The following is a 57,671-nucleotide window of genomic DNA, read 5'->3' as shown; positions in this document are numbered from 1 at the left end:
TACAGCAACTATAATGCAAATATTCACCGTGGTGTTCACGCTTTATCTCAGGAAGCGACAGATAAATATGAGCAAGCAAGAATAAAGATTCAAAAGCATTTTAATGCGGCAAAATCATATGAGGTTATCTTTACTTCAGGAACCACCCATAGTATTAATATTGTAGCTAATGGTTTTTCATCGCTAATAAAAAAGGGAGACGAAATTATTGTTTCTGCTATGGAACATCATTCTAATATTGTGCCTTGGCAAATGTTGTGTGAGCGTACTGGGGCCATTTTAAGAGTGATTCCTATGAACTTGGATGGCGAACTTATTTTGAGTGCTTATCATGAGTTATTATCAGATAAAACAAAGCTAATATTCTGTAACCACGTTTCTAACGCTTTGGGAACCGTAAATCCTATAAAAGAAATTATTGATGCAGCACATAAAGTGGGTGCAGCGGTGCTTATAGATGGGGCGCAAGCGGCACCACATATTAAAGCAGATGTACAGGCATTAAATGCAGATTTTTATACGGTTTCTGCTCATAAGATTTGTGGACCAACGGGCGCAGGAGTATTGTACGGAAAAGAAGAGTGGCTGAATAAATTACCACCATACCAAGGAGGTGGGGAAATGATTGCTGAGGTAACTTTTGAAAAAACAACCTATGCAGATCTTCCGCATAAGTTTGAGGCAGGCACTCCTAATATCTGTGGAGGTATTGCAATGGGAGCAGGCTTAGATTATATGAATGCCATTGGTTTTGACGAAATAGCCGCTTATGAGCATGAGCTTTTAGAATATGCTACAGAAGAATTGTTAGCGATTGACGGATTAAAAATCTATGGTATTGCCAAAGAAAAAACAGCGGTGATCTCTTTTAATGTAGGGGAAATACACCCTTATGATATAGGCTCAATATTAGATAAATTAGGGGTTGCAGTTCGTACAGGGCATCATTGTGCACAGCCAATTATGGACTTCTATAAAATACCTGGCACTGTGAGAGCCAGCTTTAGTTTTTATAACACCAAAGAAGAGGTTGATGTTTTGGTTGCAGCCGTTAAAAAAGCGAAATCTATGTTGGAGTAGTGCGCTTGTAGCAATACTTTAATCATTTTATTAAGCAACTGAAACCAATGAATACTTATTGTATTTTTGTACAATAGTTTAAGCTACCCTTTTCAGGGTAAGGCAAATTAAATATTAAAACATGAGCATTAAAGAAATACAAGACGATATCGTAGATGAGTTTTCAATGTTTGATGATTGGATGCAACGTTATGAGTATATGATAGATTTAGGGAAATCTTTACCCTTGATTGAATCACAATACAAAACAGAGGATAATATTATCAAAGGATGTCAAAGTAAAGTTTGGGTTCACGCAGATTTAGAGGACGATAAACTAGTTTTTACGGCAGATAGTGATGCTATTATAACCAAAGGGATTATTGCTATTCTAATCCGAGCATTTAGCAACCAAAAGCCTAAAGATATTATCGACGCAGATACTGCATTTATTGACGAAATAGGGTTGAAAGAGCATTTGTCCCCTACGAGAGCCAATGGATTAGTAAGCATGATAAAACAAATAAAATTATACGCAATTGCGTATCAAACGCAAGTAGGTTAATTATAAAACCTTAAAATTTTAAAGATGAGCGAAGAAGCAACAATAGATACAGCAGAATTAGGAGAACAAATAGTCGTTGTGTTAAAAACAATCTATGATCCTGAAATACCAGTAGACATTTACGAATTGGGTTTAATATACGATGTTTTTGTAAATGAAGACAATGAAGTTAAGATTCTAATGACCTTAACCTCTCCAAACTGCCCTGTGGCAGAATCATTGCCTGCAGAGGTAGAAGAGAAGGTAAAATCTTTAGATGCTGTTAAAGATGCAGAGGTAGAAATTACTTTTGATCCACCATGGACACAAGAATTAATGAGTGAAGAAGCTAAATTAGAATTAGGAATGCTTTAGTATTACGAAGCATTTAATTCTTTTTTTTCACTTTTGATGGTATTAAATTCAGTTTTATGGATGAAATAATAAATAAGGTTTCTGAGAGTAAGCTTGTAACTTTTGATTTAGAAGATTTCTACCCAAAAGGGGAGCGCGTACTTTTAGATATTAAAGATTGGCTTTACGAAGGTTTTATTCTTCGTGAGAAAGATTTTAGGGCAGCAATAGAACAGCATGATTGGAGCCAATATCAAGATGTGTTCGTAGCACTAACCTGCTCAACAGACGCTATTATTCCTGGCTGGGCTTATATGCTTATTACCACGAGACTTCAGCCTTTTGCTAAAAAGGTGGTGGTAGGTAGTTTAGAAGATTTAGAAACTTCCCTCTATCAAACCATTATAGAGCATATAGATGTTACACCTTTTAAAGACCTTCCGGTGATTATAAAAGGATGTAGTAAAAAACCTGTTCCTGCCAATGCATACTTGCAAGCAACTGCGAAAATACAGACGGTTGCAAGGAGTATAATGTATGGTGAGGCCTGCTCTTCTGTGCCATTATTTAAAAGAAAATAGGTGTTTGAGCGCTGATTTATCGATTCTATTAGTAAATTTGCGCTTCAAAATTTTAAACACTAAACATTAAATTATGAAAAAATTAGTATTCACATTGGTTGCAAGTTTTGCAATCACAGCAGGTTTTTCGCAAACTGTTGAAGAGCTTAAAGCAGAACAAGCTCCAAAAAAAGATTCTATTGCTGCCCTTCAAGGTAAAGTAGATGCGCTTCAAGCTCAAATTGATGCCATGCCAGGTTGGAAAATTGGTGCTTTTGGTACTATCGGTGGTAGTATTTCTAGCTTTAGCAACTGGTACGCACAAGGTACGCCAGACAATAGCTCAGGAAACATTGGCTTTACAGTTAATGCATTCGCAAACCTTAAAGAAGAAAAATTCTTCTGGAGAAACTCTGCAAACGTAAATTTTGCTTGGGTAAAATTAGATGATAAGAATGACCCCACTGATAGTGATAACTTTGAAGCGACTACAGATGTGTTTCAACTTACGTCATTATATGGTCGTAACATTACAAAAACTTTAGCAGCTTCAGGGTTAGCGGAGTATAGAACTACGGTTTTAAACAACTTTAACGATCCAGGATACTTAGACTTAGGTATTGGTGCTACATGGACTCCAATTCAAGATTTAATAGTGGTAATTCACCCTTTAAACTACAATTTTGTATTTAGTAAAGGTGATGATTCTGTTTTTGAATCTTCTTTAGGTGCTAAAATAGTAGCAGATTATACTAGAAAAATTGGTGCTATAAGCTTTAAGACTAACTTATCAATGTTTCAAAGCTACAAGAGTAGTGATTTGTCTAACGTAACTTGGACAAACTCTTTTGGTTATACATTATGGAAAGGTATCGGAGTTGGTTTTGACTTTGGTTTAAGAAGCAATAAACAAGAAGCACTTAATTATGCGTTAAATCAAGATCCTGCAACAGCAACTAGCTTTGATGATGTTGACAATAAATTACAAACGTACTGGATGGCTGGTTTGAACTATTCGTTCTAAACATGTATTTCTTTAAAGCGTATTATAACAAAAAACGCCCTTCGTAAGAAGGGCGTTTTTTTGCTTTGTAAAGTAGGTCTTTGGTGATTTGGAACTATACTTATTGTTAATTCTGTGCTTCGATTGGGGAACCGTTACACGGGTAATTTAATTTAATAACTTCATTAATTTGGGGAAAAACTCCGTTATTAAATATGATGTAAAGGTAGTGAGGAGGCTAAGATTTTGAGCAAATTTTGTTGTGAAGCTATCTTATTTTGTTGTAAAACATATGAATGGTTTATTTTTTTCGACCAGCGGTAAGTTGGCGTCTTTTTTTCCTACAAGCCAAAAGGGTAGTCTTAAAATGCTAGGATACAAAAAAGCCTGTTTCGTTTAATTTCTTAAACGAAACAGGCTACATTTTTAGCTAGTCTTGGGGGACTAATTATTTTTTATAAGCTTTCGTAGGTCAAGCACATGATTTGGGAATCTCAATGCTTTTTGGTTAATTCATAAAGTGCAACTTGGGGTAAACACTACACGTTAACTACAGGTCAAAGATAGAGGCAAATACCGTAAGTGCCACTTTTATGTTGTCAACCCCTACTATTTTGTTGCGAAAATGTAAACGGTATCATTTCTTCGATTAAATACCAATTTTCATACTTTTATGAAGTAGGAAAACTACACTAATATTCGTCCAAATGCTCTGGGTAAAGAAAATTGTTATACGGAAAACGCGTCACATGAATATCTCTTACCTCGTCATAGACTCTTTTTCTAAATTCGTCTAAATTATCTTTATTCAATGCGGAGATAAATAAGGCGCGGTCTCCTACTTTACGCATCCAAGTTTTTCGCCATTCATCTAAGGTAAAATGCTCTTCTGTTCTTTCTGTAATAAGATCATCATCATCAATAGTTTCATGTGTAAATTGATCAATCTTATTGAAAACCATAATAGTTTTCTTATCTCCGCTTCCAATTTCCCCTAAAATTTTATTTACGGAAGCAATGTGCTCTTCAAACTGAGGGTGAGAAATATCTACCACATGGAGCAGTAAATCTGCCTCTCTTACTTCATCTAAGGTACTTTTAAAACTTTCTACCAATTGGGTAGGTAGCTTACGAATAAATCCAACAGTATCACTTAAAAGAAACGGAAGGTTTCCAATAACTACTTTACGAACAGTAGTGTCTAAAGTTGCGAACAATTTGTTTTCTGCAAATACATCACTTTTACTCACTACATTCATTAAGGTAGATTTACCAACATTGGTATATCCTACTAAAGCTACACGGACAAGCGCGCCACGGTTACCTCGTTGGGTTTCCATTTGACGGTCTATCTTTAGGAGCTTCTTCTTTAATAAAGTGATGCGGTCACGTACAATACGTCTGTCTGTTTCAATCTCTGTCTCACCAGGTCCACGCATACCAATACCCCCTTTTTGTCGCTCTAAGTGGGTCCATAAACCAGTTAAGCGAGGTAGTAAGTATTCATATTGCGCCAACTCTACTTGAGTTCTAGCATAACTAGTCTGCGCTCTTTGTGAAAAAATATCTAAAATTAGGTGTGTACGATCTAGAATTTTACACTTCAGTTGTTTTTCTATATTTCGTTGTTGTGCAGGAGACAATTCGTCATCAAAAATAACGCAACCAATTTGGTGTTCTTCTACATAAGCTTCCACATCATTCATCTTACCGCTTCCTATATACGTCTTAGGATTAGGCAAGTCTACTTTTTGAACAAATCTTTTATAAACTTCGCCACCGGCAGTATAGGTCAAGAATTCTAGTTCGTCTAGATATTCTTTAACCTTAAGTTCATTTTGATCCTTATTGATAACACCAATAAGTACCGTTCTTTCATAATCTATTTCTTTTTGTTCTAACATATGTCAAATTAAAGTACAAATTTACGGAATACTAGTGTAGCTATTTTGTATTTTTGAAAAAGAGCCTATTAAATTATTAATTGCTATTCTCTTTTGTATGATGTCTTTAACTATACAATAACAGGATACTGCACTAGGCAGACAAAACATCATTTCTTTTTATGTTCTTCTCAAAATTCTTCAAGAAAAAAGTACAGGATAGTATGCACACGATTGCATTCTACAATTTAGAAAATCTTTTTGATACCGAAGATCATCCCGATAAATTAGATAGTGATTATACACCCAATGGTAAACTGCAATGGACACCTAAGCGCTACAAATCCAAGCTTTTTAAACTAGCCTCTACTATTTCGAAAATTGGCGTAGATGCTATTGGTAAACCTCCGGTATTAGTGGGTGTTGTAGAGGTAGAAAATAAGAAGGTTTTAAAAGACTTGTTAGCGGAGCCCGTGTTGGCGTCCTGCGAATATGATTTCATACATTATGATTCTCCGGATGAGCGTGGAATTGATAATGCATTAATATTTGATAAGCGATTTTTTAAGGTTTTACATTCAGAAGCGATACCCCTTGAAGTATTTAATTTGGATGGGCAACAAGATATGACGCGAGATATTTTATATGTTCGTGGCGTATTAAACGGAGAGGAAGTTCACCTTTTTGTTAACCATTGGCCTTCTCGTCGTGATGGTGGGGATGAAACAGAATATAAAAGAATAAAAGCTGCAGATACCATCGTAGCGTTTATGAATGTGCTTGAGGAAACTTATGCAAATCCTAATTATATTGTTATGGGCGATTTTAATGATGGCCCCCACACCGCAAGCGTTAAAAAACTTGTAGGAGAAAAGCACCTTTTTAATCCTATGGAGAAGCTTTTAACCCCTAAAAGAGGTAGTGCGAACTACAAATTTAAATGGTCTCTGTTTGACCAAATCCTGATATCTCATAGTTTTTTGAATTATGAGAAGAAGACCCATAGCTATAATTCTTCCAATATTTTTGATGATCATTTTCTAACAGAATTTAAAGGTAAATTTAAAGGAAGCCCCTTTAGAACCTATGTGGGTAGGCGATATATGGGCGGTTATAGTGATCACTTTCCGGTGTACTTACAATTAAAATTCAATAAATAAGAAGATTAAGCACAAAAAATCGATAAATGCATTTCATCGAATAAAATGCGTTACTTATCGATAGTTCAATTGGTTTGATGTATGTTTGTAGTCCAAATCTTACTAAATTAATTATTATGGACTACAGTAAACTTTTTCCAAACCGGGTTTATTCGTGTGTTTTAATGACCATCACCATGTTGAGTCTTTCAACAATTCAGGCACAGTCAACGTCTAAAATCCAACATATTCAATCTAAGTATGATGCGCGTACGTTAACCACCGTACAAGAAGAATTCTCTAAAGATTTTACAAAAAAAAGCATTACGTTAAAAGCTTTTGCCAAAGAAAGAGGGTTAGAGGTATCTAGTACTTTAAAAGATGGCAATCAAATAGAACTTGTAGACATAGGAGCAGACGGTACCCCTTTGTACTATAGCACGTTTAGTGATAATACAAGTATGGTTTCAAGAGCAAATACGTTGTATACCGGTGGTGCACTAGATTTAGGCATCAGTGGACAAGGAATGAAAGTTGGGGTATGGGATTCCGGAAAAGCATTACTTACACATCAAGAATATAATTCAAGAGCAACGCAAGGAGATCATACGGCATCTGTAAGTCCTCATGCCACTATGGTATTAGGAAGTATGATTGCCAAAGGAATTAAAACGCAAGCTAAAGGCGTGGCTTACAATGCTACAGCAATTTCTAGCGATTGGAAAGCAGATAAAGTAGAAGTTATAGACGCTGCAGCAAACGGATTATTATTATCCAACCACTCGTATGGTATCAGACCAGATTTTGTTCCAGACTGGTATTTTGGCGCTTACATACAAGTTTCCAAAGATTGGGATCGAATCATGTACAATGCACCTTATTACTTAATGGTGACAGCAGCCGGAAACTCACAAAAGTTGAAATTTAATGACGCTCCTATTTCTGGAAAATCTGCAGATGGATTTGATTTGTTATTAGGTTTTTCTACTTCTAAAAACGGAATGAATGTAGCGGCAGTAGAGTCTGAAATAGATATGGACGGAAATTTAAAAAATGCTGCTGTAGCTAGTTATAGTAGTCATGGTCCTATAGATGATGGCCGTATTAAGCCAGACATTGCGGGTTGCGGAGCAAATATTTTATCAACACAGTCTACAGGGGAGAAAAATTATGACACGTATTCTGGGACCTCTATGGCGGCACCTGGTATTACTAGTGCAATGCTTTTATTGCAAGAATATTATGATAGAATAAATGGCTCTTTTATGAAGGCAGCCACTTTAAAAGGCTTAGTGTTACACAGTGCAGATGATGTTGCGGCACCGGGTCCTGACTATAAAATGGGATGGGGCGTTATGAATGCTAAAAAAGCAGCGGAACTGATTGTAAATGATGAATACTCCTCCTTAATTATCGAAGAAAATTTAGCACAAGGAGAGACCTACAGTATTACTGTTGATGCCAGAAGTGGAGAAGAGTTTTTAGCATCTGTTTCTTGGACAGACCCAGCAGGAAATTTTGTAAATAAAGGAAGTTTAAATGATATGACTTCGGCTTTAGTGAATGACTTGGATATCAGAGTAACTAAAGATAACGTGGTTTCTTTACCATGGAAATTAGATCCAAGAAATGCTAATGCACCTGCAGTAAAAGGAGATAACCTTGTAGATCCGTTTGAACAAATACAAATTCCAAATGCATCGGGTACTTATACCATTACAATCTCTCATAAAGGGAGTTTAACCAATGAAAATCAAATGTTTTCATTAATTGTTTCAGGGGCATCTACTTCTAATTGTAAAGCAGTTATTCCTTCAGGATTAACAATGAATGCTACTTCTGAAGCTGCTATAACTATTAGTTGGGATGGTATTAAAGATTCTTTCTTTGAAGTGCAATACAAAAAAGAAAATGATGTAGAATGGAATACTACATTCTCTGAAACAAATACGGTGGCATTAGATAATTTAGCAATGGGTAGCACGTACATGGTACAACTTAGAACTAACTGTACCTCAAACATTTTTTCTGAATATTCTGATACTTTCAAATTTATTTTTGATGGCGTGCTTACAGACGATCCTTTTCAAGAAATAGATAAAGAAGATGTTGTGGTTGCTGCAGATAAATTAAAATTTTCAGTACATCCTAATCCAACAACAGATCAAATTACTATTGATGGTCCACTAGGAGATAACGCTTATTACAGCATTGTGTCTAGCACAGGAACATTGCTTAAAAAAGGTAGAGCAGCGTATAATGATATTAAGGTTGATGATTTGTCTTCTGGTTTTTATTCATTAACCATTTTTGAAGACGGTGAACAACAATCTGTAAAGTTTATAAAAAATTAGATTAGATTAAATTAGATTTGGAGTTAAAGGGAGGCTTTTTAGTAAGATGCTTCCCTTTTCTATTTAGATTTTTTTGATCTCTTTATCTTCTAACAAGTCCTCATTACTTAAGCGTAAGAATACCTGAGCCGTGGTTACGACATCTAACTCGCAATAGGTTACAATACGGTCTAAATCTTTATCCTCATAATAAACACTTTTAACCATACTCCCGTCAATATCTCCTTTAGGTGAGGGTATCCCTAAAACATTCGCCATAAGTTTTAGAGAAGTATAATGTTTAAAGTCTCCAAATTTCCATAATTCCATAGTATCTAAATGGGTAATTTCCCATGGTTTTTTTCCAAACAGGTTTAACTTGTAGGGTAGATCTATGCTATTGATTAGCATTCTTCTAGCGATATATGGAAAATCAAACTCTTTAGCATTGTGGCCACAAAGCATATATTTTGAAGCACTAAAATGACCATCCAATAAATTTTTAAATTCATTTAGAAGCTCCGCCTCATCTCCGTGAAACGTGGTAACCCTAAAGCTCCTTGTTTCGTCATTGATTTTAAAATATCCAACAGAAATACATACTATCTTACCGAACTCTGCCCAAATTCCTGCGCGGTCATAAAACTCTTCAGCGGTAAATTCTCCTTTACGCTGGTATTGAGATTTATGATCCCATAAGTCTTTTTTTTCGTCGTCTAAATCATTAAAATTTTGTTTTTCAGGAACAGTTTCAATGTCTAAAAACAAAATATGTTCTAAGTTTAGTTTTTGGAGCATACTAGTTTTGCTTTAAAAATAAAAAGGCATTAATATTTTGTAATTCGATACCTTCTTTAGTCTTTCTAAAACTTAACTCAGACAATACTAATTTACAGGAGTGTGTAGTTCCTGTAATTTCCATTGTTAAGTCGTCTAAAGAAGCGTTGTTTAAATTATTTCCGTATTTAGATAGTTCCGTAAGCTTTTCTGTCAAAGGGATCTCTAAGGCTACAGTATCATCTTTTGTGAAGTAAATTTTTAAACTATTATTTTCTGGATAAAGTTCTAGATAAAGGGAATCTAATGCGATGCGCTTTTCAGAATTCATATAAAAGCTTAAGTAAGTAAAAGAGTCAAAATCGTTTATAGCGGTATAGGTATTCCTTTGGTCAGATGAGTATAAGCTGTAATAGGAATCATGCTCATTTTCTGGTATAGAGGAGGCATCCACTTCAAAAGCGATGCTATCCCATATTTTTGTAGTATTTAGCCAGCCGGCTTTATAATCTTCGTCTACCGCAGGATCTCTGAAACTTTCTAAATCTAATTTTGTAATACTATTTAAGCTAGAGACTTCTTTACGTTTTTCTAAATAATCTAGAATATCTTGTAAACGTCCTATTTCCTCATTTGTGGCAACATTATCCCTATTCTTAACTTCGGTAAAGATCTCCTCAAATTGCTGTATTTGGCTTTTTTCTGAAACCGAAAAGGCACTCCAAAAGCCCACAGAGGATACTATGGCTATGATAAATAAAGAGATGGGAAGTACTTTTAGGGCTTTTTTAGTGCTGAATAACAAATACAAAATAATCCCTACATTCCACAAGGCAATAGCTAATACAAAATACCTATTTTCTGTAATGCCATAATCGCTTACTCTTCGTAAAATTGCAATAAACAATAGAATGTTTAAAGGAATTAGAAGTATATAGAACCAAGGGTAAAATTTATTAATCGTCCAGGATTTTAATTCTTTCTGTATTGGGTTTATGATAATTTGAATAATGTAACCCAAAAATGATAAGGCAATGACCAGATAGGATACCCATCCTTTAGGAAGTTCCCATTCTATGATTATTTTGGCACTATAGGCATACAGAATTAATAGGTAAAGAATAACTAAGGGAATTAGAATGAACTTAACCAATACCTCTAGTGTTTTTTCAAAATAAATTGTAGTTTCTTGAAAAATGTCTTTAGGAAAATCAGAAAGATAAATCCAAGTGTTTACTGTACCTAGACAGAAAATATAGAGTTGTCCGTATCTACTACTTTTAATATGAACATCAAATAAAGCACTAATTGCAGCTAAGGCCAATATTAAACCCAAGTAGAGAATTCCAGAATAAAATAAGCTGCGTATAATAGCGACACTTGTATTTTTTAAGTAGTTCCAGTAGGCATTTTTATCCCATTTAAATATAAAGGGTGCAAACAGCAAAAATAAATGCCCCGCAATTAAATAAAGAAAAAATCTGACGAGGTAAATGGGAGAATCTCTGTAATACTGTATGGCCGGCAGGTACCAATAAAACAGGCCTAATAATGCTAGGACTATAAGCTTTAGCCATTGCCATTTTCTTGGGTTTTTAAACTGTTCTATAAAAAACTGTATGCCTATGAGCCAACTTAATCCTACGATTAACGTTAATATCTCATCGTTATGATTTCTTAAATAATCATACTTATCGTCTTCTATAATCTTTATAAAAAATGTGGTTCCGCCAACTGCCCAAAGAAGGGCTAATGGAAATCGAAGAATCGCATTTTGTGCTTTAGAAGTAATTTCGGAGATAGAAGGTATTTTCATAAGCATAAATCAGTTAAATATAAGTCAAAATTATGAATCTTGATAGTAGACGACTACCCTGAATAGGGGGTTTCTATAGTGTTCTTACTATTATCTTTTATAGTAATGTAACTCAAAAATGATTAATTTATAGCATTTTATCGAAAACAGCAGCTGCAATTCAATATTTCATTAAGATTTAAGTTATGAAGAAAACACCTAAATCTATTATAATGAAATTTAAGAATATTGCCTTTGTTTTTTTAGCGATGGGCCTTTTTTCATGCACTAATGACTCTTCTGATAACGAGGAAGATATTGATATTATTTCACCGGAAGGTCCTGGAGAAAGTGCAACGAATTGTACAGATGTAGCTAAGTATGTTTTCAATGAAAATGGGGGCTTACTGAGAGTTGAATTCGAAGACGCTGTTTTTGACAGTGATTGGAAATTAAAGAACGATGATGCTGCAACTTCTGGTGAAGGTTATATGGTATGGGAGGGCGACCAATCTTTGGGTACACCGGGAATGGGTTTAGCTACTTATGCACTTCAAGTTACTGTGCCAGGCACCTATAGATTCGTTTGGAAGTCTGCCGTGAAAACAGGCGATAGTGGCTCTGATCATAATGATACATGGTTGCGTTTTAATGATGCAAGTGATTTCTTTGCTCAAAAAGGAGAAAGTATTGTGTATCCTGCAGATTCTGGAAAAACGCCTAATCCTGAAGGGGCGACTAAAGATGGATGGTTTAAGATTTACAGAAGCGGGAGTAATCTAGATTTCAAATGGCAGTCTAGTACATTTGATAATAATGCGCATGATATTTTTGTAACTTTTAGTGCTGCTGGAACCTATACTATGGAAATTTCTGCACGTTCTTCCGGACATGCAATTGATGAGTTCGTGTTGTTTACGGATGCCATTTCTTTGGCTGATGCTACCTCAGATACCGTTAGTAAAAGTACTATTACGTGTAAAAATTAAAGAGATTTGTGTTAAGGTATTATAATTATAGAAACCAACTTGTTAGTCGGTTTTTTGTTTTTTAAACCAATCAATAGGTACGGATAATATCGCTAGTTTACTGCTATGTATCGATGAACTACATCTTTTGTATTTCGAGGAGTAATATTTAAGAAAGTACAAACTAATTAGTTTGTTTAGTTTAGAATAGGGATGTTTGTTTAAGCGGACTTTCGTGTTCCAAAAGCCACTGTTTTCGGTACAATCCTCCTGCATAACCGGTGAGAGAACCATCACTTCCTATCACCCGATGACAAGGCACAATAATCCACAATGGATTTTTACCATTGGCATTAGCCACGGCTCTTATAGCTTTTGCATCTCCTAAAGTTTTTGATAATTCTAAGTAGGAGGTAGTTTTTCCGAAAGGAATATCCTGTAAGCCTTTCCAAACTCGTTTTTGAAAATCGGTTCCTTCCGGGTTTAAATCTAAATTAAAATGCTCGCGTTTACCTTCAAAATATTCATTGACTTGATAAACGGCATCTTCCAATGCTTCCGGAATTACATCGGTAAGGGGCTCATCGGCATTTAAAACTATAAATTCTGATATCCCTTTTTCATCGCCTACTAACTTTGCTATTCCTAATGGGGTCTTAATGTAGGCAGTTTCCATTTAATTGTTGTTTTCAGGATCTAATATGCCGGCTTGTTTTGCTCTATTCTCCCAATTTTTACGAGCGAGAGATTGCAAATCTGCGACATTATCACTTTCGTCCATAATTTCAAGTCCTAGTAAGGTCTCTATAACGTCTTCCATACTTACTAGCCCGCTTACAGAACCGTATTCATCCACGACCAAGGCTATGTGTTCTCTTTTGGCAATAAAGGTCTCAAAAAGCTCCGGGATTGGTGTGCCTCTTTTCGTAATCAAAAGTTCTCTGCGGATCTCAGCTAAAGGAATATCGTCATTCTTATTGATAATCTCTTCAAGAATAACGTCTTTAAGAACAAACCCAGTAATGTTATCTACTTTATCTGTATACACCGGAATACGTGAAAATCTTAATTTAGGATTCTCCTCAAAAAAGGTGCGAATTGTTTTTTGGTCTGAAGCAATTTTCATCACTGCGCGTGGGGTCATTACGTCTTTTACCAAAATTTCATCAAAACGTAATAAATTTTTGATAATGGTAGATTCTGATTTTTGAAACACCCCTTCTTCATGGGCAATATCGGTCATCGCTGTAAAATCTTCTCTACTCAATACACTGCCGTGATGTCCTTTTCCTCCTACTAATTTGGTGAACAGTTGAAGAATCCAAAGAAGGCCCGTCCATTTTAATCCTAAGACCATTACTTTTAAACTCTTTGCAGTGAAGTTTGCTAATTGTCTCCAATAGGTTGCACCTATAGTTTTCGGAATAATCTCTGAGGCAATTAAAATTAATATGGTCATGACGGTAGAAACAATACCTACCATTAGGTCTTCAGTAAATGTAATGCCTAAAAAAGAACGTTGTGTATTACCGTAGAGTTCAGCATAAGCAACTTTTGCCTGTACCCCCACTAAAATGGCACCCACGGTATGGGCGATAGTATTTATCGTAAGAATGGCAATCAGTGGCTTATCTACGTCTTTCTTTAATTCTTCAAAGGTTTCTGCGTATGACTTACCATCTTTTTTTGCTACGTTGATAAACGTAGGAGTGATGCTCAACAACACCGCTTCTAGAATAGAGCATAAGAAAGAAAAGAAGATTGATATTACTGCATAAAAAATCAATAAACCCATAAAACTATATTTGAAAGACTAAGATACCATTTATTTAAAAACTCAATTGTGCTTTAATTAGGATAAAATTGATTTTATCACGATTAGCTTTGCGGATACTACATTAATTTAACAGCATCTTTTGCAAAGTAGCTCGCTATTATGTTAGCACCAGCTCTTTTCATAGCCATTAATTGTTCTATCATGACCGCATCGTGGTCTAACCAACCTTTTTCGGCAGCCGCTTTTAGCATGGCATACTCACCACTTACTTGGTACACTGCCACAGGAACATCTACTTCATTTTTTATTTCGCGAACAATATCTAAATAGCACAACCCTGGTTTTACCATGACAATATCTGCACCCTCTTCAATATCCATTTGCGTTTCTCTGATGGCTTCAAAACGGTTAGCATAATCCATTTGATAGGTACTCTTATCTTTAGGAACATCTATTTGATCTACAGGAGCAGAATCTAAAGCATCACGAAACGGACCGTAAAAAGCACTAGCGTATTTTGCACTATAGCTCATAATTCCAGTATTTATAAAACCTTCATCTTCTAAAGCTTCACGAATTGTTAGTATTCTACCATCCATCATATCACTAGGAGCTACAAAATCTGCTCCTGCTGCTGCATGAGAAACACTCATCTCTGCTAATAGTTCGGCAGATTCATCATTTAATATCTGTCCATTAGCAACAATTCCGTCATGACCGTAAGAAGAATAAGGATCAAGAGCTACATCAGTCATTACCAACATATCTGGACATGCATTTTTTACGGTTTTAATAGCGCGTTGCATTAATCCCTCAGCATTTAATGCTTCTGTCCCTTTATTGTCTTTTAAATTTTCAGGTACTTTCACAAAAAGTAACACGGAACCTAAGCCCATGCTCCATAATTCTTTTACTTCTTTTTCTAATTGATCTAAGCTTAGCCTAAAGTAATTTGGCATGGATGAAATTTCATCTTTTATACCTTTTCCTTCCGTAACAAAAAGTGGTACTAAAAAATCACTTGGAGTTAAGATGGTTTCACGAACTAAACTGCGTATCGCTTCAGATGTTCTAAGTCTTCTATTTCTTATTAGTGGGTACATAATCTGATAATTTTAAAACAGCTACAAAGATAAAGTAACCAATAATATAAATCTTAAGATACGTGGTTTTAAAAAAAGCATTTTTTCTGTAACAATTTTGTCATAGAGGATACTAACGATACATCAGTAGAATACAAACTTAAACCAATATCCTATGCTTTCTATCAAAGATTTGAACAAAACTTACCCCAACGGTACAAAGGCGCTTAATAATGTAAACCTTGAAATTAATAAGGGTATGTTTGGATTGCTAGGGCCAAATGGTGCAGGAAAATCTACATTAATGCGTACCATTTCTACATTGCAAGTTGCAGATAGTGGGACTATAGAATTTGATGGGATAAATGTTTTTAATCAACCAGAAGAGCTGCGAAAAGTTCTTGGATATTTACCACAAGATTTTGGAGTATATCCTAAGGTTTCTGCAGAGATGATGCTAAATCATATTGCTAAAATTAAAGGAATTCATAATACAAGCGATCGCAAAGCTTATGTATCGGACTTATTAAATAAAGTAAACCTTTATAAGTTTAGAAAACGAAATTTGGGAGATTATTCTGGAGGTATGCGCCAACGTTTTGGTATTGCTCAGGCCTTAATAGGGAATCCAAAGCTTATTATTGTAGATGAACCTACTGCAGGTTTAGATCCATTAGAGCGTAACCGTTTTCATAATTTATTGAGTGAATTAGGTGAAGATGCGGTTGTTATCTTGTCTACGCATATTGTAGATGATGTGGTAAACTTATGTACTAACATGGCTGTCTTTAATGAAGGGTCTGTTGTAGTGCAAGGACATCCGCAAGAGTTATCAAATTCGTTAAACGGAAAAGTCTTTAGAAAGAGTATTGATAAAAGTGAGGTTAAAAAATACCAATCGGAATATACTGTGTTGTCCTCCTACTTGCGCAGCGGTAATATGAATGTAAATGTGTTTAGTGATATACCTTTAGCTGATGGGTTTGAGCCAGTAAATAATGATTTAGAAGACTTCTATTTTTACAGTATTAACCAACCTCAAGCCGTGTAATTATGAAAGAGATATTCTTATTTGAACTCAAATATAGATTGCGAAGACCGGCTACCTATATCTATATCTTTTTAATGTTTGTAATTCCGTTATTATTAGCGGTATTTTCAGATTCATCAACTGCCCAGTTCACCAATAGTCCAAACGCAATTATAGGTGTTCTTGGAGGAATGAGTATGTTGGGGCTATTTTTTTATGCAGCGATAATGGGAGTAGCGGTGTATAGAGATGAAGATCATAAAACTGCACAAACCTATTTTACATTTCCTATTACGGAGAAGAGCTATATTCTAGGTCGTTTCTTTGGTAGTTTTGCCATTGTTACTCTTATGAATGTTGCTGCCATGGTAGGTGCAATAATTGGTTTTGTTCTTGGAGCTCTTTTAGATAGGCCAGATTATGGTACGTATACGGCGTTTAATTTTGCCTCCTATTTTTGGCCTTTCTTATATTTTATGATGTTTAACGCGTTTTTCATAGGAAGCTTATTCTTCTCTTTGATGACCTTTTTTAAGCGGATGTCTATTTTATACTTGGGCGGTATTATATTACTTATTTTAACGATTGCTTCTTCTCAGTTGTTAGCTAGCCTGGATACGGAATGGTTAAGTGTTTATGTAGATCCATTTGGGGAAACTGCACATGGATATTTAACCAAATACTGGTCTATTGATGAACTGAATACCACACAACTATCACTTACAGGAAAATTAGCGATCAACAGATTGCTTTGGTTGGGGATTTCATTAGTTATTTTCTTTACCACCTTATTCCGCTTTTCATATAAAGGATTTTTAAATTCTTCAAAAAAGAAGAAATCTGTTGAAAGTAACGAAGCATATGTACCCGCTGCTATTTCAGAAGAAATTACTCAAGTTTTTACAGAAAAATCACGTTGGGAAAATCTTTTGTCTTTGAGTAAAATAGAATTTCTTTCTATAGTAAAAGAAACTGTTTTTGTGATTTTAATTGTAATCGGGGTAATTGTTGCTGGCTTTATTACTTACCAATCTAACCAGACTTACGGTACGCCATCTCTACCACTAACACGGTATATGGTATCACAAATTTCCGGGGGTATCTCATTATTTTCCGTGATTATACTGGTTCTTTATGCTGGCGAGGCGGTTCATCGAACACGAAAAAATAAAACTTTTGAATTTTATGACGCCTTACCGGTAAGTAACTTAACCTTATACGTTTCTAAAATTGTAGCATTAATAGGTGTGGCTATTGTGTTAACGCTATTAAATGTAGTGGTAGGTATGTTATACCAAACCTTTAGTGGTTATTTTAACTATGAGTTGGGGATGTATTTAACCTATAATTTTAGTAATATATTCCCGAGTTATTTGATGACTTTATTGTTGGCCTTTTTTATTCATGTACTAGTGAATAATAAATTTTTAGGACACTTTTTAGTCATTGTAATTTACATAGGATTGCCTCTCTTGTTTGGCTTAGCCTTTAAAACCTCCAATCCATTAGTAATTTTTGGAGAAACACCCGGAGGGTTCTTAAGCGATTTAAATGGCTTTGGTCATTATATGGTGGGAGAGTTTTGGTTAAACTTATACTGGATCTTGTTTACGTGTATTTTGGCTACTATAGGTATTGTGTTTTGGAATAGAGGGTTCTATTCTTCTGCAAAAGAGCGCTTGCGAATAGCAAAGTCTCGTTTTTCAGGAAAAATTACAGCGCTAGCATTATTCTTTTTATTAGCTTTTGGTGCTGTTGGGGGGTATGCCTATTACAACCTAAAAGTCTTGAACCAATTAGAAGATGGTAATTATGCAGAAAAGCTTAATGCTGAAGCTGAAAAGAAATATGGTAAGTATATAGATAAGCCACATCTTCAGGTTATCGCCTTAAAAGCATTTATAGATATTTACCCTAAGGAGCGAAGTGTTAACGCTAAGGGAGAGTTTACCGTGACTAATAAATTTAATGTGCCTATTGATACGCTCTTAATGGAATTGAAATTCCCGATTGCTGATACAAAAATTGAGCAGGTATTGTATAACGGACAAGAGCTAAAACCATTTCTAAAAGATGAAGCTTACCGCTTATTTATGTATAAGTTGCCGGCTACATTACAACCAAAAGATACCGCGCAATTAGTTATCAAAACATCTGCTAGTACGCATGGTTTTTCTAATGATAGGGAAACAGCAATTTTAGATAATGGATCCTTTTTTACAGATGCCATTTTTCCTTCTTTTCATTATGATCGTGCTTTAACGGATAATGGAGTTAGAAAAAAATATGGTTTAGAAGAATTAGATTATTTAAATGCACCACGAACAGATAGTATTGCTTTAAAGAAGAACCTTTTTAATGAAGATGGAGATTATATGAGTTTTGAGGCAACGGTAAGTACGAGCAAAGATCAGATTGCTATTGCTCCAGGTACCTTAATAAAAAAATGGAACAAAGGTGAGCGTGCTTATTACAATTATAAATTAGAAGATAAAACAGATTATTTCTTCAGTTTTGTATCTGCTGCTTACGCCGTAGAAAAAGGTACATGGACTGCTCCTAGTGGAAAAAAAGTGTCTATTGAAATTTACCATTCTCCTAAGCACAAGAAGAATTTGAGTTATTTTATAAAAGGAGCAAAAGTTGCTTTGGACTATAATTCAGAGAATTTCTATGAATACCCCTATTCCGTCTTAAGAATCATTGAATTTCCGGCTCATTCTAATTATGCGCAATCTTTTGCGACAACCATACCTTATTCTGAAGATTTTGGTTTTGTAGCAGATTTTTCTGGAGCGCAGACCTACAATTATGCCTTTAGAGTTACTTCTCATGAAGTGGCGCACCAATGGTGGGGTCATATTGTAACGCCTAGTAAAACATCAGGTGCGAATATTATTTCTGAAACCTTGGCAGAATACGCTTCTTTAATGACGATGAAGCAAGAGTATGGAGAAAACGGAATTAAATCTTTCTTGAAAAATTCTTTAGATACGTATTTGCGAGGTAGGCAGTTTAGTTTTAAACCAGAACGCTCTTTAATGAACGTAGAAACCGGCCAGTATATTTGGTACGAAAAGGGATCAATGGTGATGTATGATTTGCAGGATGTATTAGGCGAAGACGTTGTAAACAGAGGTCTTAAGTCTTTTTTGGAAGCGTATAAATACAATCAAAAAGGGTATTATGCTACTTCGGAAGATTTATACAATGCGTTATATGCTGTTACTCCAGATTCTTTGAAGTATAAAGTTGATGAAGGATTTAAAGAAATTGTCTTATATGAAAATAGGGTGATGAGCGCCAAAACTAAAAAATTAGAGACAGGTAAGTGGGAAACAACGTTTACTGTTAATTCTAAAAAAATCTATTATGATGACAATGGTAAAGAAAAAAGCGTAGATGACAAAAAGAACCTAGTTGATGTTGGTTTGTTTGGAGAAGACACGACCAATGATGAAGGGGTGACCATTAAGAATCCGCTTTATTTTAAGCTAGATTGGTTAAAAGCTGGTGATAATACCATTAAGGCGATTACAGATGAAAAACCATTAAAGGCCGGGATTGATCCTTATAATAAATTAATAGATCGTAATTCAGATGACAACTTATTATCTGTAGAAGAATAGTAGAAATATTAGTGTTATAGCTTCATAAAAGCAAGGACAGGTTCCTTGCTTTTATTAGTTCTCAGCTAAACCTAAATACATCCAGTTGCCTTCTTCCTTCACAAAGGCAGATTTTTCATGGATTACTTCAACAGCTCCTTGATCAAAATAGTAGGCATTAAATGTTACGGTACCTTCGGTATCGGTAGCCTTTCCTTTAGAGCGGTTGATGATCTCAAGACGTATCCAATTCACAGATTTAGCCCATTTTTCAATAGCCTTCTTTTCTTTTACGGGGCGTGTACTACTATGGTGGCTCTTCATTAAATAGTCTCCATCGGCTAGAGTGAAAGCCGTATATCTAGATCGCATTAATTGTTCTGCCGTTTCTACTGCAGAAAGTTGTTGGTGAGCTATTTCGCAACAGTGGCTATAAGCCTGGTTAGATCCGCATGGACATTTTATCATAATAGTTGTTTTGTTGCAGTCGTAATTGGTTAATTATTCAGAGATTTGCAGCCTTAAAAATTTAAAATGAATAATCATTTAAAAGGGGTCTTGTATGTTGGTGTTGGAGCTGCAAGTTATGGAATACTCGCCACTTTTGTAAAGTTTGCTAACAATAATGGATCTGGAACTGCAGGTCTTGCTTTTGCCCAATATTTTGTTGGAGTGGTTGTGCTTAGCTTGTTGTCTTTTTTATTTTCTAAAAAGAATGTGGCTCCTACGGACAAAAAACAAACAAGAAAGAATAAGCTAAAACTTGTCGCATTTGGTAGCTTTTTAGGACTTACTAGTAGTTTCTACTACTTGTCTATACAATACATTCCTGTATCTGTTGGAATCATACTTCTAATGCAAACCATATGGATGGGTGTGGTGTTAGAGTTTTTTATAAAGCGACATTTAGTTACTCAAAAGAAAATTATTGGTGCTATAGCGGTTATTATTGGAACCTTATTGGCAGCAAAAATATTTGAAGTAGATGCCGCTTTAAATTTCAAGGGTTTAGCTTTTGGTTTACTTGCTGCTATATGTTATACCGGTACCTTGTATGCTACGAGTAGCATTGCGCTAGAGCTTCCGTTATTTACTAGAAGTAAGTATTTAATTTTGGGCGGTTTGATGGTTACGATGTTGTTTTGGAATGTTCAAATTATTTATGAATTTGATTGGTGGGTATATTTAAAATGGGGAGCTTTCCTAGGTTTCTTTGGTACAATTTTACCGCCTATATTATTCAATAAAGGCATTCCCGTTATTGGCACTGGTTTAGGAAGTATTATATCTGCTTTAGAAATTCCAATTTCTGTAATGAGTGCTTACATCATTTTGCAGGAAGAGATTAGTTCTCTGCAGTGGTTAGGAATTCTGATAATATTAATCTCTGTAGTTTACATTAATTTGAAGCCTAAAGCAAAGAAGTAATAGTTGCTTTAGGCGTAATCATTTTATTATTTTCCAATATTACCAATCCAAGTATAGCCAACCATCATAAAAAATATGATGAGTTGTGTGAACATAAGGGTGGTAAATAAGGGGCCTATAAAGGCAATTGCTAGCATAGTGCAGCCATAGGCCATGCCAAATACTCTTGGCTTCTTTTTTGTGATTAAAAACGCTCCTGGAAGCGGTATTAAGGTGCAGATGAAAGCTATGGCTAAAGTTAAGCCGTATTGAAAGCCAAATGCATAAAATAGGGTAATGGAGATAACTCCCAATAGTGCCAAGCTTCCAAAAATAAAACCACTTATTTTTTCGTTTTTATCTAAAAGGAATTTGCCGTATTTATCAAAATTAAGAATGGTATTAGAAAGTGGTTCCATAATCCACCCGCCAAGGGCAAAAAGCAAATAGGCTATGATAAGCGGAATAGCTACGTACGAAAGTCCCGCGCTATCCAATAATTTAACCGCTACACGATATGCAATGTATAAACCAATAATAAATACCCATTGGTTTTTTGATGACTGCTTGGCCATCCAAAAAGAATATTTTAGATACCATCTATAGATAAAATTCTTGCTTTTTAGGGCTGTAGTCATCCCTTCACGGGCATACTCAAAGTTAGGGTCAAACTGTAGGGCTTGTTTAAAATGGTCTAAAGCTTTTTTATGATTGCCATTTTCTAATTGCACCCAGCCTATATTGGCGTGAGAATAACTGTCTTCTGGATTGTCATATAATATATCTTCAACCGTCTGGTCTGCTTCAGGTATTCTATTAAGTTTGGTTAAGATCTGTGCTCTTAGGTTTAGACAATAAGCATTTTTTGCATCAATCCTTAAACCTTCATTAACCGCTTCTAAACCTTCTTCAAATTTTTTCTTTTGTAGTAATAGGCCTGCTTTGTGTCCAAAGTAATCTGCATCATAAGGGTTTATGGCAATGGCCATGTCTATGAATTTGCGAGATGCGTCATACTCATCTTTTTGTAACTTAATTTTTGCTTTTAGATAAAATACATTGGCATCATTAGGTGTATCTTCTAAAAGGCGTTCTGTAATTTTTTCAGCTTCTTCTAATTGCTTTTCGTTTAAGTAACAAATGGCCAAATAAAACTTACTCGTCCAATCTTCATGATCTTCAGAAATTGCTTTTTTAAAGTGATCAATGGCATCCTTAATGCGTCCTAATTCAAATAATTGAATCCCTCTATCTTTATGTACTGATTCCATTATTTTTTGATGTTTAAGTATGTCAGTATTTCGTCATATAGACCGCCATCATTGGAGTACAATGCATAATTTTTAGCAGAACTAAACCATTCTTTAGTGGTTGCCTTCATTTTTTTTGCTGCCTTCAAAATATCTTTTGTTGATAATGGTTTTGGGATGCCGTCTTTGAAAGCCTCTTCTAATTTGCTCTCAATGGCCACGTCTATGGTAGCTTTAATGTCCGCACCAGAAAACTCTTTGGTTACTTTTGCTAATGAAGAATAATCAATAGTCTCAATAGGCTTGTCTTTTAGCTGAATGGTAAATATTTCTTCGCGTGCTTCGGTATCTGGAGGCGAAACGAAAATAATACGGTCAAAACGCCCTGGTCTTCTAAACGCTGGGTCTAAATACCACGGGGCATTTGTAGCGCCGATCACTAAAATTCCATCATTATCTGCATCAATACCATCTAATTCTGCTAAAAACTGGTTGATTACTGTTCTGCCAGAATTTTTGTTCATATCGTTTCTATTGGCGCCGAGCGCGTCAATTTCATCAATAAAGATTACGCAAGGAGTGTTCTCTCGTGCCGTCTCAAATATCTCGTGTAGGTTGCGCTCAGAGCTTCCGATCCACATATCTAAGATATCATTGATTCCTACGTTAATAAAGTTGGCATTTATTTCACCCGCTGTAGCTCTAGCTAAGTGGGTTTTACCGCATCCTGGAGGACCATAAAGCAATATACCGCCTCCTATTTTCTTTCCGTAGGCTTTGTATAAATCTTTGTGTTCTAAAGGTTTAATGATTTTAAGGGAGATTTCTTTTTTCACATTGTGCATGCCTCCAATATCTTTGAAGCTAACATCTGGCTTTTTCATAAATGAAATAGCATCCTCGTCTGCAAAATCATCGTCGTCATCGTCATCAAAAGAAGAAGTGGTGGTGATTTTGAGTTTTCGATCAAAATCTTCGTTGATGTAAGAATGATCTATGGTTAAAATGTCTTTATAAGTGTCTTGAGCATCATTATAATTGTCCTGTTTTAATTGGCAATAGCAAAGTAGCTCTAAGTATTTAATGTTATTGGAGTTTTTGGTAATTTCCTCTAATAGCACTTCTGCTGCTGAGGTTTTTCCTTGCTTGTAAAAACAATTGGCTAATTCATATTTAGCATCTTTATGCGTACTATCTAGATCAATACATTCATAAAGCTGTTTCTCACAATTGGTATAATCACCATTTTGCGCATACAACTTGGCAATTTGCAATTTTAGAGCAACATTATTCGGGGAAAACTTTAAGGCTTCTAATAAACTTTCAAGCATGTAATTTTATTTTGATATATGAATTGGTTAAATCCAGTCTTTAGGATTTTTAAGCACAGCTAATAATTTTTCTTCTTCACTACCTTTTTCGGGTTGATGATCATACACCCACTGAACGTGCGGTGGTAGGCTCATTAAAATACTTTCAATACGCCCGTTTGTTTTTAGTCCGAACAAGGTGCCTTTATCGTGTACTAAATTAAACTCAACGTAACGCCCGCGACGAATTTCTTGCCACGTACGTTGTTCAGGGGTGTACGCTTTTTCTTTATTTTTTATAACGATTGGTACATATGCTTCTAGGAAGCTATCGCCCACTTCGGTTACAAAGTTGTACCAGTCTTGCATTTGCATCTCATCGGTAGCTTTGCAGTAATCAAAAAAGAGTCCGCCTAGACCACGACCTTCATCTCTATGGGTGTTCCAGAAATATTCGTCGCATCGTTTCTTATACTTGCTGTAAAATTCAGGATTATGAGCATCACATACCTTCTTGCATGTCGAATGAAAATGCACGGCATCTTCTTCAAAAAGATAATAAGGTGTTAGGTCTTGACCACCGCCAAACCATTGATCTACAATAGTACCTTCTTTATCATACATTTCAAAATAACGCCAATTGGCATGCACTGTTGGTACCATTGGGTTTTTTGGATGCAGTACTAAACTTAGTCCACAAGCAAAAAAGTCGGCATCTTTTACGCCAAAATATTTTTGCATACTTTCTGGTAGGGCGCCATGTACACCAGAGATATTGACACCTCCTTTTTCAAAAACAGCGCCATTTTCTATGACACGTGTTCTGCCACCACCACCTTCTGGACGTTCCCAAATATCTTCTTGAAATTTTACAGCCCCATCTACTTCTTCTAATTTTGAGGTAATGGTATCTTGTAATGTTTGAATATATGCGTAAAACTTATCTTTCATAATGTAATTCATATAGTTCCATATCTAACGGAGCTTCATTTGGTGGTGTGTGTTCTTTTGGCAGTGTTTTTACCCAAACATAATGGTTGTTTTCTGCCACCTTTACGCTACCTGTATTTGTTTTGTGGGCAATTATTTGTAACGTTTCTATTCCTAATTCTTTATTTGCCCAATCAGAAATATACCGTACGGTTTTAGAGGTAATTCCTTTGCCTTCATATTCATAATCAATACCATAAGCCAATTCTGCACGCTTTATTTCGTAATCTATATTTTTTACGTAAACCAAACCTATAATCGTCCTCTTCTCTTTTTCTTTTAAAGTAAAAAGAAATTCTGTTTTGTCTTTAAAGTCTTTAACTTTTTGGGAAACAAATATTTCTGAAAGGGTTGGTGTCAGATTTTGTTTTAGGGTTTTCGGAAAATAGCGCTTTAGCCGGTCTGTATTCGTTACTGCAAAATTACAAATTCTCCAATTATCCTTCATTGAAATGCTTTCTATAGTATGTGTTTCGCAATCAATTATCATAATTTAGTTGTTTAATTAAATGTATGTAACGTACTATAATTTAATTATTTATAATATTTTGTTCTAATTGGTTTTTTTGTATTATACCGATTGTTTTTATTGATGCGGCAGTAACTGAAAGTGGTAGGACGATGATGATACCAATTACAGGTATAAATAAAAACAGCATAAAAATTATTCCATTTCCTATGGCAGCTCCTCTATTTTTTCGTACAAAATCTATACTATCTTTATAATTAAAATGACGTTCTAGGGTGTAATCCATACTACCAAAACCTGCATAATAGGCTTGTAACAGAAAGAGCGCTATTGCTGAAAATATGTTGACTACTGGAATGAGTTTCAATAATAGCAATGGAAGGGTATATAATAGTTCTTTTCCTAAATTTCTAATATTGATTTTTATTCCGCGCCATAATTGTTCATTAAACGATGTCTTTTTGTGATCATGATTTTCAACACCTGTTAAATGTGCTTCAATTTTTTCGGAAACTGGGCTCATAAACGGTGCGGAAAGCGCCATTACAATATGCTTGTAAAGGATAAAACCTAAGACTAGAATTATGAGTCCACTAAATAATGTGGAGATAGAGGTGAAGGTATCTTTACCAAAATCCCAAATCCACAAAGTAGCTATAAATTCTCCAAAACTACTTGATAGGCTCCAAGCAGCCACTCCTATAAGCGATGCTGTGATTAAACTAATAACCATTGGTATAAAAAAATACTTCCATAGTTTAAGCTCTTTCATGAGTTTAAATGTGCCGGAATATGATTTTATACCTAATAGAATATTTTTTAACATACGCTTACTTTTTAAGGTTCGGTTCTATAAATCTAACAATTATAATAGCAACTAATATTTTATCCTTTGTATTCTTTAACGGCATCTATAAATGCTCTAGCATTATCTACAGGAACATTTGGCAAAATACCATGACCAAGATTCACCACATATTTATCTTTACCAAATTCATTAATCATTTGGGTAACCATTCTTTTGATGTCCGCTGGTGTTGAAAGCAAACGTGCAGGATCAAAATTTCCTTGTAAGGTAATATTCCCACCTGTTAGGTAACGTGCATTTCTAGCAGAGCAGGTCCAGTCAACACCTAAGGCAGCTGCACCGGATTTTGCCATATCACCTAGAGCAAACCAACAACCTTTTCCGAAAACAATCACTGGCGTTTCTTCTTTTAAAGCATCTATGATTTGTTGAATATAGTTCCATGAAAATTCGGTATAATCTGTAGGCGATAGCATTCCGCCCCAGGAATCAAATACCTGAACGGCATTAACACCCGCCTTTACTTTTGCTTTTAAGTAGGCTATAGTGGTATCTGTGATTTTTTGTAGCAATTGGTGTGCTGCAAGAGGTTGCATAAAACAAAATTCTTTAGCTTTATCAAAATTCTTGCTTCCCTGGCCTTGAACGCAATAACACAAAATAGTCCACGGAGAGCCCGCAAATCCAATTAAGGGTACTTCGTCATTCAATTTCTCTTTAGTGGCCTTAATAGCTTTCATTACATAGTCTAAGGCTATCTCTACATCCGGAACAATAACAGCGTCTACATCTTTTTGTGTGCGAATAGGGTTTGGTAAATACGGGCCAAAGTCTGGCTTCATTTGTACCTCTATGTTCATCGCCTGCGGGATCACTAAGATATCAGAGAATAAAATAGCGGCATCCATGCCATATCTGCGAATTGGTTGTACGGTGATTTCAGAGGCTAACTCCGGAGTTTGACATCTTGTAAAGAAATCATATTCTTTTTTAATTTCCATGAATTCAGGTAAATACCTACCTGCTTGGCGCATCATCCATACAGGTGGACGTTCTACTGTTTCTCCTTTTAATGCGCGTAAGAATAAATCGTTTTTTATCATGTTATAAGCTATTTTTTAATAGTTGTTCTCCAAAGGTTATTAAATTATGATCAGGATCTAAGATTGAAAATTCTTTTAGTCCCCAAGGTTTCAAATTTAAGGAACCGTTAGGGTGAATAGAAATTTTCTTATTTAAAAACGTTTGGTATAATTTAGTAATGTTAGTTGTTCTTATGTATACTTGTCCGTAATTTTCCTTGGGTTTAAGTGCTTCAAACTTAAAAAAATGAATCTCTATAGCATCTTTACTAATCATAAGATAATCATCATACGCTACAGTGCCCAGTTCATTAAAGCCTAATTGGTCAATGTAGTACTGTTTTGTTACAGTTTTATTGCGCATCGGTAATTTAGGATGAATTGCGTGTAGCATAGGTTTAATTTATTAGAAAAAAACAATTGGTATAAATTATTTTAATATTCTTTTGATATTTTTGTCCTTACCGAATACAACAAGGATATCTCCTTTTTGTAAAACGGTGTTAGGATCTGGTGTGCCTAGTACGTCTTTCTTCGTGTAGGTACTTCCTAAAATGTTTTTCTTTTTTTGTTGCCGTATGATTGTAATAATATTTACATCGTAATTTTCTCTAAATTTAGAGGCTAGTATAGTTGTGCCTATCAGGTCTTTCGGGACTTCAATTTCCGAAACTAAATGGTCCTCATCTACTTCAAAATTATCAATGCTCCCATCTAAATTAATGGTTTTTGTGAATTTCTCTGCAAATTCTCTTTCAGGATGTATAATTTGATCTACACCCATGGCTTGTAAGATGGTATCTTCAATAGGGGAAGACGCCCTAGCAATTATTTTAGCATTGGTTAATTTCTTTATAATGGCGGTACTCATAATAGCCGTACCGTTTCTATCTCCAATAGCAATAATAACTAAATCTGTATTTTTTAAGGGTAGTGAGTTATACGCAGATTCTTTTTTGGCATCAAAGGCTACTGCATGTGCAACTTGATCTTTTATTTGACTGATTTTCTCAGGGTCCACATCTACCGCAATCACTTCATTGTTAGTGTTTGATAGGTTGATGGCGGCCGACATTCCAAAATTTCCAAGTCCGATAACTATAATTTTCATACGAGCAATTTTGGTTAATTTATTAATATATTTTCTTCAGGATAACTATAGTCTGCCTGACTCACATTTTTCAATAATCCAATCATTAAATTTAAAAGACCTATTCTTCCTAAAAACATCAATAAAATTAAGACCAACTTACTTAGGTCTGAAAGTGAAGCGGTAATTCCCATAGATACACCAACGGTACTAAAGGCAGAAAATACTTCAAAGGCTATTTGTAGCAAACTAAATTCTGGGTTAAATATGAGCAAAAATAAGATACCTGTTCCAATACTAGCTAATGAAATAGCCATAATAGCAAAAGCTCTACGTACAGATTGTGCTGCGATTCTTCGTGTCCCTATTTCTATATATGGTTGGTCTTTAGCAACAAAAAACACGTTCAATGTGGCAATGGCAAACGTAGTGGTTTTAATTCCTCCACCGGTAGAGGCGGGTGATGCTCCTATCCACATCAGAAATATCATAAACAGGATGCCTGGAATACTAAAATTAGCATAGTCTACGGTGTTAAACCCCGCTGTTCTTGCGGTTACAGAAGAGAATAACGAGGTAGTTAATTTTCCAAACCAAGTGGTATGTTCTATTAAATTGGTATGTTGCTCAGAAATTAAGAAAAATCCGGTTCCGCAAACAACTAGTAGAGCGGAAGTGTATAAGACAATCTTGGTATTCAGTAGAATGACTCTAGAGATAAAAATTTTGTTTTTAGATCTAAAGAGGTTGGTGATAAACCTTTTTACGTATTGTATGACATTAAAGGCAATGTGGTACCCTAATCCTCCAAAAATGATGAGGGCCATTAGTATCCATTGTAAATAATAATTAAACCTAAGATTAATATCATACAAGCCCATTGACTCTAAGGAGAAGCCTGCATTACAATATGCTGATACGGCATGAAATACGGCAAAAAATCCTTGATTGGGTATGGTGTCAGAATTGGGTAAGGAGGTGTAAATCAAAACAGCGCCCAATGCTTCAACTAGCAATGAAAAAGCAACAACTTGCATTACTCTTTTCATGATTCCGCCTAGTTCATCATTATTTCCCATAATGTCTTTCATATAAAGACTTTCTCTAAACGAGGATCCTGTTTTGAAAAAATAAGCAAAAAAGGAAGTAAACGTTAACATCCCCAAGCCTCCTAATTGAAAAACTACCATGATAACCGTTTGCCCAAAAGACGTAAAATCTTTGGCAGTATCTACTACAATTAATCCGGTAACAGAGGTAGCACTTGTGGCGGTAAACAAAGCGTCTATAAATGATATGCCATGAGTAGTAGAGGCTGGTAGCATTAATAAAAATGTTCCTCCTAATGCGATGATGGCAAAACTTCCAACAAACAAAATCGCAGGGTTAAAATAGATGGCATATATTTTACGTACCAAAAAGGAGATTCGAATGAAAAAGTAAAATAAAAGGCCGTACTCAATAACATAACGCAGATTGAAAAAACTATCAAACAAAGAGATTTCAAAATCGCTAATGATAGTAACCACTTCTACTATAACGAGTAGGGAGAGGTAGTAAAGATTTATTTTGGGGCTAATGTTTGATTTGCGCTGCCTTTTAAAAAGCCTATACTTATAGAGATTAAATAGGATTAACGCTAATACTAAGGTGGGCAGCACAATTAATTTGTACTGTCTTAAATCCTGGTAGTCTTTAAAACCAAAGTCGTAAATTAAAAAGATTACCAAGCCAAGATCTAAGAATAGAACGGCAAGGCTAGATAACCTGACTTTATTCCACATGATTAACGGTCTAAATTACTCGTAGTCTTTATTAACTAAGTCAATAACAGACTCTAAGGTAGGCATTTTAGCGGTGTGAACTTTTGAGAAATGTTTTTTAGCTTCCGTAGCTGTAGTGTCTCCAATACAATAAGCAACTACATCAGAAGTATTTTCTTGAAGATAGCTGTCTATAGTAGAAGGGCTGTAAAAGAGCACGCCTTTTATAGAGTTTGCTACTTTTACGGGTGATTTTTTGGTGCTATAGGCTTCTATCTCGGTAAGTTCAATTCTATGCTCTGCTAAGATGCTAGGTAATTCATCTAAGCGTATATTGCTACAGAAATAGCTTGCTGTAGTTCCATCTATGTGTTCTACGAGGTAGTCTGCTAGCTCTTTTGCACTGCTTTCAAAATGAGTAACCTTTCCAATTCTTCTTTCTATTAAGCGCTTGGTTTTACGACCCACGCAATAGATATTTTCAAATTTAAGCTCTTCAGGATTGATACTAGCAATTAACGCTTCAACAGCATTTTGGCTTGTAATTATTACGTTTTTATGCGCTGCCTTTAAGGTAAGTCTTGGAATTCTATTTAAGCTAATTTGAATAAAATCTTCTGAAGCCACCGCTATTTTAGAATCAAAACGCTCTGCTTGTTCCGTAGTTAATTTTTTAGTAGAGAAAACAACAGGTTCTTTCGTGATTCCTGCAATTTCACTCATTAGTAATTTTCCACCACGGCTAAATATGCGTTCTACACATGCTTCGGCTAAGTTTTCGTGTTTGCCTAATTTTGAGGTGAACTCTACTTCAATTTTTTTCTTTCCGTCAACACTTAGTAAAACTCCTTTTAAACTTATATTGGTATCCTTAATTATAGCTAAGGCTCCAATAGGAGCGGTACAACCACCTTCTAAAAGGTTTAAGAACTTACGTTCTAAAGTAGTACAGATTTCAGTTTCTTTATGGTTTAATTCCTTACATGCATTTTTAGAAAACTCATCATCTTCTAAAGCAACGACAACCACTGCACCTTGAGCAGGGGCAGGAACCATCCATGTTAATCCTATAGTATTTTCAAATTCTAAACCAACACGTTCTAGACCAGCTGCCGCAAATATGGCGCCGTTCCAGTCATTGTTGTCTAGTTTCTCTGCTCTTGTTTGAACGTTACCACGTAAGTCTACAATCTCATGACTTGGGTATCTATTAAGCCATTGTGCTTTTCTTCGTAAGCTTCCGGTGGCAATAACCGCTTCTTTCTGTCCAAGAAACTCTTCGTTATTTTTAAAAGCTAAAATATCCATGTAATTACCGCGCTTTAAAACAGCAGCTTGTACAATACCTTTTGGCAATACCGTTGGTACATCTTTCATAGAATGTACAGCAATATCAATTTCGCCTTTAAGCATTGCAATGTCTAATGTTTTTGTAAAGACACCCGTAATACCTAATTCATGAAGTGGCTTGTCTAAAACCAAATCACCTATAGATTTAACAGGAACTAATACCGATTGGTATCCTTGTTCTTTTAATTGTTTCTGTACGGTTTTTGCTTGCCATAGTGCCAATTCACTATCACGTGTTCCAATGCGGATTATCTTACTCATTTACTTTCTACTTCTAATTGAAACACTTTTTGAATTAACGCCAAACTGTTATCAGCATCAATATCATCGCCTTTTAAGTGATTTGCGAATTGTTTGGTGATTTTTTGAATAATACGTTCAGAAACAATGTCTGCTTGAACGGAATTAAAATCAGATAACTTCTTGCTTTGAAAGTTGAGTTCTTCATCTTTCATTACTTTAAGCTTCTTTTTTAATGCTTTTATAACGGGAGCAAATTTTCTAGTTTCTAACCACTGGATAAATTCTTCTTTTATTTGCTCAATAATAGCTTCTGCCTCAGGAATAAACTGCTTTCTTTTTTCTAATGTTTCATCCGTCATTTGCGAAAGATGATCTAGATGTATTAGGGTTACATTTGGTAACTCAGTAACATCATCAGATACATTTTTCGGAATAGATAAATCTAAAATTAATAGCGGCTTCTTGGTGTATATTAACTCCTTAGAAATTGTCGGTGATTGTGCTCCTGTAGCGACAATCAATACATCTGTATTTCTAATCTCTGTTTGTAAATCCCCGTAGTCTTTTACTACTAAGTTGAATTTGCCTGCAATTTTCTCTGCCTTATCTTTTGTTCTGTTGATAAGCGTAATGTGAGAGTTTGCTGTGTGTTTAATCAAGTTCTCACAGGTGTTTCTTCCTATTTTTCCTGTTCCGAATAATAAAATATTCTTTGTTGAAATTTCGGGTACATTTCTCATAATATACTGAACCGAAGCAAAGGATACGGAAGTAGCTCCTGAAGAAATTTCAGTTTCGTTTTTTATCTTTTTGCTAGCTTGTATTACAGAGTTGCAAAGGCGTTCTATAAACGGATTGGCAATTTCTAATTTTTTAGAGCGATTAAAGCTTTGTCGTAATTGACTTATAATTTCGAAATCTCCAAGAATCTGACTATCTAATCCTGTACCTACTTTGAATAAATGACTTATGGCGTCATTATTTTTATAGACATAGGCTACCTCTTGAAATTCTTCAACAGTACCTAAAGTATTGTCGCAAAGTAATTTTATAAGTTGAAAAGGGTGTTGTGCAAAACCGTATAGTTCAGTTCTGTTACATGTTGATGTAACTAAGAGTCCATCTATACCTTGGCCTTTAGCTTGTATCAGTAAACTGTCTATGGCTAATTCGTTTAAGCTGAACTTACCACGAATTTCGGCATCTGCCTTTTTGTAGTTAAGTCCAATCGTATAAAACGAGTTGTGTTTAGAAATGTGATAATCTTTCATGTAATCTTTGCAATCGTGGCAAAAGTACTTCCATGGTTTTGATAAAAGTAACGCTAGCGGAACAATTAGTGTCGTTTCAAGAATTTTGCAGCTTTTTCCATGCTAATTCTACTATTTAGCTTAATTTTATAGGGAATATATGACCATGGGTCTGCCAATTTAGAATACTTCTAAATTGGTGATAAATATAATTTATACGGTTATGGATGAAATAAATGACGCTCAAGGTTCATTTGAAGAGGTGTTAATTGATGAAGGTTTTTTTGCGCTAAAAATTCAGAATGATAGCATTGATATTCAAAAAGTTAGCAAGCAAATAGACAGTTCCTTTATTCAGTTTCATTTTTGTTTGAAGGGTAGTGCTAAGTTTATTTTTAATGATGGGCGCTATGCTTTAGAAGTGCCAGAGGAGAATTCGCTTTTGCTCTATAATACGCAAATAGATTTACCTCTTAATTTAGAACTGAGTCCAAATTCTTGGATTGTATCTGTAGTAATGACCATTCGTAAGTTTCATTCTTTATTCTCTAAAGAAGCAGATTACATTCCGTTCTTGAATAAAGATAATAAAGACAAAAAATATTACAGTCAAGAAGGTTTTAGTCCTGCAATAGCGGTAATTCTTAGTCAGATGATGAATTACAATCTTCATCCTTCTATAAAAGAACTCTATATAAAAGGAAAGGTCTATGAGCTTATTTCTCTCTATTTTAATAAAAGTTCAGATGCAGATTTAGAACAATGTCCTTTCTTGGTAGACGAGGACAATGTACGGAGAATCCGTAAGGCAAAAGAAATCATTATTTCCAGAATGGCAGAACCACCTACGCTCACCGAACTTTCGGATGAAATAGGGCTGCCAATAAAAAAATTAAAAGAAGGTTTTAAACAAATTTATGGCGATTCTGTTTTTAGTTTTTTATTCGATTATAAAATGGAGTATGCGCGTAAAATGTTAGAAAGCGGTCAGCATAATGTTAATGAAGTAGGTCTTAAAGTTGGTTACAGTACTTCGAGTCACTTTATAGCGGCTTTTAAGAAGAAGTATGGTACTACACCAAAGAAATATTTAATGGCATTGGCCGGATAAACACAATTTTGCTCCATTTTGGGACACTAGTTATAGTCTTGTGTCTTAGAAATACCGATATTTAGAGTTCATTAAATACACACATTATGAATTCTGTTTTTTCTGGTATTCTTCTGGGAGCTCTATTTTTAATCTTAGGTTCTTGTGCTACAACGAAGGTTGTAGATCAGCAAGTGGTGCTAAATCACCCGGAACCTTTAAAAATTTCAAAAACTAAATTAGAAGCATTAAAGCCTAAAGTTTTAATATTTACTAAAACCGCGGGCTATAGGCATGGATCTATAGAAAAAGGGGTTTCTACTATTAAAGAATTAGGTCTATCTAATAAATTTGAGGTTTACCAAACCGATGATTCATTGCAGTTTAATGCCGCAAATCTTAAAAAATACCAATTAGTTGTATTTCTAAGCACTACTGGAGATGTTTTAGGTGATGAACAGCAAGTAGCTTTTGAGAATTATATCAAAAACGGCGGTAGTTACTTGGGTATTCATGCTGCAACCGATACGGAATATGAATGGCCTTGGTATGGTAAATTGGTGGGGGCGTATTTTTTAAATCATCCAAAACAACAGCAAGCAACATTAGATGTTATCAATGGTGATCATGCGGCAACACAACATTTAGAGGGTACATGGAGCCATTTTGATGAGTGGTATAATTTTAAAAATATAAATCCATCTTTAAATGTGTTACTTAAGTTAGATGAAACAAGTTACGAAGGTGGTAAAAATGGTGATAATCATCCTATTGCCTGGTTTCACGAATTTGATGGTGGTAGAGCATTTTATACTGGTTTAGGTCATACCGATGCTGCTTTTGATGACGCTAATTTTAGACAACATTTATTAGGTGGTATAGAATGGTGTTTGAAGCGATAAACTATTAACGTTTTAGTACCATATATAAATTCGGTGTGCTCATCTCTTGATTAGTATACCGAATTTTGTTTTTTAGGAAGATTTGTTAGTTCTTTTAAGAGTAACTAACTAAAAGGATTAATTATAATTGCTTGTAACTTAGTTATGAATTATTCTTGTGAATAAGAGCGTTAATTGACCCGAACAACCATAATCCCAGTATTGCTCTTAATCCCTTTTAAATAATCTACTAAAGGCTTTTCAGATATTTTAACCGCTCCTGAAGTAGAAGCGTGTAATAAGTGAATGCGACCATCTTTTTCTCTAGTAGCTATTCCGGTGTGAGTAATATCTAAACCTTTTATAGAAGTGGTCAGGGCTATGATATCTCCAGATTGTATGAGGTGTTCATTGGCTGCAATAGTGTTCTTTTCTAAAATGCAAAACTCCTGATTATTTAAATACTGTTCAGAAGCTTGTATCTGCGCTAGGTTGGCATTATCATCTTTTAAAAAAGGGTATAGTTCTCGGTGTGTGCTCATGAAGTTTATTTCCTTTTGCACAGGAGTTCCGCCAATTTTAGCAGTTATATCTGTTACTAATCCTTTAAACTGATTGTTTGCTATCCACTCTGTAAAGTAATGTAAACGTGATGGGTAACCATTTAGCGTTCCATTTTTATACCGAATGGTTTCAAGAGTTTTGATAAATGCATCAAAACTTGTGCTATCACTGCTCTTTAAGAGCGAGAAGGCTAAAACATTTTCAACAAAGGTGGTACAATCTAAACCTTCTAAATTCACCACTAAAGATTCTGTGGTTCCAATTTCTAATGTTTTGGCAACGTATGGAGTTCCTAGAAATGTTTTTCCAACAGCTACTATGGTATTGCCTATTTCTACTTTTTTAAGCGCCTTCACTTCTTTAATCTTAGCATGAACAGCTTCTTTGCTTTGAGGAGAGCAGGTAATTTGTTGTGCAAAACTGAAGTTTGTAAATAATAGCGCTATAAGAAATAGTATCTTCATAATGTAATATGATTTATTCAAAATAATTGTTCAACAGTACCGATGCAGATGCATACCGCTAACGATACTACCTTTAGCTGCTTCTAGTTTTAAATCTGTAATTTTCTTGACTTGATTTAAGATAAAAGCATCATCTATGTTGCTTACTAAGTACGCTTTTAAAGCTGTAGGATAGATGGCAAATTTTTCAAGGGCTACAATATTCGGTTTGTCCTATATAATCTGCTCTGCTTGCGCTGAAATATCCTTCATTGCTCTTGAAGCAGCTTGCATTGCGCTATGCTAAGATTGAAGCATTATATTTTTTATTTGCTTAACAATGTCTAGATGTCCTAGTCCAAATTCTTTCCAAGCTAGACCAATTTCTTTCATGTCAAAATGCTTTACGATACTTCCGTACGTCATTTTCTTACCGTCTATTTCAGGGTATCCTATCACATAAATACTGTCTGCTAATTCTACTGCCAGTTCAATGTCATGGGTAGAGTAGATGATAGTATTGTATTCATGACTCTTAGTAATCAATTTAAAGGCATTTTTTACATCTTCAATATTACCAACGTCTAAACCAGAAAAAGGTTCGTCTAAGACCATGTAGTGCCCCGATGAAAATATCTGTTCTATAATTGCGGTTCTTTGGCGTTGCCCACCAGAAAGCTCACAAGGATATTGGTCCTTTGCTTTTTCAAGTCCCCAGTCTTTTAAATAGGTGACAATTTGCTCGTGTTTAGCTTCTTTAGGCATCTCTTTATTGCGCAAAGCAAAAAGTAAGGCCTCATAGACTGTTTTGTTTCTAAACAAGGTATATTTTTGATCTACAAAACCAATATCTCCTTCATGCACCTCTTTGGCATCATTTTGGGCATTTTCGGTGGTGGTATCTGCAATCAATACTTTTCCAGAAGTAGGCTTTACTAAACCTGTTAAAGCTTTGAAGAAGGTAGATTTTCCTGTTCCAGAACGGCCTACAACGGCAATAACTTGCCCTGTAACTTCGCCTGTTCTAATAACATCTTTTTCAACAAGGTTAATATCCTTTATGATTGTTTTATCACCATAAGCCACGCTTAGGTTTTCAACATAGAGTAATGTATTTTCACTGCTGTAATTCATCTCTAATTATATTTTTGAATATCTGAAAAAGCTTTTTCTTAAATAGTTTAATACAAAATCAATAGAAAGACCTACGGCTAGAATCACAATTTGTAGAGCAATAATTCTTCCATGATTCATGAACTTATCAGAGTTTTTAATTAGGAAACCTAATCCTCCTGCGGCAACCAATATAGATTCTACCGTAACTAACATCATCCAAACAATAGCTAGGTTTTGACGGATAACATCAATAACATAATCTATTCTTCCTTTTACGACAACTTCCCATAAAACTTCCCAGCGGTTACATCCTAGAGATCTAGCATGGTCAAACTCTTCTTGGGGAATGCTATTTACCATACTCAAAAGTGAGGTGGTTAGGTAGGTACTCATAAACACGACTAAAACCCATATTTGCATGGTTCTAGCGTCACTAATTAGTATCGCTAGATAAAATGTGATACCAGTAAGCGGTAAATATCTTAATTTACTCAGGGCCTTTGCTACGGGTTGAATTACCGGAACGGTAGACAGGTAGCTAAATGTTAGTGAGATAAGGATGGCGATAATAATAGCCGAAAAACACAATAGAAGTGAACTTCCGATATGTACCACCAGACCTTCATTATAAAGTTCTATAAAACCCTGTAAAACTTGTTGAGGAGAAGGGAATAAATGCCTATCGCCCATGCTTGAGGCAAACCAAACTCCAAAAAGGGCTAAAACCCAAACAAGAATAATCATAAGCCGAGTGTTCTTGCTTACATTTTCAAAGGGTGTGAATATATTTTTCATGATGATTACAAGTTAGTATAAACATAAAACCGCGCCAAAATACTATTGCAAAATTGGAGCGGTTTTGTGAATTTTAAAATTATTTTATTTTAAAAGAACAATAACTACCCTACGGTTTTTAGCTCTTCCAGAATTTGTTGTATTACTTTCAACAGGCTCATCTTCTCCTTTTCCAATTACGTTTTGAAAACGTGACTGAGGAATGCCTTTACTTCTTAAGAAGTTTACGACAGCTTGTGCTCTTCGTTGTGATAAGTCATAGTTAGCTTCGCTAGAACCTGTGTCATCTGTATGGCCTTCTAAGCTAAGCTTGGTGTCTTCTGCTTGGATTAAAAGGTTGTAAATGGTCTCTAAAGTACTTTGAGAAGACGCAGAAATATTTGCGCTACCCGTATCAAAACTAATATTCCATTCTCCAGAGGCCATTACTTCACTAGCTTCTTTCGTATAATCTGCTTTGTACGCTGTACCAGACTCAATGTCATTAATGTTTTTAATGAAATACAAGTTTACAGCTTCCTCATAAGGAACAATACGTTTTACAGATTCATTGAAACCAAAAGGATTTAATTCCTTTAAGTAGGTAGATACTTGGTTGTATACTGCCTTGTAACGGTTTGTACCATCTGTAATCCCGTAATATTGCATAACATCAGAATAGTTAAAAACTCTTGATCCACCCATGTTGTAATCAATTCCGTTTTTACTTCCTTTCTGACCTTTAAACATGTCATACCAATACTTGGCATTTTCAAGATCATAAGTATCTGCAACAGCTTCAGAAGCTCTTACCTGCCACTCGTCATATTGTTTCATTTGGTTTGAAGCTGTTAAGGCCGACTTCAATATATTACTTACAATTTGTGGATGTTGAGTAGACCATTCTTTAACCGCAATAACTGTAGTAGCCATTTGGTTATTGAATTCTTTGGTAGAAGCAACATCTGTAAATCCGCTTAAAGCATCAAAAACCATTTTGTCACCAGGAGTCCAAGTAGCACAACCATCAATCTTTTTGTTGATTGTTTTTCCGGTAAGTTTTCCGTTTTTAACCTCTTTTAAAGGTACTGTCCATCCAGATTTTTGAGATTTAATAAGTTCTTCAGCAGATTTTATATAATCATCATCTTGAGAAGGGTAGAAGTTTACCGCTTCAGGATCATACGTATTAGAATCTGGATTTACTTTAAGTCCGTTTGCAAAAGCATAGTTAAGTGCTGTAACCCAGTCACCATCACCTAGAACAGTTGAAATTAAAGCACCTTTCATGCTTTTAGGATCTACTTTCCAGCTTGGTGGGCCAATTAATTTATCTTCACCATAACTAATACCAACTGCACCAACTACTTGTACGTGGTATTTATCTTTTCCAAATTTATCATCTAATGCTTGTTGCATAGTACTGATGTAAAATGGAGCGCCATCTCCCATCATGATAATAGCAAAAGCACTTTTATCGGCATCAGGATACTCTTCACCTCGATCAAATTCTTCAACGAATTTCATCTGCATGTTACGTAATTCTGATAACCAATCCTGACGAATAATTTCAAGATTAACCCCATTACGTTCCATTAAAGAACCTTTGGTGGTTTTAGGACCTCCGTTAGCTACAATAATACCAGATTGTGCATTCCATGCATAAGCGGCAATACGTACTAGTGGTTTGTTCTTAACATCACTAGAGGTACTAGTAGATGGTAATGGTAGCTTTGCAGAAGTAATTACATTGTTTACTTCATTCTTATCTACATTTAGCTCGTCTAATGTTTTAGCTTCACCAACTCGCAATCCTGGTGCAAAATAATAGACTGCACCTAATATACCGCCTAATAAGACGACTACGATTAATAATTCTGATAAGGTGGTGAGTTTTTTTGTTCGTAAAATCTTACCCATTGTTATTGTGTTTAGTTATTTAGTATTTAAAAAGTTAATCAAACATATTTCCAAAACCGCCACTCTCTTGCTTGTCTTCTTGTGTTAGTTTGTAATTTGGATTCTTGTATTTCTTCGAATCAGGAACATAATCTTTTCCTGTTTTTATTTTATCAGCTAAGGTGTCTAATTGAGAGTACAATTCATCACTATCAATATCATACTTACTGGTAAGCATATCTATGTCTGATAAGTTCTCTTGCGTTCTGGCAATATCCATAGCAATAGTTTCTGTAATCACGTCTAAAGCATATTCTAACTCCCAGTCTTTTGTAAAATGCATGGCAGATTTTGCTCCTTCTGTAGCTTCTCTTGCAGATTTTGCAAAAGCATACTCTTTCTCTAGCATCTGAATAGTAACTTCAAAATCTGATATCTTGATATCTATGGCTGTTCCTGCTAAAGTAAGTTTACGGTCTAATTTTCCCATGACATTAGCACGGCTTCCGTATTTTTGAATAAAGCTTTTGCTTTGTTCTAGTTGATGCGTTACACGTTGCGATTCAGATAATTTCTTAGCCAACGCACTATGTAATTCTACATACTCATCGGTATCTTTTCCTGCTGAGCCTTTCTCTCCCACTAAACGTTCCATCTCAGTTTTAATCTTCTGAGCTTGTTTCTGTAAGGTTACAACACGGTCTTGATATTCTTTTGCTTCTTTCTCAGCTTTGAAAGACTCTGCTTCCATATTGCTTTTTAAAGCTTTTATTTTTGCTTTAGACTCTTTAAAAACTTTTCGGTTTCTAAGCATCTTCTGCTTTTGCTCGTGCAGCTCCCCAAACGGATCGTATTTTATTAGCGATTTATGCAACGCTCTTGTTAACCTACGCAGCCCTTTGAAAATAACAGGAAGCATAAGGATAAAGAATACTACAAAGATAGCAACACCGGCAAGGGCAATGATTTGTCCTAAGGCAGTGAAAAGCGGTGGTAGGATGTAAACCCAAGCGCCATAACCAACGGCAGCAAACAAGGCTAGTTTTATAGCGGTATTTAACCCTTTTTCACCATTTCTCCAGTTGTTAGGGTTTAATGAAATTTCACCCTTTTCGTCATCAAAATGCTTTAAAATAGGTAAGTCTAATACATGACTTTTTGATTCTTCCGTATTCATTTAAGGGTATTTATAGGTTGATTTTAATTCCGTCTGCTACTGTTGTAATAATCTCCAGAATTTTTGTTTTCGCGATATCATTCGCAGTAATTTTTTGTTCTATATCGGTCATCTCAGTAGAAGTGCCATTTTCCAGCGCATTTAACTGATTTTTCTTATCACTAGCCTGAGTTTGTAATTGAAGAATTTGTTTTTCCAATTCGGCTATCTCCGTAGATAAGGTTTCTTTCTGATGTAATAAGCTAGATTGAAATTCTTCTTTTTTGGCATTCCCCTTGGTGTGGTACTGCTCGTGCACATCATTAATTTCTTTGATGTAAAAATTTGCACCATCTAAAAGCGACTCTTTGGTTACTTTAGCATCAACACTTTGGGCCATAGTAAAAGCCATTTTATATACATTAGGGTCGTTAGAACCTACGGCTTTTATCGCTTTAAAAAATTCATAAAAATCATAACCAGGTAGGTTTAATGATTCAAATCCAGATTCATACATTTCAATAACACTATTTAAAATAGCGTTATCGATGTTAGTAGATGTTACTTGGCTGCGCTGAGGAGCACTACTTTGTGGAAACTGAGTGCTAGATGATGTTGGTGTTGGTTCATTCGGAAAATCAATCTTTTCTTCTGATTTAGAAGTAGTGGTCGTTGACGCATTTTCGTCATTTACAAAAAGTGATTTCCAATTAAATTTTTCTTTTGCCATGGCAAGGGTGGTTATCTTTTACTGTTAAAATATGTACTGTTGCAGTATTAGGCTATAAAATTAGGTAATTTTACCTATTATAGCTTATTTACTACTTGTTAAATGCTATTTTCTTCTCTTTTTATAGGTATTCGATATTTCAACTTTGTTACAAATTATTTTGCAAATTTATTCCAAGCAACTCTCAATACTATCATTATAACTGCAAAGACTAGCAAAAGTTGTGTAAAGCCTCCTAAGAATATCACTCCAAAGTATGACCTCTGAAGTATGAATAATAGGACAAATGATATCCCTATGATAATAATTAAACTAGATAAGCGCGTAAACCCTGGTAATTTAGACATTTTAATTTTTCTATTTAAAATTAGAAGAATTAATATCATGGCTACTATGGGTGAAAAATAGGTAACCAAACCTAGTTGAAGCATGCTTGAGCCCAGAAATAAAATATTATATAGTAATAAGAATAAAGCTAAAACGCCAGGAATAGTCACCGCATATACTAAAAAAGACATGACATATTTTACCGTACTAATATTTTTTGCATTTACGATGTAGGTGCAAAGTAGCGCCAGCACCAGTGCTATCCCAAAATAGTAGAGAACAGCAGCATGGTGCGAGTCAAACCAGGTAATAATATCTTGTATGCTCATATATTTTAGGAATTTTCAGTATCAAAAATGCTAATCTCTTTTACGGCGACAGCTATTTCAGGAATATCTTCTTCAGTAATCGTGATTAAGATTTCTTCAGTTATCGGAGTAATATTGACAATTCTATTGGCTTGCCTTTGAATTATTTTTTCGAATAGATTACGCATGGTTCTAGCATTACCAAAGCTTTTATGTCTTTTATCATAAACGCTTATGATAATTTCAGAAAGTTTGTCTTCAGCATCTGGGGTAAGTGTAAAATCAGATTTCTTGGTTATTAACTTAAATATGGCTAATAAAGCATCTGGTTTGTAATGATCAAAATTTAAATAGCGATTAAAGCGAGATTGTAGCCCAGGATTAGATTGGATAAAAATCTCCATTTCATCAGGATATCCAGCAACCACAACAACGAGGCTGTCTCTTAAGTCTTCCATACGTTTTAAAAGAACTTCAATGGCTTCTGATCCAAAGTCATTTAATCCGCCAGAGGTTAAAGAATATGCTTCGTCTATAAAAAGAACTCCGTCTGAAGCAGCGCTAATAATTTCATCGGCTTTTAGTGCGGTCTGCCCAACGTAGCCTGCAACCATACCAGATCTATCTGTTTCTACTAAATGCCCCCTCTTTAAGTACCCTAAATGTTTAAAAATTCTTCCTAACATTCTTGCTACCGTGGTTTTTCCTGTTCCAGGAGGTCCCATAAAAACAAAGTGGAGTGACGTTTTATTGGCTTTTAAACCATTCTCTTCTCGTATTTTTTGAACTTTTAAGAAATTGATAAGATCATTTACATCTTTCTTTATCTCTTCTAAACCAACAAGTTCGTTTAACTCTTCTAAGACTTTTTCTATCGTATCATCTTCAGGAACTTCTATGTAGTTAGAATGGTCTAAGCTTCTTTTTGGGTTGGTAATTTTTTTAGAAATAGTCTTTAATAACTGCTCCTCTTTTTCGGCGACCACACCATCAGCTTGTGCCATTAATAACGCAATCCTATTTAAAAAGGAAGCTATGGCATCAAACTCATTACTTTTTATTTTATCTAAAATTAAAGTAGAAATGTATTCTGTTTTGAGTGCTTCTTTAGGCTGAAAAAAAGAGGTATCCTGGATAAGCTGCACATTAGCATCAAAATGTTTCGCTAAGGGTAACTTTGCTAATTTTTGAATATCAAAAGACTGAGCAAGATCTTTTCCTTGAAGCTTTTCATAAAGAAAAATAAGGGTAAATTTTATCTTGTTTGGTATTCTTGATTTCGCATTATATGTTAAGGTAAAGGTATTGTATAAAGTAACAATATCTCTCAGTACCAAATGTTCTGCTTTGTATTGTGTTCCAGAAAAACTTTCATCAGTAATTCCTTTTAAGGCGCTTTTAAATTTATGATCAGCATTTAATGAAAGACAAATACTCCAGGCTTTGTTTCCTTCTTTTCTCAATACATCTATAAATTCAGGCGTAATAGTATCGTGGTCTTGGTTCATTTTGTTGGTGCTAAGCAATACGTTGCTTTTGGGGCTTTAAAGATAAGTATTTTTAATAATCATAATAACCAAAGTTATTTCCTTGGTTGGGTCTGTACACTTCGGCTCTTGGGCGCTCTCTTAAAAGAAACTCTTCTATCACAACGTCTGCAATTTCCTGGTCGGTGTCCGTGTCCTCAATACGGTAGCCGCTGTTTTTATAAAATGGCTTCGCTTTTAATTGATCGCTAAGTTCGTATACAGCTATATACATTTTAAAATTCTTGTCGTAATCACTACCATCACTGTGTTTAAACAGATATCCAACATAGGCTTTGTCTCGGTAGGTTATTTCTTTTTTAGCAATAAATAAGACAGAGTCTTTCTCTTTGTCAATATTCTTTCTATCAAATAATTGTGCTTCGGCTAAGTGTTTTTGAGTTTTGTAAGGAGAAGGAAATAAAGATAGTTTTCCTACTGCCTTTAATTTGGTGAATAATAAGTTTCTACTCTCCATATTTTCTGCCAGCGCATGGAGTGCTTCATTATTTATAGCATTAGGTGTATGGGCTAAAAGTGCAGCTTTAGTGGTTTGTATGTCTGCATCTTCCAATAAGTCTAACTTTTCAAAAAACAACTGCACATCTTTTTCTTTGGAAAAAGGATGTAGTAGCTGTACATAGTCTTCTAAGACAGAGCTCTTAGAACTGACGTATAAATTATCATAATACTGATTGGTATTTCTTTTGCTGCTTTTCCCTAGTTCCCTTTTAAGTTGAATTTTGGCATCATTCAACATTTGCTTACGGTATTTTTTATAGCTGCTAGGCTTTATTAAGCCCTCTGCCTTTAATTTGGCTAGAAGAGAAAATATAGATGATTTGTATTCTTCAATAGCACTATAGTCCAAAATTTCAGGATACAACTTTTTGGCTAGTGGCAAGCTATCCATATAGGGTTTAAATATTTGATAAATTTCATAAGAACTAGAAACTAATGGGAGGTCTACAGCCATGAGTTCTAAAAGCTGCTCGGCAGATTCTGTAGTGCTTTTTTTGGTTATGGCCTGTAGCACTTTAGTCTGAGAAGAAGAGTTGTTGTACGATTTTTGATAAAAATCAGTATAAAAATCAATGGTTTCAGATTCATCAATGGCTGCTAGTTGTTCTATCAAGTAACTCTGGATGTTTTTCTGACTTTCTTTGAAATCAAATTCGGTTATGATATTCTTCAGTGAATCAATATGCTTTTTCTCAAATTGAATAAAAGGATAGCCATTGATTACAATGCTATCATTACTTCTCAGGGCTTTAAAAAACTGATTGGTTTTATCGGCTAAAATATCTTTCCCTAGAATGGTATCTAGGGGTTTGAAATTGTCAAAAAACTCACGAATGAACTTGCTGGGTTTACTAACAGTGTCTATCACAGCTTGCATTTCATATAAAGCTCCCCCTTTAAGAACATTCTTGATTAAGATACCGCGTGTGCTGGCAGTATCGGTTAAAGTTATCTCAAATTCACTATATCCATTTTCACCATGGGTGATTTTTTCATGACTGGTATTAAATTTTTTATGGGCGTATAGTTTTTTTCGTAAAGACCAAACGGAGTCAATACTGCTAAACATTAAAAAATCATGCGATTTATTTAACTGAACAGTAATGGCTTCATTGTTTTTGTTCTGATAAACGCTTCTCTTAGTGTATGCATTGTAAGGTTTAATCTCCTTTTTATTGTAGCCATTACTGTTCACTACAAATAGGGGAGGCTTTATAGATGTAACGGTAGTAAAAAACAGTGCGGTATCTTTTACTTTAGAAAAGGTTTCTTTATATATGGTTGGTTTAATTTTAAAAGAATCGAAGTAACTAGCAGCGTCTTCATCTTTTGTAGTTAAGATTCCCAACAAGTAATATTCATCACCCCTAATTTTTGTAATTAAATGAAGTTTTTCTCCACTTAAAGTGTCGGTTGCGGCAAAAGATTTTAAACTGTTATTGGTAAAGTCTTTATAAATTCCTTCTAGATCTAAGTTCTGATAGAAACGATGTTGAATTTGCTTCAATTCAAAACTGTCCTCTTCAATATAATTGTAGTCATGAAGCGTAGCTTTTTTTAGAAACCGATAGGTATTATTTTTAAGATCTACGCCTTGTATAAATCTATTGCCAGTTCTTTTGGTATTGGTAAACGTGTAATTAGAGGGCATTGCTACTTCAAAATCATCATAAACAGAAGAAACCTTCTTCATCGTATTAGTGATTGTTTTAAATTGTAAGCTATTGAATATTGTATCAGAATACTGCTGCACAAAAGTACCTTGTCCACCCATTTTAAAAATGATGATCTCTAAAGGAGTCACAAAAATCTGGTACCGCTGATGTTCGCCATTTTTTAAAAGATTCTTTACATCAATTCCTTCAAAGCCATTTTTAGAAATTCTACTTTTCGATTCAATTTTCCCGGGTATATTTTCAAATAAGAGCTGGTCAATATCTTCTATACTGTAGAGGTCGTCTTTTTTCAAATAAGAGTACGTAGGAATTCTATTTACCGTAAAGAAACTTCCGTTGGCTAAATCTGGCGAGACATAGAACGTATTAGAAAATTCCGCTATTGGGTATAGCTTATTAGGAAGCGATACTGAGAATAAAGAATCATCTACCGATTGGTATATATAGTTGTTTTCTTTAATTTTGTCTTCAAATTCTTCTTTTAATGTAGCTCCCTTAGAGCTCGTTTTAGAAGTAAGTGCTTTTACCGTGTATCCTTTTTTACGCAACAAAGCAATGACACCATGTTCCCCGGGTAAATGAGCTGCGCCAATTCCTGCAAATACTTTAGAATGGGTAATGAGAGAATCTAATTTGGTAGCCATGTTGCTATTCCTTGTGTACAGCATATTTTCCAAATAATACGGGGTGTACATGCCTTTATCAATAGAATCTAGTAAATTAATGTTTCGTTCTCTATACGCATCCTGTAATAGTTGCAACGGTTCTTGTTGTTGCATTTTCTTTTGAAGCCACTCTGCAGGTTTTTCTTTTAGGCTGTTAAAGCTCGCACGGCCTACAAGGGCTGTAGATTCTTCAAGATCTTCTAAGGCGATCACAGGTTTATTAAATTTTTTCCCTGCCTGATAAATGAACATATCTAAATACGTGTCCTCTTCAAAATTTTGAGATGTTCCATCAGAGCGGTATAAGATGTTGTTAATCATTTGATCTTCAAAGCCTAAATAACTTGAGATTTCTACTTTTTGAGGATTGTCAATTTTAAACGCATTGGTATAAAACCCTTTTGCCATAAAGCTTTCTCCAAAGCCAAAACCCATGCTGTCTTCATTTTCTAACCATGTACTTGGGTCTGATTCTAAGGCAATTACCGCACTACTATTTAAAGCCTCGTAAAAAACGTCATCTAAGCGAAAAGCAATTTTTTTGCTTACGTGCATGGTGCCATAGAGATATGAACTTTGTTTTAAGCCATTTCCAGAAATTTCCCAAAGAAGGCTATTTTTCTCTTGCGCATTGCATGTAACATAGCAGATAACAAATAGTAGACTAAAGAATAAACGCATTGATAATTTTGGTTTAAAAAGGTTTGTAAGCGTTGTGGTTACTACTTATAACGGTACTATTCCGTTTGTATTTTTGAGTCGTTTAAATTTTTTAAAATGACGCGGGTATGCGGTAAGCTATCTGGATAGTTTTTTTGTAAAAATGAAATAAGTTTCTCTCTGACTAATACACGTAAATCCCATGCAGTAGGAGAGTCTTTGGCGCTCATCAAAGCCCTAATTTCTACCGTGTGTTCTTTAGAGTCTGTTACTTGCAATACGTTCACTTCGCCATCCCATAACTCCGTACTATGCAGTATTTTGGTAAGCTCTGCCCTCATTTCATCAAATGGCACATTATAGTCTGTGTATAAGAATACAGTTCCTAAAATATCTGAGGATGTTTTGGTCCAATTCTGAAAAGGCTTTTCAATGAAATAGGTGGTTGGGACAATTAATCGTCTTTTGTCCCAAATGTTGACAACCACATAGGTAAGTGTAATTTCTTCTATGCGGCCCCACTCACCTTCTACTATAACAACATCATCAATTTTTATGGGTTGTGCTATGGCAATTTGAATACCTGCTAAAATGCTAGCGAGCATCTTTTGAGCAGAAAAACCAAGAATAATTCCTGCAACTCCTGCTGAAGCAAAAATACTTACTCCAATTTCGCGAATGCTATCAAAGCTCATCAGAGCAATGCCAACTGCAAAGATGATTAATAAGAAAATCACAATTCGCTCTAAAATATTAAACTGGGTATATATTTTTCGTGCTCTTAGGTTGTTCGATGCGCTAACGTCATAGTTTTCAATTACCTTTTTCTTGATAATTCTGATACTGGCAATGAGCAGCCACGTAATGGCAAAAATTATGAGAAGAGTACTCAATTTTTGAAGCACAAAGGTTACTTCACTTATGCCAAGGTTTTGATGAATAACCTTAATCCGAATTAAAATACCTATAAAAAGAAGAAATATGGGTTTTGTAATTCTCGAAATACTCTGTCGGTCTAACAGGTATTTAGGGTTCTTACCAAATTGGCGTAATATTTTAACGGTGATGTATTGTAACGCAAATAGACTTAAAATGGCAACAACTATATACACTAAGGCGTTTGGCTTTTCTAATAAGTTTTTAAGCATAATTTTTTTAGGTTTAATTTACGGGTCTTGCAACATAAGAAAATGATACTTTTTTGGTGTTAAATCGATGTGAAAATTGAATTTAACTATAATATCATAAATAAACTAATTGGTGGTTTTAAAGGATTTGAAATCAGCATGTAGTATTTTTGTCGTCTGAAAAAGAAAAATTAAAATTATGAAAGGCGTTTTATTGGTTAATTTGGGTTCACCAGAAAGTCCTACGGCTAAAGATGTTAAGCCGTATTTAGACGAGTTTTTGATGGATGAAAGAGTAATTGATGTTAATAATATTCTTAGAAACATTATAGTACGAGGAATTATTCTTCAAACAAGACCTAAAAAATCTGCTGAAGCGTATGCCAAAATATGGTGGGAAGAAGGCTCACCTCTAGTTGTTATTTCGGAAAGATTTGCAGAAAAAGTAAGTAAGCAAATTCAAATGCCCGTAGCTCTTGGTATGCGATATGGTAAGATGACAATTAAAAACGCAATACAGGAGCTGAAAAATAAAGGCGTAGATGATGTAATTTTAGTGCCCCTTTATCCTCATTATGCCATGTCTTCTTTTGAAACAGTGGTGGTTAAAACAATGGAGGTAAAGGACGCGTTTTTTCCTGAAATGAAGATCACCACCTTACCCGCTTTTTATAAAAATCCAGAATATATAAAAGTGCTTTCAGAAAATATTGCTAAACATTTAGAAGGCTTTGAGTACGATCATATTTTATTTTCATACCATGGTATTCCAGAGCGCCATATCCGTAAGTCAGATCCCACAAAATTTCATTGTAAAATAGACGGTAGCTGTTGTCAAACAAATTCGGTAGCACACCACACTTGCTACCGCCATCAATGTTACGATACCACAGAAAGTGTTAAAAAATACTTAGGATTACCAGAAGATAAAGTTAGTGTATCTTTTCAGTCTAGGCTGCCTAATGATCCATGGTTAAAACCCTACACCGATTTTGAGTTTGAGCGTTTTCCTAAAGAGGGGAAGAAGCGCCTGGCGGTTATTACACCAGCCTTCGTATCCGATTGCTTAGAGACTCTTGAAGAGATTGCTATGGAAGGTAAAGAACAGTTTCAGGAAGCAGGCGGTGATACCTATAAACACATTCCTTGCTTAAATGATGACGATTCATGGGTGTCAGTAATGGCAGCATGGTTAGAAGACTGGGAAAAAACAGATAAACTGCCAGCATAATGGCAAATGTATCTGCAGATCAGTTAGGGTCAGAACCTATAGGTAAATTACTTATCAAGCAAGCGGTACCTGCCTCTATTGGTATTTTGGTGATGTCTCTTAATGTTCTAGTAGATTCTATTTTTGTAGGTAATTGGATTGGGTCTATTGCAATTGCTGCTATTAATGTAGTATTACCTGTTTCATTCTTTATCGCAGCTCTCGGAATGTCTGTGGGTATCGGCGGATCCAGTATTATTTCTAGGGCTTTAGGGAGTAATCATAAAGAAAAAGCCTTAAAAACATTTGGGAATCAAATAGCGTTAACACTTTTTATAACTATCGGTATGGTTATACTGGGTTTAACCTATTTAGACGCCATTATCCCGGCCTTTGGTGGTAAAGGAAGTATTTTTGAACCCGCAAAAATTTACTATACGATCGTTTTATATGGAGTTCCTTTTTTGGCACTTTGTATGATGGGGAATACCGTGATTAGGGCAGAAGGGAAACCTAAATTTGCCATGATTGCCATGATCATACCATCTATCGGAAATTTAGTGATGGATTATGTTTTTATCTACATTTTTGATTGGGGAATGGCCGGAGCTGCTTGGGCTACGACCATTGGGTATTTATTATGCTTTTCCTATGTATTTTATTTCTTTGTTTCAAAAAATTCAGAACTAAAAATTGGGTGGCATCACTTAAAATTTGATTTTCCAGTTTTAAAGGAAATAAGTTCGCTAGGTTTTGTAACCTTAGCAAGACAGGCGACTACCAGTATCGTTTATTTATTAATGAATAATATACTGTTTGGTTTAGGAGGAGAAGCTATGGTAGCTGTTTATGCCATTATAGGCAGAATGCTGATGTTTGCACTGTTCCCAGTATTTGGAGTAACACAAGGTTTTTTACCTATTGCCGGATTCAATTATGGTGCAAAAAAATACCAAAGGGTACGAGAGAGTATTGTCACGGCTATTAAATATGCTGCAATTATGGCAAGCGTTGTGTTTGTTGGTTTAATGATATTTCCAGGAGAGATAGCGTCCTTATTTTTAAGTTCTAAAGAGGGTATTCCGGCTAGTGAGTTGGCTGTTAATGCTTATGTTTTAGAACATACGCCAACAGCAATGCGTTTGGTATTTGCTGCAACGCCAATTATCGCCTTACAATTAATTGGTGCTGCCTATTTTCAAGCAATCGGGAAAGCAATTCCTGCGCTTTTGTTAACCTTAACAAGGCAAGGTTTCTTTTTTATACCATTAATTATAATTTTACCTAAATATCTAGGTGAATTAGGTGTGTGGCTTGCATTTCCTATAGCAGATGTCTTGGCCACGGTGATCACAGGATACTACTTAAGAAAAGAAATGAAACGAGAATTGAGCTAGTTCTTAGCTGATGGTAATTTCCTCGTAAGATTGTCTAATTAGTTCTTCGCCGTATGTACGTTCTAGCTTTCGGATAGCAAAATGTGCATGTGCCATGCGTTGAAAATGATGAATGAAGGCTAAATTTATAGCACCACCACCTGCAGCGCCCAAGACAGGAATGGCTTGCGCTACAAACTTTTCAGAAACTTGTATGCTAAATCGGGAGGCAATAGCTCCTAAAATTTGCAACAACGGATTAGAACTTCCCTTTAACATTCCGCCTACTAATTTTCCAGCGCCACTTGTTGCTCCTTTTATCGTAGAGTTTAGGGTAATTCGGGTAGCATAATATCCCGTTTCAAGGTGGTCATCATGTGTGCTTTTGCCTCCTAATGCAAAAACCTGTAAGCAGGCAAGTTGTGTGTCTAACTCCGTAAGGTCTTCACCCTCGCTACGAGCAATATCCATAATGGAACGCATCATAAATTTAGTGGCAACCGCTAAATCTGCAGAAAAAGCAACGATGCCAAAAGTGCCTCCTAAAATACCTGAAGAAGTAACGAGTGCTTTATAGGTGTTATTCAGTGGGGTTGTTAGTGGCTTATTTGTTTTCATAGAGAGCAAGTTGGTTTTAACTACTTTTTGTAAGGTCTTATAACTTGCTTCTTGTAACCATTTTTGCTGTTTTTGTGGTAGTAGCTCTACCTTATTTTGAATGATATTTCCAACACTATTTAATCCTTTCATGGCCCAACCAATTTCTTCCATCTGCTGCTTAGCCTTGATTAAAATCTTTAAATCGTTTTCCGTGAGTTTTGGGTTTGATATAAGTTTTGACATGTGTTCAGTAATTTGTTAACGTAGTATATAGGTAGTGAAAAGTACACAATTGTTACATCTTTTAGCGGTCTTGTTACCGATAAAGGAAATTATATTTTCAGTTACGTTCAAATCTCCTTAATTTAGAAACGACTAATTTCAATGAACATACAATGAAAACCAACTACCTCAAAAATAGCATGATCCTGCTATTACTTTGTGTACTGCCGCTTACGGCCTTGGCACAAAAAAAGAAAAAATCAAAACAAGCTACTACCCAAATTCCAGAGACCTTATATTCTAGCTTAGAATATAGATTGTTGGGGCCGTTTCGTGGGGGGCGTTCTGCTGCCGTAACCGGCGTTCCAGGGCAACCAAATTTGTTTTATTTTGGAGCAACAGGTGGTGGTGTATGGAAAACGACAAATGGAGGTCGGGAATGGGAGAATATTTCTGATGGCTTTTTTGGAGGGAGCATTGGGGCTATTGAGGTTTCTAAAAGCGACCCAAATGTGATCTATGTAGGAGGTGGTGAAAAAACACTTCGCGGTAATGTATCTTCTGGATACGGCGTTTGGAAAACTGAAAATGCAGGAAAAACATGGGTCTCTGTAGGCCTTGAAAAAAGTAGGCACGTGCCTAGACTCCGGGTGCATCCAACCAATTCTGATATTGTTTACGCAGCGGTTTTAGGTAATATTTATAAACCAACACAAGAACGGGGTATCTACAAAAGTATAGACGGTGGTAAAAATTGGAAAAAAACACTTTTTGTTAATGAGCAAGCAGGAGCTGTAGATCTGGTATTTGATCCTAATAATCCTAGAATTTTGTATGCTTCTACTTGGCGTGCAGAACGTACACCTTATAGTTTAAGTAGTGGTGGTGATGGCTCTGCGTTGTGGAAAAGTACAGACAGTGGAGAGACGTGGACAGAGATTTCTAAAAATGAAGGCTTCCCAAAAGATACTTTAGGGATTATCGGCGTGACCGTTTCACCGAAAAATTCTGATCGTGTATGGGCCATTGTAGAAAATAAGGAAAAAGGTGGCTTGTACCGCAGCGATGATGCGGGTAATTCATGGACGCAAGTTAATGATGAACGTAAATTACGCCAACGTGCTTGGTACTATACGCGTCTTTATGCGGATACAGAAGATGAAGATGTGGTGTATGTTTTAAATGTAGATTACCATAAATCTAGTGATGGCGGAAAATCATTCTCAACGTTTAATGCGCCACATGGAGATCATCATGATCTTTGGATTGCTCCAGAAAATTCTAATCGCATGATTATTGGAGATGATGGTGGTGCGCAAATTTCTTATGATGGCGGTGAAACATGGAGTACCTATTACAACCAACCTACCGCACAATTTTATAGAGTTACAACAGATAACGCTTTTCCTTATCGGATTTATGCAGCGCAGCAAGATAATTCTACACTTCGGATCAATCACAGAAGTGATGGGCGTAGTATAGATGAAAATGATTGGGAAGAAACGGCAGGGGGAGAATCGGCTTGGATTGCCGTAGATCCTGCCGATGATGATATTGTGTATGGAGGTAGTTATGATGGCTTTTTAACGCGTGTTAATCATAAAACAAAAACGGTAAGAGGTATAAATGTGTGGCCAGATAATCCTATGGGTGCTGGGGCTGAAGCCATGAAGTATCGTTTTCAATGGAATTTCCCTATCGTATTCAGTAAACATAATCCCAAAAAATTATATACTTTTTCTAACCATGTGCATGTTTCGGAAAATGAAGGACAAAGTTGGACGCTTTTGAGTGATGATTTGACTAGAAATGATCCTACGAAACTAGGCTCTAGTGGTGGGCCAATAACACAAGACAATACGAGTGTAGAATATTACTGTACCATTTTTGCGGCTAATGAAAGTCCGCTTAAAGAAGGCTTGCTTTGGGTAGGTAGTGATGATGGTTTGGTGCATGTCACTAAAGACGGTGGTACTTCTTGGACTAATGTTACTCCTACAAATATGCCAGAATGGGCTATGATCAATAGCATTGAGCCTTCGGCTTTTGATGCCGGTACATGCTATGTTGCGGCAACACGATATAAATTAGGCGATTTTGAACCTTACTTATATAAAACTACAGATTACGGTAAAACGTGGCGTAAAATTACAAATGGGATTGATGAAGAGCATTTCACGAGAGTAGTGCGCGAAGATCCTAAAAGAAAAGGATTGCTCTATGCTGGTACGGAAACAGGAATGTATATTTCTTTTGATGATGGGGCCAACTGGAATCCGTTTCAAATGAACTTGCCTATTGTGCCTATTACAGATTTAGCGATCAAGGATGATAATTTAATTGTGGCCACACAGGGTAGAAGCTTATGGATTATTGACGACTTAACCGTACTGCACCAACTCAATACTTCTGATAAAGATAAAGCAACTATTTTATTTCAGCCTAAAGACGCTTACAGAACAAAAGGGCGTGCAAGTAAAAAACCATCTAAAACTGCGGGCCAAAACCATCCTAACGGGGTAATTACACATTTCTATTTAAATAGTTTAAATGAAAAAGATAGTATTGCTTTAACCTATTTGAGTATGAAAGGTGATACCCTTGCTTCTTTTTCCAATACAACAAAAGTAAAAGAGCAAAAATTAGATCTTAAAAAAGGAGGAAATACGCATGTTTGGGATACGCGTGGAAAAGGAGCTAAGAAATTAGATGGGATGATTTTATGGTGGGCTAATTTAGACGGAGCAAAAGCAGTTCCCGGAACCTATAAAGTAAGTCTATCGGTGAATGGAAAAATAGCTACGGAAGACTTTAAAATTTTACCAGATCCTAGAGCAGAAGCTTCAGTAGCAGCTATGCAAGAGCAGTTTAATTTTATAGCAGATATTAATGCTACTATTGATAGAGCGCATACTTCTATTGAAAAAATTAGAACAATTACGAAGCAGCTAGATGCTTTTTCAAAGCAATATAAAGGCAATGAGCAAACAAAGGCTTTATTGGAGAAAGCAAAAGCAATGAAAGAGAAATTTGGCGAAGTAGAAAAGGCCTTATATCAAACGCAAAACAGAAGCGGGCAAGACCCTTTGAACTTTCCAATTAAGTTAACCAATAAACTTGGGCATTTAAATAGCTTGGTAGCTATTGATGATTTTCCGCCTACGGCGCAAGATATCGCAGTTAAAAATGAATTGACTGCCGAAATAAAAGCACAATTAAGTACTTTTGATGCGCTGATAAGTAAGGAGATGAAACAGTTTAATGAAGAATTCAATCAGCTAAAACTTAACTATTTATTTGTAGAGGAATAATGACAGAACTATACGGTTATATAAAAGCATTGCATTTAATTTTTGTAATCACATGGTTTGCAGGGCTTTTTTATGTCCCAAGACTATTTATAAACCATATAGAAGCTTCCTTAAGACCTTCTCCAGAAAAAGAAATCTTAACAAAAGAATTTAAATTAATGACCAAAAGGCTATGGTATATCATTACCTGGCCTTCGGCCATTTTAGCTATAGTATTTGCAATTTGGTTGCTAGTGCTCCTTCCGGCTTGGTTACAACAACCATGGATGCATGTGAAACTGGCTTTTGTAGTACTGCTTATTTTGTATCATCTTAAAAACCACCAAATTTTTAAACAATTACAGCGCGACGATATAAGGTATACGTCTAACTTTATGCGTATCTGGAATGAGGGGGCTACTATTATTTTATTTGCTGTGGTTTTTTTAGTGGTCTTAAAAAGTACGATTAGTTGGGTTTATGGCGTTGTAGGAATTATAGCTTTAGGGGTATTACTTATGTTGGGTATTAAATTATACAAACGTATTAGAGCTAAAAATCCAGATGCTTAATTGGTTTTGACCTTAAAAGCCTTTTGGTGTGATTATTGTTACCTTTAAAATTCAGCAAATTCAAACAATAAAGCGTGTTCAATAAAGTTTCTCTCAGGTCCCGTATTTTTATTTCAATGATTGTTTTGGTGTTATTGGCATCAGTCCTAATTGCTGGGGTTACCATCTATCAATATGGGGAACAATCTAAAGATTACCATGAAGATCGTTTAGAGCGTAAAGAGGAGCAAATCAAAGAAAATATACGGTATACATTACAGCGTACTACCTACGTCCCTACAACAGACAATTTAGATCTTATTTTCAAAGATGAAATTTATCAAATTGCCGATGTGCTGAACGTAAATTTCAATATTTATGATTTAGAGGGCGGACTCATAAGAAGCTCTAGGCCAAAATCTAAATTCCAAAACGATTCGATATCGATGTGTTTGACGCCAGAGGTTTTAAATAACCTTAAGAATAGCGTAAACTCTAGGTACTTAGAGGAGAAATCTGCAGCAGGAGATAAATATCAAGCATCATACACCTATATTACAGATGGTAAATTTAAGCCTATTGGGATTTTAAATCTGCCGTATTTTGAAGACAATTCTTTTAATGATCACGAATTAAAAGAGTTCTTATTGCGTTTAGGAGGTGTTTATGTTTTTATGTTGTTGATAGCAATTCTTTTATCCTACATCATCTCAAAATACATCACCAGATCTTTACAGACCGTTTCTGATAAGATGAATGCCACATTCTTAACCAAACAGAATAAAAGAATTAGTGTCGGTAATCCATCAGAAGAGATCGGGAAATTAATTAATGCCTATAATGCGATGATTGATGAACTAGAGATTAGCGCTGTAAAATTGGCAAAAAGTGAACGGGAGCAAGCATGGCGAGAAATGGCAAAGCAAGTAGCGCATGAAATTAAAAATCCGCTTACACCAATGCGTTTAACCGTGCAGAGCTTTGAACGTAAGTTTGATCCTGAAGATCCTGACGTTAGGTCTAAGCTAACAGAATACTCAAAAACATTAATTCAGCAAATAGATACCATGAGCAGTATTGCTGGGGCATTTTCCAATTTTGCCGAAATGCCTGCACAGCAAAATGAAACCCTTAATGTGGTGAAAATTGTGAAGCTAGGTTTAGATATATTTAATGAAAACTATATTCATTTTATTGCCGATGAAGAAGAGATTATCGCTAAACTAGACCGTACGCAATTAATTAGAGTGCTTACTAATTTGGTTAAAAATGCCATCCAAGCTGTTCCAGATGTTGTAGATCCAAGAATATTGGTAACCGTATCTTCAGAAGGTAATTATGTAAAAATTGCGGTAGCAGATAATGGTATTGGGATAGAAGATGAGTTTAAAGAAAAAATCTTTGAACCAAAATTTACGACTAAATCTAGCGGAATGGGTCTTGGTTTAGGCATGGTTAAAACCATTGTGGAAACCTATAATGGGTCTATTGACCTTACCTCGCAACCGGGAAAAGGAACTGTTTTTACGGTGAAATTCCCTAGGATAGTGTAATTTATACCTAAGTATATATGAAGCTTCTTAATTTTTCTATTCACTACAAAATACATTTTCAATACCTACAATTCCCCCTTTGAAGGGGGTGCCCGCAGGGTGGGGGATGTTAAAGTGGAACAACAACAGTAAGCTTAAAATTAGTAATTGAGATCAGCAGCGGTAAGCGGGGTAAAGGCTTTTAAAATAGTCATAAAATGAAAATAAAAAAAAGATATGGTAAATATGGTGGCTATTTACCCCATTGTGTGGACAGGGATATTACTAGACGCATAAAAAAAGAAGAGGCAAATAATCCTGAATATTATATTCGAGTAGATGATAAGTTTTTCATATTAAATGAGGCACTAGGAAGCGATACAAATAAATATTTTGGATTTTTACTTTATGGTATCTCATTACTTTATATAATAGGAAGATTCAGCATTAATAAAGAGATAAGTTTTGGATTTTCATTCTTACTTATTTTAGCTGGCAGTTT

At 35.4% G+C, this 57,671-nt stretch carries 48 protein-coding genes (1 of these 48 only partly in view); 19 read left to right on the top strand and 29 right to left on the bottom strand.

What is annotated here, in order from left to right; genetic code table 11:
* From BLQ19_RS03110 to BLQ19_RS03090, 5 genes are all read left to right on the top strand, one after another.
* Positions 1-1,080, top strand: partial view of an aminotransferase class V-fold PLP-dependent enzyme gene (locus BLQ19_RS03110; RefSeq protein ID WP_074537334.1) — the 3' portion only. 135 nt of this gene lie to the left of the window's left edge; 1,080 of the gene's 1,215 nt are visible here — the last part of the coding sequence; the start codon falls outside the window, past its left edge; its stop codon occupies positions 1,078-1,080.
* 121 nt (positions 1,081-1,201) lie between these two features.
* Positions 1,202-1,624, top strand: a complete 423-nt coding sequence (locus BLQ19_RS03105; protein WP_024482226.1) for a SufE family protein — start codon at positions 1,202-1,204, stop codon at positions 1,622-1,624.
* Between the two features lie 24 nt (positions 1,625-1,648).
* Entirely contained in the window at positions 1,649-1,978 is a 330-nt protein-coding gene (locus BLQ19_RS03100; RefSeq protein WP_024482225.1) for an SUF system Fe-S cluster assembly protein, read from the top strand.
* 56 nt (positions 1,979-2,034) lie between these two features.
* Positions 2,035-2,538: a DUF2480 family protein gene (locus BLQ19_RS03095; RefSeq protein ID WP_074537333.1), complete on the top strand. Its 504-nt coding sequence runs from the start codon at positions 2,035-2,037 to the stop codon at positions 2,536-2,538.
* Between the two features lie 73 nt (positions 2,539-2,611).
* Positions 2,612-3,541, top strand: a complete 930-nt coding sequence (locus BLQ19_RS03090) for a DUF3078 domain-containing protein (RefSeq protein ID WP_024482223.1) — start codon at positions 2,612-2,614, stop codon at positions 3,539-3,541.
* A 671-nt stretch (positions 3,542-4,212) separates the two neighbouring features.
* On the opposite strand, the gene hflX is transcribed toward BLQ19_RS03090, so the two are convergent.
* Positions 4,213-5,424: a GTPase HflX gene (gene hflX, locus BLQ19_RS03085; protein ID WP_025616179.1), complete on the bottom strand. Its 1,212-nt coding sequence runs from the start codon at positions 5,422-5,424 to the stop codon at positions 4,213-4,215.
* A 203-nt stretch (positions 5,425-5,627) separates the two neighbouring features.
* Here hflX and BLQ19_RS03080 point away from each other — a divergent pair, with 203 nt between their 5' ends.
* Positions 5,628-6,563: an endonuclease/exonuclease/phosphatase family protein gene (locus BLQ19_RS03080; RefSeq protein ID WP_226989955.1), complete on the top strand. Its 936-nt coding sequence runs from the start codon at positions 5,628-5,630 to the stop codon at positions 6,561-6,563.
* Between the two features lie 116 nt (positions 6,564-6,679).
* Entirely contained in the window at positions 6,680-8,896 is a 2,217-nt protein-coding gene (locus BLQ19_RS03075) for a S8 family serine peptidase (RefSeq protein ID WP_074537377.1), read from the top strand.
* A gap of 63 nt (positions 8,897-8,959) precedes the next feature.
* Here the strand turns inward: BLQ19_RS03075 and BLQ19_RS03070 are convergent, their stop codons facing one another.
* Both BLQ19_RS03070 and BLQ19_RS03065 read right to left on the bottom strand, forming a co-directional pair.
* Positions 8,960-9,673, bottom strand: a complete 714-nt coding sequence (locus BLQ19_RS03070) for a 3'-5' exonuclease (protein ID WP_074537332.1) — start codon at positions 9,671-9,673, stop codon at positions 8,960-8,962.
* A 1-nt stretch (position 9,674) separates the two neighbouring features.
* A complete protein-coding gene (locus BLQ19_RS03065) occupies positions 9,675-11,468 on the bottom strand; it encodes a DUF4153 domain-containing protein (RefSeq protein WP_175444389.1) in 1,794 nt (597 codons plus the stop codon).
* Positions 11,469-11,653: 185 nt separating this feature from the next.
* Between BLQ19_RS03065 and BLQ19_RS03060 the strand changes: the two genes are divergently transcribed.
* Entirely contained in the window at positions 11,654-12,436 is a 783-nt protein-coding gene (locus tag BLQ19_RS03060; RefSeq protein WP_254788180.1) for a hypothetical protein, read from the top strand.
* A gap of 181 nt (positions 12,437-12,617) precedes the next feature.
* Here the strand turns inward: BLQ19_RS03060 and BLQ19_RS03055 are convergent, their stop codons facing one another.
* From BLQ19_RS03055 to hemB, 3 genes are all read right to left on the bottom strand, one after another.
* Positions 12,618-13,091 carry a methylated-DNA--[protein]-cysteine S-methyltransferase gene (locus BLQ19_RS03055; protein WP_074537330.1) on the bottom strand — a complete coding sequence of 158 codons (474 nt, stop codon included), beginning with the start codon at positions 13,089-13,091 and terminating at the stop codon, positions 12,618-12,620.
* Positions 13,092-14,210: a CNNM domain-containing protein gene (locus tag BLQ19_RS03050; protein WP_074537329.1), complete on the bottom strand. Its 1,119-nt coding sequence runs from the start codon at positions 14,208-14,210 to the stop codon at positions 13,092-13,094.
* Between the two features lie 98 nt (positions 14,211-14,308).
* Positions 14,309-15,295, bottom strand: coding sequence for a porphobilinogen synthase (hemB, locus tag BLQ19_RS03045; protein ID WP_074537328.1), 987 nt, complete (start codon positions 15,293-15,295; stop codon positions 14,309-14,311).
* 154 nt (positions 15,296-15,449) lie between these two features.
* Between hemB and BLQ19_RS03040 the strand changes: the two genes are divergently transcribed.
* Together BLQ19_RS03040 and BLQ19_RS03035 are read left to right on the top strand one after the other, a co-directional pair.
* Entirely contained in the window at positions 15,450-16,325 is an 876-nt protein-coding gene (locus tag BLQ19_RS03040) for an ABC transporter ATP-binding protein (protein WP_074537327.1), read from the top strand.
* 2 nt (positions 16,326-16,327) lie between these two features.
* Positions 16,328-19,933, top strand: a complete 3,606-nt coding sequence (locus BLQ19_RS03035) for a M1 family aminopeptidase (protein WP_074537326.1) — start codon at positions 16,328-16,330, stop codon at positions 19,931-19,933.
* 54 nt (positions 19,934-19,987) lie between these two features.
* On the opposite strand, the gene BLQ19_RS03030 is transcribed toward BLQ19_RS03035, so the two are convergent.
* The gene (locus tag BLQ19_RS03030; protein ID WP_074537325.1) at positions 19,988-20,380 is read right to left on the bottom strand and encodes a YchJ family protein; all 393 of its coding nucleotides are present in this window, start codon (positions 20,378-20,380) and stop codon (positions 19,988-19,990) included.
* 66 nt (positions 20,381-20,446) lie between these two features.
* Here BLQ19_RS03030 and BLQ19_RS03025 point away from each other — a divergent pair, with 66 nt between their 5' ends.
* Positions 20,447-21,340, top strand: a complete 894-nt coding sequence (locus tag BLQ19_RS03025; protein WP_074537324.1) for an EamA family transporter — start codon at positions 20,447-20,449, stop codon at positions 21,338-21,340.
* Positions 21,341-21,366: 26 nt separating this feature from the next.
* On the opposite strand, the gene BLQ19_RS03020 is transcribed toward BLQ19_RS03025, so the two are convergent.
* Genes BLQ19_RS03020 through hemA form a run of 11 tightly spaced genes read right to left on the bottom strand, consistent with a single transcriptional unit; the run spans position 21,367 to position 32,945 of the window.
* A complete protein-coding gene (locus tag BLQ19_RS03020) occupies positions 21,367-22,590 on the bottom strand; it encodes a tetratricopeptide repeat protein (RefSeq protein ID WP_074537323.1) in 1,224 nt (407 codons plus the stop codon).
* Positions 22,590-23,900: an ATP-binding protein gene (locus tag BLQ19_RS03015; protein ID WP_024482208.1), complete on the bottom strand. Its 1,311-nt coding sequence runs from the start codon at positions 23,898-23,900 to the stop codon at positions 22,590-22,592. The genes BLQ19_RS03020 and BLQ19_RS03015 overlap by 1 nt, the downstream gene beginning before the upstream one ends.
* 27 nt (positions 23,901-23,927) lie before the next feature.
* Positions 23,928-24,830 (bottom strand): oxygen-dependent coproporphyrinogen oxidase, encoded by a 903-nt coding sequence (gene hemF, locus BLQ19_RS03010; RefSeq protein WP_074537375.1) that lies wholly within the window; start codon positions 24,828-24,830, stop codon positions 23,928-23,930.
* A complete protein-coding gene (locus tag BLQ19_RS03005; RefSeq protein WP_034665368.1) occupies positions 24,820-25,359 on the bottom strand; it encodes a GNAT family N-acetyltransferase in 540 nt (179 codons plus the stop codon). Before BLQ19_RS03005 ends, hemF begins: the two co-directional genes overlap by 11 nt.
* A 40-nt stretch (positions 25,360-25,399) precedes the next feature.
* Complete coding sequence (locus BLQ19_RS03000; protein WP_029450324.1) at positions 25,400-26,164, bottom strand: EI24 domain-containing protein; 765 nt, start codon at positions 26,162-26,164, stop codon at positions 25,400-25,402.
* 59 nt (positions 26,165-26,223) lie between these two features.
* Positions 26,224-27,249, bottom strand: a complete 1,026-nt coding sequence (gene hemE / locus BLQ19_RS02995; RefSeq protein WP_024482205.1) for a uroporphyrinogen decarboxylase — start codon at positions 27,247-27,249, stop codon at positions 26,224-26,226.
* Between the two features lies 1 nt (position 27,250).
* A complete protein-coding gene (locus BLQ19_RS02990) occupies positions 27,251-27,622 on the bottom strand; it encodes a bleomycin resistance protein (protein ID WP_074537322.1) in 372 nt (123 codons plus the stop codon).
* A 36-nt stretch (positions 27,623-27,658) separates the two neighbouring features.
* Positions 27,659-28,348 (bottom strand): potassium channel family protein, encoded by a 690-nt coding sequence (locus BLQ19_RS02985; protein WP_255352094.1) that lies wholly within the window; start codon positions 28,346-28,348, stop codon positions 27,659-27,661.
* 5 nt (positions 28,349-28,353) lie between these two features.
* The gene (locus BLQ19_RS02980; RefSeq protein WP_074537321.1) at positions 28,354-30,102 is read right to left on the bottom strand and encodes a TrkH family potassium uptake protein; all 1,749 of its coding nucleotides are present in this window, start codon (positions 30,100-30,102) and stop codon (positions 28,354-28,356) included.
* A gap of 15 nt (positions 30,103-30,117) precedes the next feature.
* On the bottom strand, positions 30,118-31,692 hold the full coding sequence (hemC, locus tag BLQ19_RS02975; RefSeq protein ID WP_074537320.1) for a hydroxymethylbilane synthase: 1,575 nt from the start codon (positions 31,690-31,692) through the stop codon (positions 30,118-30,120).
* Positions 31,689-32,945, bottom strand: a complete 1,257-nt coding sequence (gene hemA, locus BLQ19_RS02970) for a glutamyl-tRNA reductase (RefSeq protein WP_025616159.1) — start codon at positions 32,943-32,945, stop codon at positions 31,689-31,691. The genes hemC and hemA overlap by 4 nt, the downstream gene beginning before the upstream one ends.
* Before the next feature lie 202 nt (positions 32,946-33,147).
* Here hemA and BLQ19_RS02965 point away from each other — a divergent pair, with 202 nt between their 5' ends.
* Both BLQ19_RS02965 and BLQ19_RS02960 read left to right on the top strand, forming a co-directional pair.
* A complete protein-coding gene (locus BLQ19_RS02965) occupies positions 33,148-34,035 on the top strand; it encodes a helix-turn-helix transcriptional regulator (RefSeq protein ID WP_025616158.1) in 888 nt (295 codons plus the stop codon).
* A gap of 86 nt (positions 34,036-34,121) precedes the next feature.
* Positions 34,122-34,916 (top strand): ThuA domain-containing protein, encoded by a 795-nt coding sequence (locus BLQ19_RS02960; protein ID WP_074537319.1) that lies wholly within the window; start codon positions 34,122-34,124, stop codon positions 34,914-34,916.
* Between the two features lie 170 nt (positions 34,917-35,086).
* Here BLQ19_RS02960 and BLQ19_RS02955 read toward each other — a convergent pair whose 3' ends face one another.
* The 10 genes from BLQ19_RS02955 to BLQ19_RS02910 all read right to left on the bottom strand — a co-directional run bounded on the left by BLQ19_RS02955 (position 35,087) and on the right by BLQ19_RS02910 (position 48,409).
* Positions 35,087-35,923, bottom strand: a complete 837-nt coding sequence (locus BLQ19_RS02955; protein WP_074537318.1) for an N-acetylmuramoyl-L-alanine amidase-like domain-containing protein — start codon at positions 35,921-35,923, stop codon at positions 35,087-35,089.
* A 282-nt stretch (positions 35,924-36,205) separates the two neighbouring features.
* Positions 36,206-37,036: an energy-coupling factor ABC transporter ATP-binding protein gene (locus BLQ19_RS02950; protein ID WP_029450317.1), complete on the bottom strand. Its 831-nt coding sequence runs from the start codon at positions 37,034-37,036 to the stop codon at positions 36,206-36,208.
* Positions 37,037-37,042: 6 nt separating this feature from the next.
* Positions 37,043-37,813 (bottom strand): ABC transporter permease, encoded by a 771-nt coding sequence (locus tag BLQ19_RS02945; RefSeq protein ID WP_081688293.1) that lies wholly within the window; start codon positions 37,811-37,813, stop codon positions 37,043-37,045.
* Positions 37,814-37,897: 84 nt separating this feature from the next.
* The gene (locus tag BLQ19_RS02940; protein ID WP_024482194.1) at positions 37,898-39,712 is read right to left on the bottom strand and encodes an OmpA family protein; all 1,815 of its coding nucleotides are present in this window, start codon (positions 39,710-39,712) and stop codon (positions 37,898-37,900) included.
* Positions 39,713-39,746: 34 nt separating this feature from the next.
* Positions 39,747-40,868 (bottom strand): MgtC/SapB family protein, encoded by a 1,122-nt coding sequence (locus BLQ19_RS02935; RefSeq protein WP_024482193.1) that lies wholly within the window; start codon positions 40,866-40,868, stop codon positions 39,747-39,749.
* 10 nt (positions 40,869-40,878) lie between these two features.
* Positions 40,879-41,577: a hypothetical protein gene (locus BLQ19_RS02930; RefSeq protein ID WP_024482192.1), complete on the bottom strand. Its 699-nt coding sequence runs from the start codon at positions 41,575-41,577 to the stop codon at positions 40,879-40,881.
* Positions 41,578-41,732: 155 nt separating this feature from the next.
* Positions 41,733-42,233, bottom strand: a complete 501-nt coding sequence (locus BLQ19_RS02925; protein ID WP_074537317.1) for a hypothetical protein — start codon at positions 42,231-42,233, stop codon at positions 41,733-41,735.
* A gap of 5 nt (positions 42,234-42,238) precedes the next feature.
* Positions 42,239-43,720: an AAA family ATPase gene (locus tag BLQ19_RS02920; protein WP_025616154.1), complete on the bottom strand. Its 1,482-nt coding sequence runs from the start codon at positions 43,718-43,720 to the stop codon at positions 42,239-42,241.
* Positions 43,721-43,772: 52 nt separating this feature from the next.
* Entirely contained in the window at positions 43,773-47,282 is a 3,510-nt protein-coding gene (locus BLQ19_RS02915; RefSeq protein WP_074537316.1) for a TraB/GumN family protein, read from the bottom strand.
* Positions 47,283-47,338: 56 nt separating this feature from the next.
* Positions 47,339-48,409 (bottom strand): mechanosensitive ion channel family protein, encoded by a 1,071-nt coding sequence (locus tag BLQ19_RS02910; protein WP_029447366.1) that lies wholly within the window; start codon positions 48,407-48,409, stop codon positions 47,339-47,341.
* 178 nt (positions 48,410-48,587) lie between these two features.
* Here BLQ19_RS02910 and hemH point away from each other — a divergent pair, with 178 nt between their 5' ends.
* The gene (hemH, locus tag BLQ19_RS02905) at positions 48,588-49,619 is read left to right on the top strand and encodes a ferrochelatase (RefSeq protein WP_074537315.1); all 1,032 of its coding nucleotides are present in this window, start codon (positions 48,588-48,590) and stop codon (positions 49,617-49,619) included.
* Complete coding sequence (locus BLQ19_RS02900) at positions 49,619-50,995, top strand: MATE family efflux transporter (protein WP_074537314.1); 1,377 nt, start codon at positions 49,619-49,621, stop codon at positions 50,993-50,995. The genes hemH and BLQ19_RS02900 overlap by 1 nt, the downstream gene beginning before the upstream one ends.
* Positions 50,996-50,998: 3 nt before the next feature.
* On the opposite strand, the gene BLQ19_RS02895 is transcribed toward BLQ19_RS02900, so the two are convergent.
* Positions 50,999-51,817, bottom strand: a complete 819-nt coding sequence (locus tag BLQ19_RS02895) for an EcsC family protein (RefSeq protein ID WP_024482185.1) — start codon at positions 51,815-51,817, stop codon at positions 50,999-51,001.
* Between the two features lie 152 nt (positions 51,818-51,969).
* Between BLQ19_RS02895 and BLQ19_RS02890 the strand changes: the two genes are divergently transcribed.
* The 4 genes from BLQ19_RS02890 to BLQ19_RS21170 form a co-directional block, all read left to right on the top strand.
* Entirely contained in the window at positions 51,970-55,107 is a 3,138-nt protein-coding gene (locus tag BLQ19_RS02890) for a WD40/YVTN/BNR-like repeat-containing protein (protein WP_074537313.1), read from the top strand.
* Positions 55,107-55,658, top strand: a complete 552-nt coding sequence (locus BLQ19_RS02885) for a CopD family protein (protein WP_024482183.1) — start codon at positions 55,107-55,109, stop codon at positions 55,656-55,658. Before BLQ19_RS02890 ends, BLQ19_RS02885 begins: the two co-directional genes overlap by 1 nt.
* 116 nt (positions 55,659-55,774) lie before the next feature.
* The gene (locus tag BLQ19_RS02880; RefSeq protein WP_024482182.1) at positions 55,775-57,190 is read left to right on the top strand and encodes a sensor histidine kinase; all 1,416 of its coding nucleotides are present in this window, start codon (positions 55,775-55,777) and stop codon (positions 57,188-57,190) included.
* Positions 57,191-57,387: 197 nt separating this feature from the next.
* Positions 57,388-57,671 (top strand): hypothetical protein (locus tag BLQ19_RS21170; protein ID WP_175444388.1); only part of this gene is annotated, 284 nt, incomplete at its 3' end.

Origin of the sequence: Cellulophaga baltica (assembly GCF_900102165.1) — a bacterium.
GTDB classification, from domain to species: domain Bacteria; phylum Bacteroidota; class Bacteroidia; order Flavobacteriales; family Flavobacteriaceae; genus Cellulophaga; species Cellulophaga baltica.
The sequence above is the reverse complement of the archived record's forward strand: the minus strand, read 5'-3'. Positions and strand labels throughout refer to the sequence as shown.

What these genes read in the sequence shown, in the direction of transcription:
- BLQ19_RS02950 (WP_029450317.1), bottom strand. Translation starts at nt 37,036, where the DNA reads ATGAATTACAGCAGTGAAAATACATTACTCTATGTTGAAAACCTAAGC.
- BLQ19_RS02980 (WP_074537321.1), bottom strand. Translation starts at nt 30,102, where the DNA reads ATGTGGAATAAAGTCAGGTTATCTAGCCTTGCCGTTCTATTCTTAGAT.
- BLQ19_RS02900 (WP_074537314.1), top strand. Translation starts at nt 49,619, where the DNA reads ATGGCAAATGTATCTGCAGATCAGTTAGGGTCAGAACCTATAGGTAAA.
- BLQ19_RS03020 (WP_074537323.1), bottom strand. Translation starts at nt 22,590, where the DNA reads ATGGAATCAGTACATAAAGATAGAGGGATTCAATTATTTGAATTAGGA.
- BLQ19_RS02960 (WP_074537319.1), top strand. Translation starts at nt 34,122, where the DNA reads ATGAATTCTGTTTTTTCTGGTATTCTTCTGGGAGCTCTATTTTTAATC.
- BLQ19_RS02890 (WP_074537313.1), top strand. Translation starts at nt 51,970, where the DNA reads ATGAAAACCAACTACCTCAAAAATAGCATGATCCTGCTATTACTTTGT.
- BLQ19_RS02910 (WP_029447366.1), bottom strand. Translation starts at nt 48,409, where the DNA reads ATGCTTAAAAACTTATTAGAAAAGCCAAACGCCTTAGTGTATATAGTT.
- BLQ19_RS03105 (WP_024482226.1), top strand. Translation starts at nt 1,202, where the DNA reads ATGAGCATTAAAGAAATACAAGACGATATCGTAGATGAGTTTTCAATG.
- BLQ19_RS02895 (WP_024482185.1), bottom strand. Translation starts at nt 51,817, where the DNA reads ATGTCAAAACTTATATCAAACCCAAAACTCACGGAAAACGATTTAAAG.
- BLQ19_RS02935 (WP_024482193.1), bottom strand. Translation starts at nt 40,868, where the DNA reads ATGAATACGGAAGAATCAAAAAGTCATGTATTAGACTTACCTATTTTA.
- hemA (WP_025616159.1), bottom strand. Translation starts at nt 32,945, where the DNA reads ATGAAAGATTATCACATTTCTAAACACAACTCGTTTTATACGATTGGA.
- hemF (WP_074537375.1), bottom strand. Translation starts at nt 24,830, where the DNA reads ATGAAAGATAAGTTTTACGCATATATTCAAACATTACAAGATACCATT.
- hflX (WP_025616179.1), bottom strand. Translation starts at nt 5,424, where the DNA reads ATGTTAGAACAAAAAGAAATAGATTATGAAAGAACGGTACTTATTGGT.
- BLQ19_RS02925 (WP_074537317.1), bottom strand. Translation starts at nt 42,233, where the DNA reads ATGAGCATACAAGATATTATTACCTGGTTTGACTCGCACCATGCTGCT.
- BLQ19_RS02920 (WP_025616154.1), bottom strand. Translation starts at nt 43,720, where the DNA reads ATGAACCAAGACCACGATACTATTACGCCTGAATTTATAGATGTATTG.
- BLQ19_RS03095 (WP_074537333.1), top strand. Translation starts at nt 2,035, where the DNA reads ATGGATGAAATAATAAATAAGGTTTCTGAGAGTAAGCTTGTAACTTTT.
- BLQ19_RS03035 (WP_074537326.1), top strand. Translation starts at nt 16,328, where the DNA reads ATGAAAGAGATATTCTTATTTGAACTCAAATATAGATTGCGAAGACCG.
- BLQ19_RS03070 (WP_074537332.1), bottom strand. Translation starts at nt 9,673, where the DNA reads ATGCTCCAAAAACTAAACTTAGAACATATTTTGTTTTTAGACATTGAA.
- BLQ19_RS03000 (WP_029450324.1), bottom strand. Translation starts at nt 26,164, where the DNA reads ATGTTAAAAAATATTCTATTAGGTATAAAATCATATTCCGGCACATTT.
- BLQ19_RS02930 (WP_024482192.1), bottom strand. Translation starts at nt 41,577, where the DNA reads ATGGCAAAAGAAAAATTTAATTGGAAATCACTTTTTGTAAATGACGAA.
- hemB (WP_074537328.1), bottom strand. Translation starts at nt 15,295, where the DNA reads ATGTACCCACTAATAAGAAATAGAAGACTTAGAACATCTGAAGCGATA.
- BLQ19_RS02915 (WP_074537316.1), bottom strand. Translation starts at nt 47,282, where the DNA reads ATGCGTTTATTCTTTAGTCTACTATTTGTTATCTGCTATGTTACATGC.
- BLQ19_RS02945 (WP_081688293.1), bottom strand. Translation starts at nt 37,813, where the DNA reads ATGAAAAATATATTCACACCCTTTGAAAATGTAAGCAAGAACACTCGG.
- BLQ19_RS03060 (WP_254788180.1), top strand. Translation starts at nt 11,654, where the DNA reads ATGAAGAAAACACCTAAATCTATTATAATGAAATTTAAGAATATTGCC.
- hemE (WP_024482205.1), bottom strand. Translation starts at nt 27,249, where the DNA reads ATGATAAAAAACGATTTATTCTTACGCGCATTAAAAGGAGAAACAGTA.
- BLQ19_RS03015 (WP_024482208.1), bottom strand. Translation starts at nt 23,900, where the DNA reads ATGCTTGAAAGTTTATTAGAAGCCTTAAAGTTTTCCCCGAATAATGTT.
- BLQ19_RS03055 (WP_074537330.1), bottom strand. Translation starts at nt 13,091, where the DNA reads ATGGAAACTGCCTACATTAAGACCCCATTAGGAATAGCAAAGTTAGTA.
- BLQ19_RS02965 (WP_025616158.1), top strand. Translation starts at nt 33,148, where the DNA reads ATGGATGAAATAAATGACGCTCAAGGTTCATTTGAAGAGGTGTTAATT.
- BLQ19_RS03025 (WP_074537324.1), top strand. Translation starts at nt 20,447, where the DNA reads ATGAATAATCATTTAAAAGGGGTCTTGTATGTTGGTGTTGGAGCTGCA.
- BLQ19_RS03040 (WP_074537327.1), top strand. Translation starts at nt 15,450, where the DNA reads ATGCTTTCTATCAAAGATTTGAACAAAACTTACCCCAACGGTACAAAG.
- BLQ19_RS03090 (WP_024482223.1), top strand. Translation starts at nt 2,612, where the DNA reads ATGAAAAAATTAGTATTCACATTGGTTGCAAGTTTTGCAATCACAGCA.
- BLQ19_RS03005 (WP_034665368.1), bottom strand. Translation starts at nt 25,359, where the DNA reads ATGATAATTGATTGCGAAACACATACTATAGAAAGCATTTCAATGAAG.
- BLQ19_RS02880 (WP_024482182.1), top strand. Translation starts at nt 55,775, where the DNA reads ATGATTGTTTTGGTGTTATTGGCATCAGTCCTAATTGCTGGGGTTACC.
- hemH (WP_074537315.1), top strand. Translation starts at nt 48,588, where the DNA reads ATGAAAGGCGTTTTATTGGTTAATTTGGGTTCACCAGAAAGTCCTACG.
- BLQ19_RS03075 (WP_074537377.1), top strand. Translation starts at nt 6,680, where the DNA reads ATGGACTACAGTAAACTTTTTCCAAACCGGGTTTATTCGTGTGTTTTA.
- hemC (WP_074537320.1), bottom strand. Translation starts at nt 31,692, where the DNA reads ATGAGTAAGATAATCCGCATTGGAACACGTGATAGTGAATTGGCACTA.
- BLQ19_RS03050 (WP_074537329.1), bottom strand. Translation starts at nt 14,210, where the DNA reads ATGGGTTTATTGATTTTTTATGCAGTAATATCAATCTTCTTTTCTTTC.
- BLQ19_RS02990 (WP_074537322.1), bottom strand. Translation starts at nt 27,622, where the DNA reads ATGCTACACGCAATTCATCCTAAATTACCGATGCGCAATAAAACTGTA.
- BLQ19_RS02955 (WP_074537318.1), bottom strand. Translation starts at nt 35,923, where the DNA reads ATGAAGATACTATTTCTTATAGCGCTATTATTTACAAACTTCAGTTTT.
- BLQ19_RS03030 (WP_074537325.1), bottom strand. Translation starts at nt 20,380, where the DNA reads ATGATAAAATGTCCATGCGGATCTAACCAGGCTTATAGCCACTGTTGC.
- BLQ19_RS02885 (WP_024482183.1), top strand. Translation starts at nt 55,107, where the DNA reads ATGACAGAACTATACGGTTATATAAAAGCATTGCATTTAATTTTTGTA.
- BLQ19_RS03080 (WP_226989955.1), top strand. Translation starts at nt 5,628, where the DNA reads ATGCACACGATTGCATTCTACAATTTAGAAAATCTTTTTGATACCGAA.
- BLQ19_RS03065 (WP_175444389.1), bottom strand. Translation starts at nt 11,468, where the DNA reads ATGAAAATACCTTCTATCTCCGAAATTACTTCTAAAGCACAAAATGCG.
- BLQ19_RS03100 (WP_024482225.1), top strand. Translation starts at nt 1,649, where the DNA reads ATGAGCGAAGAAGCAACAATAGATACAGCAGAATTAGGAGAACAAATA.
- BLQ19_RS02940 (WP_024482194.1), bottom strand. Translation starts at nt 39,712, where the DNA reads ATGGGTAAGATTTTACGAACAAAAAAACTCACCACCTTATCAGAATTA.